Here is a 48,379-nt window from a genome sequence, read left to right on the forward strand (position 1 = left end):
GGGTTCGAGTCCCGTCCGCTCCGCCAACATTAAGAGATAAGCCTCATCGAAAGATGAGGCTTTTTTCGTTATGGCGTTGCGGATATTTCGTCCCAGTGACCACATGCTTCGGGCTCGAAGTATGTGGTTATCCTTATACTCGGCCATCATGTAGATGAAATCCTTATCAGAATATGACGCTTTCGCTTCAATGTTAAAAATCAAAACCTACTTTTTTGTCGATCTTGATTCCACTTTATCGATAGTGTTTCTTTCACGTTCTGAAAACCTCCAGTGCGCGACTTGGCAGTATTGACCTGTGACACTGATCTCGGACAAATTAAACGGTATAATGCCTTATGTCTTTCATGAGTAACGAAAATGAATTGTCGTCTTGGGTGTGGTGCTTGTTGTATTGCACCTTCAATAAGCAGCAGTATTCCGGGTATGCCAAAGGGTAAGGCGGCGGGTGAGCGTTGTGTGCAATTGAGCGATGCCAATTTATGTTTGATTTTCGGCTCGCCCGATCGTCCTGCGGTTTGTAGTGATTTCGATGCATCTGAAGATGTTTGTGGTCATTCGAACGAAGAGGCGATTTGGTTGATTACCCAACTCGAATCTCAGACCTCTCATTAAGTTTATCGCTGACAGGTGAAATATGCAGTTAACTCGTTATACCGATTTTGGCGTTCGTACCCTGATGTATTTAGCGGTTCAGCCAGATAGAACAACTTTATTTAGGATTGCTGAAATTACGCAGGTGTTTGATCTGTCACCAAATCATGTTTCTAAGATAGTGCATCATTTAGGCAAGATGGGTTACCTTGAAACCATCCGCGGTAAGATGGGCGGTTTCCGTTTGGGTAAGCCTGCGAGTGAGATTAACCTAGGCCAGTTAGTTCGAGTGTTAGAAAATTCACTCGCACCGATTGATTGCAGCAAACCTTACTGCCGATTTACACCAGCCTGTAAGCTTAAAGACGTGTTAGCTCAGGCAGTTGAAGCTTATTTGAATGTGCTTGATCAATATACTTTGCTGGATATTGTGAGTAACCGTGATGAGTTAGTTGCCTTGCTGCCAGACTTTTCTATTTCAGTACTGCAACTGGATTAGTACCACTTTTAAGTGCAATACCGATGGGGAGCAAACTCGATGCTGGCACCAGATCAATCCCCTCGGTTTTAAGTCTGTGTAGGTTATCCCCTAAGAAGCGCATAGTTTCTGGATAGGGATGGGCAATCACCACCAAGCTACCTTGGGTATGTGCCTGACTTATCATTAAGTTAAATTGTCTCTCGAGTGCATCGGCACTGGTATCATTGTCTAGAAACAGTTGGCGTTTTAGTAAAGGAATGCCTAGCTTATCTGCGTTATCCCCTGCCTTAGTGAATCGTGTTGTCATACTATCGACAAAATACAGCTGCTTTTGTTTGAGTGTTTCCATGACCCAGAGCATGGGATCGTCTAGTTGAGTTAATAGACTCCCCATGTGGTTATTGGCACCTTTGGCAAAGGGAACGCTGTTAATCGCATCAATAACACTGGTGCGAATTTGTGCCTCAGTCATCGTATTGGTTAACCCCCCCAGCCCTAATGTCTTACCATTAAGCGCCTGCATGGGAAGATGTAGCATAATTTCGTGGCCTTTTTGGTGTCCTGCGTTAGCGAGTTCTTTGCCAAGTGGGGTATGAGGTAATACAGCGAGTGTTACTGTATTGGGCAGTGCCAGTACGGCTTTATCTGTATGACGATAACCTATGTCATCAATAATGAGTGCAAGCTGGGCTGCATAGCTTTGAGAAATGCTTAGGGCCAATAGGGCCAAGGAATAAAGTAAGCGCACAATTTCTTCTTATTCGTCATGGTGCTGTATCCATGCAATGGCAGAGGTCACTTGATGATCTTGGGCCAGTGATGCATGGGCTGATAGGGCGTCGATTATAGCTAAATTACCAACGCCGGAACCAGTTTCGGCGGCAATTTTTATGTCGGGGATGATCCCTATGTTATGAATATTTTCACCTCTAGGAGTATTGTACTGGGCAATTGTGAGTTTAATCGCGTTACCATCTTCTAAGATGGGGATCAGGCTTTGTACTGTACCTTTGCCAAAACTGGTCTCACCTAAGAGTTTGGCACGACCATTTTCTTGTAATGCGGCGGCGAGAACTTCGGATGCAGAGGCCGAGCCTTTGTTGATTAACACGAGCATAGGCACGTTAGTCAGCATGGTTTGCGGTGAGGCATAGTAGTCAGAGTTGGCGTCGAAGAAGCGGCCAGAGGTCGAGACTATGCGTCCTTTGGCGAGAAATAGATCCGCAATTTTAACCGCTTGGTCGAGTAGGCCGCCGGGATTATTACGTAGATCTAAGATAAGTCCTGTGAGCGGTTTGTTTTGCCATTGGCTGAGCGCGCGAACCATATCTTCGGTAGAGTTTTCTTGGAAGTTGCTTAATCTGACATAGCCAATATTGCCATCAAGCAGTTGAGTGCTGACCGACTCTATAGTGATATTGCTTGGCTTGAGTGACACTTTAAAGGTGGCGTCGTCATTACTGTGTTTTAGCTCTAAGTTAATACTCTGATTATTGAGACTATGTCTTTTTATTTCAGTAAGGATATCGGCTAGATTCGTTTCAGTCGCCAGGGTGTCGTTAAGTTTAATAATAATATCGCCCGCACGTATTCCCGCTTGCTCTGCGGGAGAATGGGCAAAGGGGGCTATGATGCTAATGTGGTCTTTTTTGGCCGCGACTTCGAAACCGAAACCAAAATACTCGCCGCGATTAGAATCTTTAAGATCGAGTAATTCTTGATGATTCAGGAAGCTGGAATAGGGGTCGAGATGTTCAAAAATGCCTTTGATGGCGGCCTGCACTAGCTCTTCTTTTGGAACGGTTTTGATATAGTAAGTTTCAACCGTTTCAAGTACATCTTGTAGTAATGGATAGTCAAAGTTGTCGCGGTAGGATTTCGCGTTTTCTTGGCTGGAGAGGCTGATGGATAGGCCTAAAGTGAGACCTAATCCAACGCAACTGATATAGCGGATCATGTATTTCATAACGGTCCCCTGTGATAAGGGGACCGTTATGATTAGCGACAGTATTTCGCTGGATCGACGGCTTGCCCTTTATGCCTTATTTCAAAGTATAGGCCAGGCTCGCTCTGTCCACCTGAACGTCCGACTAAAGCAATCGCTTCACCGCTTTTTACCATCTCACCAGGGCTTTTTAGTAGGGTTTGAGCGTGACCGTAAAGACTCATATAACCTTTACCGTGATCGATGACCATGACAAGACCAAAACCGCGTAACCAGTCGGCATAAATGACTTTACCACCTGAAACGGCTCGAATATTTTGCCCTTCTGGTGCAGACAACATAGTGCCTTTCCACACTACTTGACCGGAACGTTGGCTACCAAAGCTAGCACTCACACGACCTTTTGTTGGCCATTTAAGTTTTCCACTTTGTTTACCAAAGCCTTCCATGGAGGGGTTATCTTTCATGGCCCGCAGCGCTTGTTCAACGACGCGCTTTAAGCTGGCCTCTTCAATTTGCAACTGCTCAAGCTCTGCACCCTTAGAATTTAAGGTGCGTTGCAGCTCTTTGATGGTCAGTTGACGCTGATCTTGCTCTTGGCTCAAACGTTTAGCTTGTACTTGTTGTTCGGCCACGAGTTTCGTTAATTGCTTTTGCTTACTCGTTTGCGACACCTTGATCTCATCTAGCTCGGTCAAGGTTTGCTTTAATTCGTTGATCGACTTCATCCGCGCTTTATTGAGGTATTGGTAATAAGCCAACATACGCTCGATAGTGGCGGGACTTTGCTGATTAAGCATCATCTTAGTGTAATCGTGATTACCGGCAAGATAGGCGCTCGACAGCTGTTTCGACAGTGTTTGTTGTTGAGTCACCTTAAGCGTTTCTAACTCATCTTGACGTTGTTTTAGCTCGGCAAGTTTAGTGTCGATTTGCGCTAAGCTATTTTTGGTGCTGTTGACTTTTTTGGCCGCTGACGCAATCGCTTCTTCATCGCTACGCAGCAATGACAGCAGTTTTTCTCTTTGTTTACTGGTGGTTTTTAATGCGCTTTGTTGTTGATTTATTTGCGTTTGGATTGATTTTAACTCGGACTTACGCTTCTCCAAATCAGAAGCGTGTGCCGAGAAAGATAACATCATAAAGCCAGCAATAATGCTGGCTTTAACAAGGAGTCGAGTGCTCACTAGGTAACGGTTACTCTTTTATGTGGATTAAGGGTTTGCCCGTCATCTCAGCTGGAATGGCTTCGCCGATCAAGGTCAAGATGGTTGGTGCAACATCGCTGAGTTTACCACCTTCATCTATGGTCGCATCGCGTCCAACAAAGACGAAAGGCACGAGTTCACTGGTGTGGGCCGTGTGAGCCTGACCTGTGGTTTCGTCGGTCATTTGCTCGGCATTGCCGTGGTCGGCGGTAATAATACATTCTCCGCCCACTTTCGCCAGCGCATCAACCACACGGCCGATACAAGCGTCGACAGCTTCACAAGCTTTAACGGCGGCATCGAAATTACCTGTGTGGCCAACCATGTCACCATTGGGGTAGTTACAGATGATCACGTCGTACTTAGTTGATTCAATTGCTGCGACTAACTTGTCAGTCAGCTCTGCTGAACTCATCTCAGGCTGTAGATCGTAAGTTGCCACTTTAGGCGAGTTGATTAGGATGCGATCTTCTCCCTCGAATGGCTCTTCTTTACCGCCGTTAAAGAAGAAAGTTACATGGGCGTATTTCTCAGTTTCAGAGATACGTAGCTGAGTACGACCTTGTTTCTGCAGCACTTCACCTAAGGTATTCACTAAGTTTTCAGATGGATAAGCGATAGGTGCTGTGATGTCGCCAGCATACTCAGTCAAAGTGACGAAGTGCATTTTCGGCATAACAGCGCGTTCGAAACCATCGAAGTCTGGGTGAATAAAGCTACGGGTGATTTGACGGGCGCGGTCAGCACGGAAGTTCATAAAAATCAGGGCATCGCCGTCTTTTAAGGTTGCAACTTGACCGTTGGCATCTGTGATCGCCGATGAAGAAACGAATTCGTCGTTTTCGTTACGTTCGTAAGCCGCTTCCAATGCTGTAACGGCATTGTCGTATTGGAATTTTGATTTGCCTTGGGTGATTAAATCGTAGGCTTGTGACACGCGATCCCAACGATTATCCCTGTCCATAGCAAAGTAACGACCAATAATCGATGCGATACGGCCATGGCCTAATGTAGTAAACAGATCATCAAAATGACTCAGGCTACTCTTAGCGCTACGCGGTGGCGTATCGCGGCCGTCGAGGAAAGCGTGCAGATAAACCTGAGTTGCACCGCGCGCAACGGCCATACGGCACATAGCTTCGATATGCTCTTCATGGCTGTGGACGCCACCGGGGGAAAGCAAGCCCATAATGTGCACTGCTCCGCCAGCTTTGATGGCTGAGTCTACCGCATCACATAGCGCAGGATTTTTTTCAAACTCATGATCTGCAATGGCTTTACTGATACGAGTGAGTTCTTGATAAACCACACGGCCAGAGCCTAAGTTAATATGGCCAACTTCAGAATTTCCCATCTGGCCATCAGGTAAGCCAACATCTAAGCCAGAACCTGAAATCAAACTATGGGGATATTTAGCGTTGAGACGGTCGAGTACCGGAGTCTTGGCGTGGAAAATCGCATTATTATGCGTGTTTTCACGGTAGCCCCAGCCATCGAGGATCAACAACGCGAGCGGACGTTTAGCTGTCGTCATAGTGATACCTTTAAGTTTTATAGAAGCGATAGAAATCTGAAATTGGTCAAATATTACTACGTTAGCGGGGTATGAAAAAGCGCTTTACCCCGATTAAGGTCATCGAATCACTAATTCGCCCGATTCTGTGAGTGGCTTGTGACAAGTACAGAGTCAATTGCACTAAAAGTGCGATCTCGAACTGTGACTAAACTGCTGCATTCTGCCAAGGCAATCGGTATACTCTGTGCCCTTATCGAATTTTCGCCATTTATGCGGGCAATCATCATGCAAGAATATATCGAATTTTTTAAAGCTCACTCAATGCTCAGTCTGGCTTGGGTGGGATTATTTGTTGTGCTTGTCGCGAGTATCATCAAATCGAGCATGTCAAAAATCAAAAGTATTTCTCATCAAGAATTAACGATTATGGTGAATAGACAGGACGCTAAAGTCGTTGATGTGCGCTCAAGTGATGAGTTCCGCAAGGGCCATATTGTTGATGCAATTAACGTTACGCTAGCAGATATTAAAAATAATCAGATATCTGCCCTTGAAAAGTATAAAGCGAGTCCCATTATATTGGTATGCAATGCTGGCATGACCTCGTCTCAAGCCGCTCAGCTTTTGAGTAAGCAAGGTTTTGAAAATCTGTACAACTTGAAAGGTGGTATGGGTGAATGGCAGGCAGCAAATATGCCTGTTTCAAAAAGCAAAAGATAAGTTGTCGGCGGCAGTTATGATTTCAGCTGCACTCAATCCACAGGATAGTGCAGTAATAAAGTCATCATTGTTTGGCATACTGATCCTACGGTCGCTAAGGGCTTAATGTAAGTTTTTAGACTGGTTCGATCGATACCCGAATATGGGTACAAGTTGGGATGATACCGAGATCTGATATAGGCCTTGAGTAACATAAGCCCCGAGCCAATTTACGTTCAAATGGTAATTGGCTTTCAAATAATAATTGGCTTTCAACGAAAAGCCGATACAACATTGATAGGATAGGTAGGAAATTATGGCTGAAGTAGCAAACAACGAACAACAAGCCCCACAATTCAACATCCAACGTGTTTACACTAAAGATGTGTCTTTCGAAACGCCTAACAGCCCAGCGGTATTCCAAAAAGAATGGAACCCAGAAGTTAAGTTAGATTTAGACACGCGCAGCGCTAAATTAGCTGATGATGTGTATGAAGTTGTCCTGTCTTTAACTGTGACTGCACAAAACGGTGGCGATACCGCTTTCCTATGTGAAGTACAACAAGCCGGTATCTTCTCTATCACTGGTTTGACTGAGCCACAATTGGCCCATTCATTAGGTGCATACTGCCCTAACATCCTATTCCCATATGCTCGCGAAACCGTGGGCAGCTTAGTCGGTCGTGGTACTTTCCCACAACTGAACTTAGCACCTGTTAACTTCGACGCGCTGTTTGCCCAATACGTGCAACAACGTCAAGCTGCTGCGACTGCACCAGCTGCCGAAGAAGCTAACGCTTAATTACATGAAAAACTCTGCCGATATCACGGTATTAGGGGCGGGCTCTTATGGCTCCGCCCTTGCCATTTCTTTAGCCAGCAACGGTCATAAGACCTTGTTATGGGGACACGATCCTGTCCACATGCAAACGCTCGCTCAAGACAAGTGCAACCAAGCTTTTTTGCCTGGTATTGCGTTTCCTGATTGTTTACAGATCGAAGCCGATTTAGCCAAAGCTTTAGCCGCCAGCAACAATGTGTTAGTGGTCGTGCCAAGCCATGTGTTTGGTACTGTGCTTGAGCAAGCTAAACCGTTACTCCGTAGCGATGCGCGCATCGTATGGGCAACGAAAGGGCTCGAGCCTGAAACCGGACGTTTGCTGCAAGATGTGGCCCGTGATGTGTTAGGTGAGCAATATCCGCTGGCGGTGTTATCTGGGCCGACCTTCGCGAAAGAATTAGCCATGGGTTTACCTACGGCCATTTCGGTTGCGGGCACTTGTCCTACGTTCACTAACGATCTCGTCGAGCTGTTACATAGCCCTAAACGTTTGCGGGTTTACGCCAATGACGACTTTACCGGACTGCAACTTGGCGGCGCGGTAAAGAACGTGATCGCGATTGGTGCGGGTATGTCCGACGGTATCGGCTTTGGTGCCAATGCCAGAACAGCCTTGATTACCCGTGGTTTAGTCGAATTGACGCGTTTAGGCGAAGCCTTAGGTGCCAATGCGGCCACTTTTATGGGCATGGCGGGGTTAGGCGACTTAGTGTTGACCTGTACCGACAACCAATCCCGTAACCGTCGTTTCGGTTTAGCCTTAGGTAAAGGCTGTGATGTGATGACTGCACAGGCTGAAATCGGCCAAGTGGTTGAAGGTTATCGCAATACCAAAGAAGTGTTTACGCTTGCGAAACGCCTCGGGGTTGAAATGCCGATCACTGAGCAGATTTACCAAGTCTTGTATCAAGGCAAAGCGCCGGTCGATGCTGCTAAAGAGCTGCTCAGCAGAGAAAAGAAATCAGAAACGCCTACGCAATAAACCGCGAGCCGTGATGATGCTGTAATGCCGAATAAAGGAAAGGGTGCTAAAATAGCGCCCTTTTTTGTGCCTAGCGTTTGAGCTTATCTTTGCTCCGTTTAGCTGTTGCATGATTTGCTTGCTAAAGGTTCGCGAGTCAGCAAATTGCCCGTTGGCAGTCAATACCAATCAATTTATCTGTGTGGAGTAAGAGCGTGAAACATCATGATGTCATTATTATCGGAGCCGGCGCCGCGGGATTAATGTGTGCAGCGACCGCGGGTTACCGAGGCCGTGATGTACTCGTACTCGACAATGCCAAGCAAGCCGGGCGTAAAATCCTCATCAGCGGCGGCGGGCGTTGTAACTTCACCAACTTGAAAGTTGAGCCCGCTAATTTCCTTTGTGGTAATCCCCACTTTGTTAAGTCGGCACTCGCACGTTATCCGTCGCAGCAGTTTATTGAACTGGTCGAGCGCCACGGCATTGAATACCACGAACGCGATCACGGCCAATTGTTTTGCAATGACTCGGCTAAAGAGATAGTCACTATGCTATTGACCGAGTGTGAATGGGCGGGCGTGACGATTAAGCTGCGTACCGATATTCTGGCCGTTAAAAAGACGGAGGCAGGGCGCTTTGAGCTCAACACCTCTAATGGCGAACTAAGCTGTGACTCACTGGTTATCGCCACGGGTGGCTTATCCATGCCTAAACTCGGTGCCACGCCTTACGGTTATCAACTGGCCGAGCAGTTTGGCCTAAAAGTATTGCCAACTCACGCGGGTCTGGTGCCTTTTACTTGGCACAGTGAAGATAAAATTCGTTTCGAACCCTTGTCGGGAATTGCCGTACCGAGCCGCATTACCGCCAAAGATGGCACTGCGTTCAGCGAAGCACTGTTATTTACCCACCGCGGCTTATCTGGCCCTGCAATTTTGCAGATTTCTAACTATTGGAAGGCGGGCGAAACCATAGAAATCGATCTCTTGCCGAATATGGATTTGGCGCAATTGCTAGAGCAACAATTCTCCGCGCACCCTAAGCAAAGCCTGCGTAACACCCTCAGCCAGTGGTTACCTAAACGGCTGGTGGAAGTGTTATTCGATGAAGCCCTGTTGAACAAAGCCTTAAATCAGCTAGTGCACGCCGAGCGCGCAAAACTGGTGGATGATCTCCACCGCTGGACAATATTGATGAATGGTACCGAAGGCTACCGCACCGCCGAAGTGACCTTAGGTGGTATTGATAGTAATGAATTGTCATCTAAAACCATGGAAGCCAGCAAAGTCGCAGGACTCTACTTTATTGGTGAAGTCATGGACGTAAGTGGTTGGTTAGGCGGGTTTAATTTTCAATGGGCCTGGGCATCCGGTGTCGCCGCAGGAAGAGTGGTTTAGAGAATCTGGTTTATTATCTTTACGTTTGTAGTTGGATCAACTTTGAGCAACTAGATTATGTTAAAGTAACTATTCTAAAGTGGTATTTGTCTTTTTTGGCTCTTGAAGTGTAAATATTTGCTTGGAAACTTAAATGGTATTCGAAATTCTGAGTAATGCTATATTTCATCATGGCTAGAACTTATTCAGGGACGTATAAAGTTGGCAAATTACTCAATTATTGATATTTCTGATCAAGATATTGATGGTTTTGAGCAGATGGGGACCAAATCAAAATTTTGGTATACCGACTCACAAACGGGAGAAGAGTTTCTCTTTAAGTCCATTCATACCGAAGATCGTCAAGGAAACCCCATTGAAAGAAAAGGTGAAGACTGGGCTGAAAAAATTGCTTGTGGTATTGCTAAAGCTTTAGGTATTCCACATGCTCATTATGATCTAGCAAACTATCAAGGTAAAAGAGGAATTCGAAGTAAGAAATTCACCGATACCGGAGATAATATGTTTTTTGGTAATCAGCTGATTGAGCATGTAGCGAATAGAATTAATATCCCTTTAGAGATTGGACAGCGTTCACAAAAAATTGATCGTGTAGCGGTAATTTTGGCTCGACTAGTTGTAAACCCTCCCAAAGAGTGGGTCCCTACCGATAATATAAAGTCGGCTTTTGACGTATTTATTGGTTACTTGCTATTAGACACTTTGATTTCTAATCAAGATCGCCATAACGAGAACTGGGCGATGATTACAGATGGTAGCAAGAGTTTCCTTGCACCGTCCTTTGACCATGCCGCTAGTCTTGGAAGAAATGAATCTATTGGAAAAATGCGCGAAATTTTGGCTAGTAAGGATGAGGGCCGACAGATTTCAGCTTATGTCAGCAGAAGTAAGTCTCACTTTTATAGTGGAAATGAGCGGCTAAAAACTCTTGCAGCCTTTTTGAGCTTTGGGCAATACAGGAAAAAGGCAACTATGGAGTGGTTAACAAGGCTTGAAACATTCGATCAGGATTCAATGTTTTTAATTGTAAATGGCGTTCCAGAGGCAATGATGGGAAGCATTGAAAAAGAGTTTTGTATGGGTATATTAATTGCTAATAAAAACCGTATATTGCAGAATAAAGAATTGTTTATATAGAAAAAATTAAGAGGATAAGGGAACTATTTCATGAAAAGTGTGTTTGTCATTTGGAAAGATAGCGAGGATGGAATGTGGCATCCTGTAGCTAAGCTTACTCGTTCAGAAGATGGGTATCGTTTCTATTACACCAAAGGCGCAAACAATAAAAATTTTATAGCATTCCCTCGAATGGATGATTTAGCAAAAGTCTATCATTCAGCGTCAATGTTTTCTTTCTTCACCAACCGTCTCATTCCTACAAATAGACCAGAATTTAAAATGATGTTGGAATGGTCAGATATTCATGCTCAAGGCTATGATGAACTTGATTTACTTGGTGTTTCTGGTGGCGCAAGAAAAACGGATGAGTTTCGTATTATTCCCGAACCAGAGGTTACTCTAAGTGGTCTATACAAAATTCGTTTTTTCATTAGTGGCGTAAGATACTTGACTGCAGAAGGTGCGGATCGTGTTAAAAAGTTAGAAGAAGGAGAAGAGCTAACGTTAGTTTATGAGGATACAAACTTACATGATTGCAAAGCTATTTTAGTCGCTACTAAAGATAATGTTCCCGTTGGCTACTGCCCTAAATATTTCAATTGCGATATCCGAGCTCTTCTCGAAGATCCGAAGCTGAGCTCCCACTCTTTGCGAGTTGTGAAAGTAAATCAGGATGCGCCAAGTCAATTTAGAGTGTTATGTGAGTTCGTTACTAGATGGCCTAAGGGATTTAGCCCATTAGTTTCTGAAGAGTATTTAACATATACAAGCCTAAGTAACGTCAAAGCGTGTGACTAGCTGCAACTGTCTGATTATGATGGTTTTTAAGTCTTCCTGTAGATCTTGTACTAAGGTTGATTAACATATTTAAATGTCGAAATAAGCCACTAGTCAAGTGGCTTTTTATTTCCTTTTTTTCAAAAAACAGCGGTTTTATTCTAACAACGCGATATGTCCTATGACTTAGGATCTCTTTGACTCTTCACCCATTTTTGGCTTTCTAGGTCCTTGATGTCAAGAATACTAACTTAACCAATCGCCAGTTTGGTTTCTGCGTAGCGCAGTTTCTTGGTCCTTGGGCTGGCGAGGAAGTAGGCGAGTACGAGTGGGCCTAGGCGACCCATGAACATTATAAAAATGATGATGGCTTGGCCTAGAGTAGTTAAGTTGCCTGTCAAACCTCGGGACAAACCGACTGTGCCCAGTGCTGATACTGCCTCAAAGACGATATCAACTAACGGTGCGTTTTCACTTAATACCAGTGCGAAGATTGCTAGCCAAGTGACACCAATGGAGATCATGGTTAGCGCCAAGGCTTTGCTGACGGTATCTTTGGGGATTTCGCGCTTAAACACATAAATAGCTTCATCGCGGCGTAAATAGCCATAAGTTGCCAAGATGAGCACCATAAAGGTGACGACTTTAATACCACTGGCGGTGCTTAATGAGCCGCCGCCAATAAACATCAATACCAGCATGAGTAGCGTTGTACCATCTTCGAGTTGGTCAATTGCTAGTGTATTAAAGCCTGCGGTGCGCGGTGTAACGGCTTGAAACCATGAGGCTAACCATTTCCCGAGTTCGCTTAAGGGCGCCAAGGTATTGGGGTTGTTGTACTCAATAAAGTAAATCGCAATTACGGCGACGGCGTTGATAATTATAGTGCCTGTGATCATCATGCGGCTGTAAACGCTAAGTTTTGACCAACGCTTGTTCCTACGAAGATCTATCCACACCGAAAATCCGAGGCCACCTATGATGAGCAGGCCCGTGATGGTGAGGTTAATGACAGGATCGGCAACATAGGGCATTAGGCTGTCGACACTGAGGGCAAAACCTGCGTTGTTAAAGGCGCTGATGGTGTAGAAAAAACCGTGGAATAAGCTGGTTTGCCAACCGAGTTCCTGACTCCAGTACACGGAAAGAATGGCCATGCCTACGGCTTCAACCAGTAAGGAAAACACTAACACTGATTTTGCCGTTGAGACTAGAGTCGATGTATCTGTTTGATTAAAAGCCTCTTTTGCGACTGTTTGGTGCAAAAAACCAATTCTGCCGCCAATGGCGATCAAGGTGACAATGGCAAAGGTCATCAGCCCAAGTCCACCGCATTGAATTAACAGCGCTATGACGATTTGCCCAAAGGGCGTAAAAACAGTGCCAGTATCGACAACGACAAGTCCTGTCACTGTTACCGCCGAGGTGGCCGTGAACAGACTTTGTAGCCACGTAATAGACGATTCGGTTGCTACCGGCAGTTTGAGTAAGCAAGTGCCTAAGATGATCAACAATGCAAAGCTCACGCTTAGGATAAAGGGCGGTGCGCCTAACAACTTTTTACTCGATTTGGGTTTATGCTCAATCGCCATGATGGAGGGATGCCATTGAACCAAATTACACCAACCTTGGCGCTAGGTATTTGAGCTCAGTACGGCTACCGCAGAGCAGTAAGGCGTCATTCGCTTGCAGGATAAATTGACTATCAATTTTGCTGAAAACCGTCAGATCCCGCTTAACCATAATGGCGGCGACTTTGCCTTTAGGATTACGTATCACATTGCTTTTTGCATCATCTTTAACATCATCCTGTGCAGCGCCGAGGAGTTGGCTGACAGTGGTTTGATCAAGGTGAGGCTTGATATGGATCTCGACCACATAGAGACCATCACCAATCGGCAGGAAATTGTTCACCATAGGATAGTTGAGCGACTGGGCGACACGTATGCCCATTTCTTCCTCTGGATGTATGATGCGGGCGACGCCGAGTTTAGAGACGATAGTGTGATGGGCTTTAGTGCTGGCCTTGACCCAAATGACTTCTACACCTAGATTTTTCAGTGCCAAGGTGCACAGCAAACTTGATTGCATATCTTCGCCAATTGCGACCAGTACGGCTTCACTGTTTGCGAGGTCTAGCTCACGAAGTGCGGCTTCGTCGGAACAATCACAAATAACCGCTTCGGTTAAGTCTTCTACGTATTTTTCCACCATTTTAGGGTCACTATCCACGCCAGTGACCGTGTGGCCTAAGTGGATCAATTCTAGGCTAGCGGCGACACCAAATCTCCCTAAGCCAATAACGGTAAAATGTGCCATTAAAATATCCTTTTCTATTTTATAACAAATGCTTATCTATTGTTTGTTAAGCGATAACCTAGGCCCGCTTCTGTCTTAATGAGCTGTTGCTCGCTGCTGTCATTGAGTTTTTTACGTAACTGACTGACTAAGATCCGTAGATAATGACTGTCTTCTTGATGGGTTTTACCCCAAATATCCCGCAGTAATTCAGTTTGTTTAACGAGCTGACCAGGGTGAGACATTAAGGTCTCCATCAGGGCAAACTCCTTTTTGGTTAAGGCGATTTCTTGCTGATCGAGCCAAAGCTGGTGGGTACTTTTTTGCAACTTAAGTGCGCCAAACTGCAGTAAATCACTTAATGGCGGTTCATCGACTAAATCGCGGACTAAAACCTTGATGCGCGCGATTAACTCCCTGATCCCAAATGGCTTGCTGAGATAGTCATTGGCGCCAGCTTCTAAAAGACGAATTTTTTCTTCCTCTTGATCGCGGGCGGTTAAGATAAGCACCGGCACTTTGTCACTCTGACGTAGGGTTTGCAGCAAGCTGATGCCATCACCATCGGGTAGGCCAAGATCAAGCACTAACACATGTGGCTGCTGCGCATGATATTGCGCTAGGGCTGACGCAATCGAGGCGGCGCCATGATATTCGAATCCTTCCGCTTCTAACGATATCCGCATAAAAGTGTGGATTTGCGCTTCGTCATCGACAACCAGCACCTTATAAGCCATTTATTCCTCTCCCTTTTTTATCGGCAATGCGATACGAATAAGGCTGCCATGAGCGACAGGTTCGGCGCTGATCTGGCCATCATGGGCGGTAATTATGCCCTTAGCAACAGCAAGCCCAAGGCCCGAGCCGCTATCGGTTGAGGGATGCTGGCGATAAAAGAGTTCAAAAATTGCCTGCGCTTGAGCGGGTTCTATGCCAAGACCCTCATCTTGGATATCTAACAATAATGCATCGCCCTGCTGATACGCCTTTACTATGACTTGCTTATCAGAAGGCGAATAGCGCAGCGCATTATCCAATACATTAAAAATAGCTTGCTCAATCAATGAGCTGCATATCATCAGTGACGGTAGATCGGCGTCACTCTTGATGATAATACGCGGCTGCGTGGCTGGAAAACGGGCAATAGCTTGGTGCAATACATTCATTATGGCGTCTTCACTCAAGCTAAACTTGAGTGCGCCGTGTTGTAACTTAGTGGCTTGCAGCAGGTTTTCGATATATTGGTGCAGGCGATGGCTTTCGGCTGCTGCGCTATCAATCAGCTCATCCTTTTGGTCTGGGCTGAGCTTAGGCATGTATTCCTTTAAGGTGGTGAGCGTGCCAATGATAGTGGCTAGTGGGGTGCGTAAATCGTGGGAAACCGACAGCAAAATACTGTTGCGTAACTGAGCTTGTTCGAGAGCATCTTGCTGGCGTCGATAGTGTTCGGCTAATTTGCTGGTGGTGAGGGCGACAAGCAGAAACACACTGAGATTGAGAATGTCCTCAAGATTAAACATCTGTAGTGAATAACGTGGTGTGGTAAATAGAAAATTAAAGCTGGTCGCCTCAAATACTGCTGCAAAATAGGCCAAGTTGGCGTTGCATTGTAGGGCTACGGCCACTACGGCCAATTGTAAAATCAGCAGTACGGCGATAGTCGAGTTTGAAAAGTGATCGATAAAGGCGCTGCTGAAAATGGCCGTCACTAGCACTATGAAGGTAAATAAAGTCGGGTGCGAACGCCAGTATTGTGTCATGGGAGCCGCTATGGATGAAGTCATGAATAGAAAGACGCATATAAAGAAAGTGCCTGTACTTTAGCAAAGGCATTTTAAGATAGCGCGTAAAAATGTCGTAAAATTTGTAACCTTGTGAGTGGCTTAGCTTGCACTTAGCTTAGGAAAATCGAGCTTGTTCACATCACACTTTGGGTAAATGATAAGGCTTACCGCATACACTCATGTTGTAAGCCTTAACCCTTGCGCAGGCCATTACGTATGATGCTAAAGTGCCTATCCAACCACTAACCCTGAGTTATTGACCTGCCCGCCATTGAGTTAAGCATCACCAAGGTATTGGTGGGGGCACTAAGCGTTTGCCACTATAGCCAGTAACGGCGGCGAAGCGGGGATCTTCGGCTTCCCAATCTGCCTGTGCTTTGGCTATTTCATCTTTGCTATGGCCGACAAAGTTCCACCAAATGCTGACAGGATCAGCCAGTGGCGCGCCGCCAATCAGCAGTATGCGACAACCCGCCTCGAGTTTTATGGTGATGGTTTCGCGTAGCATGCCAAGGTAGGCGAGGTGGTTATTATCAAAACTGTCATCCTCGATTTGGAAGCGGCCTTCCAGTGGCATGAGGGCATATTCGAAACTAGGGTCGAGATTCAGAGTGAGTTCAGCGTCATGGGCGGCAAACAGATCTATGGCAACGATAGGTGAGAAGTGTAATGTGGGCGCCTGTTTATGATGCCAACTGCCAATCAGTAGGGTGAATTCGACGCCTGACTCGTGCCAAGTCGGTAGCTCTGGGTAGTGATCGAATCTCGGAGTGGTATCTTTGTGTTCCAGTGGTAAGGCAATCCATAGTTGGGCTGCGTGCATCGTGTGATGGCCCACTATCGACTCTTCGGTGTGGGCTATGCCGTGTCCGGCTGTCATCAGGTTAACTTGTTTTGGGCGGATCACTTGAGCACTGCCTAGGCTGTCCCTGTGCATGATTTCGCCTTCGAGCATCCAAGTAAAGGTTTGCAACCCAATGTGTGGATGTTGGCCGACGTTTAACTGCGGGCCGTCGGTGATTGGGCCAATATGGTCGAGAAAGCACCAAGGGCCGATAAGGCGGCGCTCTTTTTGTGGAATAGCCCGTGCGACAGGTATGCCGCCGACATCACTGATTTTAGGGGCTATCCGTTGAGCTTGAATGCGGCCATTTTCAATAGGACATTCCTTAGGGCCACCATAAAACTGTGCTTGTAGTTCACTCATGTTCGCTCCTTATTCCATTACTAGGGCATGCTCAGTTCAGTTTGGCTCGGTTCAGTGCTGCTAAGTGTGAACCTAGAATCTCGCATGGGGGTGATCTCATCTTGCATTCGAGCCGAAGGTTTTAGCTTCGGGTATTCCAGTCGATTTTGCAAATTGTGGCAGTGACCTGATGGAGGGCAACTGCACTTTTTAGTGGTTAACTTAACGTGTTTTAGGTTCTTCAAATTCTCCTTCGATACACTTTGATAGCCTAATTCAAGTACGAATGTGTGACTGAGCCCGCGTGAATGGGACTTTTATCTGTCCTTTACTTTAGCAAGCCTGTATTTATGTGGGCATTAGCGTTTGATGTTTTACTCGAGCCTAAATACGAGTGTTTGACAAGTTTGGGGCTCGGTGATTTTTATCATCCATGTCTTACGTTGGACCTGCAAAATCGAGTCTATCTTTTATGGGAGCTTGTGTTGGCGGCAAAGCCTGTCTTCACCCTAATCCATTCAGCGTACAGGCTTAACACTCATAAATATATCATTGGTAAATATAACGTTGGGCTGTGATTCAGCGTAATAGATCAAGGAGAAAGCGTGCTCGAAAATCAAATGATGTTACTGGCGGTATTTGAACGGGCGGCCTTGATGCTGATGACCTTGTTCTTTTTAACTCGCACTCGACCGTTTCAGCGTTTATTCCAAAAGCGTAATCATACCCCCGCAGAGTTGGTTTCTGTGGCGGCGATATTTTGCTTATTTGCAGTGTTTAGTACTTATACCGGCATTGAGGTTGAAGGCGCGTTGGTCAACGTGCGGATTATCGCAATTATTTCTGGCGGGATTCTATTTGGCCCTTGGGTTGGTATTCCTGCGGGCGTGCTGTCGGGGCTACATAGATATCTGATTGATATGGATGGTGATACCTCTATTCCGTGTTTAATCGCTAGCATTATTGCCGGCCTTATGGCGACGTGGATTTATTACAAATGTCCCAAATCTAAGTTGTGGATTTATGGCATTGCGGCGGGCATGTTGTGCGAAACGCTGACCATGTTGTTGATTTGGTTGCTGACAGATCCACACGAGGTGGGCGTTGAGATTGTGAGTCATATTGCCTATCCCATGATTGCGGGCACTGTGTGTATCGGACTGATTATCAAGTTAGTGCAGGATCTCGACGATGAGAAAGAGTTGATTGCCGCTAAGCAGGCAAAGCTCGCGCTGGATATTGCCAATAAAACCTTACCCTTTTTCCGCAAGATTGACCGCAATGCCTTAGAGCAAGTTTGCGCTGTGATCCGCAATGAAATCCATGCCGATGCCGTGGCGATTACCGATACTCGCGATGTATTAGCTTATATGGGCGTTGGCAAAGATTACTACGAGGTCGATGGTCATCAAGCGATTAGCGAAATGACTCAAAGGGCGATAGAGCAAGATCAAAACATTATTAACAATGACTTACGCCAATATCATTTATCTGATTTTCATTCGGTCATCATAATCCCGCTGCGCGAAAACGGCACTGTGAGTGGCACGCTGAAGATTTACTATCGCAATACCTATCGTATCACTAGCTCGTTGCGGGAGATGGCTGTGGGTTTGTCGCAGCTGATTTCGACCCAGATGGAAGTGTCGCGTATCGAGCAACTGCAAGAGATGACCCGCAAGGCGGAGTTTACGGCGTTGCAGAGCAAGATTAATCCACATTTTTTATTTAATGCCCTCAATGCGATTTCTTCTTTGATCCGTATTCGGCCACAGCAGGCGCGACAGTTGATTGCTAATCTGGCCGATTATCTGCGCTATAACTTGGCTAAAGGTGATGAGCTGATTGATATCCAAGAAGAAGTGAAACAAGTCCGTGATTATGTGGCGATTGAGCAGGCGCGCTTTGGCGACAAGCTTGAAGTGATCTTCGATGTCGACGATGTGCATTTTTGTGTACCTTGCCTCTTGTTACAGCCGCTGGTGGAAAACGCGATTTTGCACGGCATTCAGCCGCGTAGTGCACCGGGCAGAGTGACGATAGAAGTGAAAAAACTTGATGCAGGCATTCGCGTCGCCGTGCGCGATACTGGCTATGGGATCCGCCAAGAGGTGATTGATGGCGTCGCTGCTGGCCGTGTAGAAAGCAGCAGTATCGGGCTGATGAATGTGCACCAGAGAGTGAAGTTATTGTACGGCGAAGGTTTGCAGCTTAAACGGCTCGAGCCGGGGACTGAAGTCAGTTTTTACTTACCGGAAAATGAGGCGCAAGTATGTTAAAAGCCATCATAGTTGAAGATGAATATCTTGCCCGTGAGGAGCTAGAGTATTTAGTGAAGAGCCACAGTGAGATAGACATAGTGGCTAGCTTCGAGGATGGCTTAGAGGCCTTTAAATATTTGCAGGATCACGAGGTCGATGTGGTGTTTTTGGATATCCAAATACCGTCCATTGATGGCCTCTTGTTGGCGAAGAATCTGCATAAATCGACCCATCCTCCCCATGTGGTGTTTGTTACTGCCTATAAAGAATTTGCAGTAGAAGCATTTGAGCTCGAAGCCTTCGATTATATTCTCAAGCCCTACAATGAACCGCGGATCATCAGCTTATTGCAGAAGATTGAACAGGTGGGACGACAAGCACCAAAGCCACAACATGAGGCCGCGAGTAATACCAGTCGAACCGTGAATTTAGTCAAAGGTGAGCGGATTATCGTCACGCCCTGCGAGCAAATTTATTATGCCGAGGCCGATGAAAAACTCACTTATGTGTACACCCGCACCGACCGTTATGTGATGCAGATGACTATCAGTGAGTTTGTGAGTCGTTTGCCTGCTGAAGGTTTTTTCCGCTGTCACCGTTCCTATTGCGTCAATATCAACAAGATCCGCGAAATCGTGCCTTGGTTCAACAGTACTTACCTGATTAGGTTGCATGATTTGTCGTTCGAGGTGCCCGTTAGCCGTAGTAATATTAAGGCTTTTCGACAGCTGATGAGGCTGTAATTGTCATTCATTCCTGCAGATCTGTATTTCATGCCTTAATTGATCGGCGCGAATCGCATCTCTCTTATAGTGGACTCAATTCCTGATCCCCTAAAGCGAGATGCATCATGACTAAAGAGATGAATCGTACTCGGTACCTGACCTTAGTTGGTACTATTATCACCCAGTTTGCACTCGGCTCAGTTTACACTTGGAGCCTGTTCAATGCGCAGTTGGCCGTTAAGCTCGACGAACCCGTCAGCCAAGTGGCGTTTGTGTTTGGTTTGCTGAGTTTGTCTTTGGCCGTGGCATCTTCCATGGCGGGCAAATTACAGGAACGCTTTGGCGTACGTAATGTCACCTTAGGCGCAGGCCTGTTACTCGGCGTTGGCTTCTTACTCACTGCCCAAGCCAGTAACTTGATGATGCTTTACCTGTGCGCAGGGATTTTAGTGGGCTTTGCCGATGGCACTGGCTACTTGATGACCTTGTCTAACTGCGTGAAGTGGTTCCCCGAACGCAAAGGGCTGATTTCGGCGTTAGCGATTGGCGCTTATGGTCTAGGTAGCCTCGGATTTAAATACATTAACGTGCTGTTACTCGAAAACACTGGCCTTGAAACCACCTTCCAACTGTGGGGCCTTATCGCCATGGCGTTGGTCTTGTGTGGCGGTATGTTGATGAAAGATGCGCCTGCACAATCAGCCGCAAGTCAGCAAGCCGAAAGTCGCGACTTCACCCTCGCTGAAGCCATGCGTAAGCCGCAATACTGGATGCTGGCGCTGATGTTCCTGTCGGCCTGTATGAGTGGTTTGTATGTGATTGGTGTGGCTAAAGATATCGGCGAGAAGATGGTCGACTTGCCTGTACTGGTCGCCGCCAATGCTGTTGCTGTGATTGCTATGGCGAACCTCAGTGGTCGTTTAGTGCTGGGTATACTGTCGGACAAAATCCCCCGCATTCGGGTTATTTCGCTGGCGCAGATCATCACCTTAGTCGGTATGGTGTTACTGTTGTTCATTCCTTTGAATGCTAACCTGTTCTTCGTTGCGGTCGCCTGCGTTGCCTTTAGTTTTGGTGGCACTATTACTGTCTATCCATCACTGGTGAGCGACTTCTTCGGCCTGAATAACCTGACTAAAAACTATGGGGTTATCTACTTAGGTTTCGGTATCGGCAGCATTATCGGTTCGATTGTCGCCTCGTTATTTGGTGGATTTATTGCAACCTTTAACGTGATTTTAGTGCTACTGGTGGTGGCGTTAGTCATGTCATTAACCATTCGTATGCCAGAGCCCAAAATTCCTGCGTCAGCTAAGAGAGCGACTAAGAGTACGCCTCGCTTAGTGAATATGACGGCTGAATCGGCATAGGCGTAAGCTAAGCTTTTCTTCTTTAGCCAAAAGCTAACATAAAAAATCCGCAGTCAAATGGCTGCGGATTTTTTACTTTTTATCCCGTGTTTTATGTGCGAGGTTGTTATTCATTTAAGGCTCACTGACTTATCTATGTGATTGCACTTTTGATGTTAGCTAAGTGCAGCCTCTTTTTTATCACACCAACAACAGGTAACTTGATAGCCATAAAGCGTTATTCAGGATGTGTTGATGTTAACGGACCCTCTTTTTTGGTTGGTGGCGATACCCGCAGTATTGATTACTGGGATTTCTAAATCCGGTTTTGCGGGTGGCGTGGGCGGGTTAACTGTCCCGCTATTGGCGCTGGCCATTAGCCCTGCTACAGCTGCGGCAGTCATGTTACCACTGCTGATTTATATGGATTTTTTAAGTGTTCGTTCCTGGTGGGGGCAACATAATCCGCGTCATTTATGGATCCTCTTACCCGCGGCGATTGTGGGCATAGTCATAGCCTATTGGTTGTTCGATCGATTAAACGAAGATTACTTACGGGCGATTCTAGGCTGTGTGTCCCTCGGTTTTGGTTTGTATGGTTTGATCCTTGGGGATAAAACTCAATCATCACCTTCACCTTTGGTTGGGCGCTTGTGTGGTCTAACCGCCGGATTTACGAGCTTTGTTGCCCATGCGGGCGGGCCGCCACTCAACGCTTATTTGTTGCCATTGCGTTTAGCTAAGACGGAGTTTTTAGCCACTGCCGTGGTGTTTTTTGCGGTGGTTAATCTGGTTAAACTTGTTCCTTACAGTTTGCTTGGGCAGATTAACCAAGAGAATATTATCGTTTCTCTGTTATTGGTGCCGCTTGCATGGTTAGGGGTAAAGTTAGGTTTGTTCATTCAAGATAAAATTGACGATAGGTTATTTAAACGCATCATCTTGATTTTAATGGTGCTGGTGGGTGTGCGTTTATTGTGGACGGCGTTATAGTTTTAAGCTTTAGGTTATATTAGTCTGCTAGAGTGCGCGGGTGTTGGGGCGTTTTGATCCCCAGCCGCCCTGAATTTACCTGATAAAAACTCAAAATTACGTTACTGTGAAATCTGCCTGCAATGAGTTTGAAGCTATGAAACGATTACTGATAGTTATCTTAGCCTTAGGCCTTGGCGCTTGTGCTAGCGCGCCAGAACCTAAGCCTGTGGTAAAGCAAGTTGAACCCGCCACAGTTTGGAATGATAGCAATATCTCCGAACTGCATTCTGAATGGCGTGGAGTACCTTATCGCCTTGGTGGTGGCACTAAGCGGGGCATAGATTGCTCGGCCTTTGTGTCTGTCGCCTATCAGAAGATGTTGGGTATGACCTTACCGCGCACAGTCGAAGAGCAACAAGCCTTAGGTAAACCCGTGCCGAGAAATCAACTGCGCAAGGGTGACTTGGTATTTTTCAAGACGGGCTGGAGCACACACCATGTCGGCATTTATGTAGGAGGCGATAATTTTCTACATGTTTCCACTAGCCAAGGGGTAAAGATTTCGAGCCTGCATAACAGTTATTGGGCGTCTAAGTATTGGAATGCACGGCGGATTTAGCCCTTTGATCGTTTTTATCTTTTGAATGGCTCAACTTGCAGTGTGAGTGCCTGAGCTAATCTCCCTTTATGGCATGTTTTTATCGGCCCAATGCTGCTTTGCTTTGGGGAAGGCGTTTGTCATCAATGAACAATTTTTAAATTCCGAGTGTTTAAACGGTGTTGCGAGAACCTCATCACGTTTTAGTCGCTCCATTGGTTAGGCATTTATGCTATTTTAGCTGCGGCTTAAGGTCGAAGCTGTCGCGGCTTCTTCCATGCTTGATGTCGACAATTTTCACTTCGGCATGTTTCATTTCAACATCATTGGGGATTTCCTATGAGCAAAGCAAAAATCGGTATTGTGACGGTCAGTGATCGCGCCAGCGCGGGAATTTATGAAGATATCTCAGGCAAGGCGATTATCGACACGCTCAACGACTATCTCACCAGCGAGTGGGAGCCGATTTATCAAGTGATCCCCGATGAGCAGGATGTGATTGAAGCGACGTTGATCAAGATGGCCGACGAGCAGGATTGCTGTTTGATTGTCACTACGGGCGGCACTGGCCCAGCGAAACGCGATGTCACCCCAGAAGCGACAGAAGCCGTCTGCGATCGCATGATGCCAGGCTTCGGTGAGTTGATGCGCGCCGAGTCATTAAAATTTGTGCCTACCGCCATTTTGTCTCGTCAAACCGCAGGGTTACGTGGCGATTCATTGATTGTGAATTTGCCCGGCAAACCAAAATCGATTCGCGAATGTTTAGATGCCGTGTTCCCCGCTATCCCTTACTGTATCGATTTGATGGAAGGCCCGTATTTAGAGTGCAATGAGTCGGTTATCAAAGCATTCAGGCCTAAGGCTAAGTAATCTTGCTATCAAGCCTGTAAAAAACAAAGCCACTGAAAATCCAGTGGTTTTGTTGTTTGAGGAGCTTAGGGTTCATAACTGATTAATCTGCTGCTTTAGTTCGTACTCTGGCTCTGTCACTATTTTTTCAAGCACTTGTACTCGCTCAATTAGTGTTTGGTTTTGTAGGCTGAGTTGAGTCACTTTGTCCTCAAGGTGCCTATTGTCTGCGGTGCCCACTCCAAGTTGGCGCGCCTTTAGATAGTGTTTAAACATTTCAGTGGCGCTGAGGCCAATAATGAAGGTGACCATAATCACCATTAAGACAAATTCGTTTTCCATAACAAACTCCCGTAGCTACTGAGGTTTTCAACTTGGGAACGACTTGGTTATCGTCCCAAGTTTATCAATCGAAGCGCCCTATAAACCGAAGATCACTTTTTCACTCTTGAGCGACCTTTCCATGCCAAAGGCGAGCAATATCGCAATGGCGAGTGTGCCTAAGGTCGAAACCAGTAACTGCAACATGGGCAAGTCTTTACCTTTGATAAAGTCCATTAATGCCTGTTGCTGACCCGAGACGGGCAACCACTGCAGCATATCTGGCGCTATGTTGTAACTGGCGGCCATCGACAGGGCTAAGGGCACAAATAGCACCATAGTCAGATAGGACTGAGCCTCCTTAAAGGTTTTCGCCATAAAAGACACAAACAGTTGCAGACAAGCGGCCATTAACGCGACGGGGATGCCGACCACTAACATCAGTGCCATAAATTCCGTGGTGATGTTGACGCTAAAGCCTAATTCCTGCCATGGCACGAAGGCGTAGGCGATTTTAGACACCAGCAAGATCAGCACTAAACCGAGCAGAGCGAACAAGCTCACCGCAATAATTTTTGACAGTACTAATTGGCGAGTGGTCAGCGGATGGCTCAATAGCAGGGCCAAGGAGTTGCGTTCGCGCTCACCGGCACTGGTATCGATAGCTAGGTTCATCCCCGAGATAAATACCGAGTAGATCATAGTGAAAATGGCGATACCTAAGATCATCCCACCCTTAGAGTCTGTGGTGGCTTTGTCTTGCACATTCACCTTGAGCGGTTGCACCACTCGCGGGTCGATACCGCGGGCAATTAAACGTAAACTGCCCATTTCTGCGCTATAGGCCTGCAGTTGTTTTTCGAGTCTACGAATCGAGTTCTGCAGTTTCTCCTCAGAGTTATCGGCCACGATAGTGATCTCAGCGCTTTTGCCTTGGTTCATTTGCGCGGCATAGTCGGTGTTGATGATCAGCTCTATGGCTTTAAGGTCTTTGGCGTCAGAGCCATCGGCTGCGCCTTGAGTGATGCCCTTATTTGATAAAAATCTTACTAAATCCGGTGCTTTATCGGGATTTTTAATGGTGATTTTCAAATCATCGGGGCTGGTTAATTGGCCAATTAACACCATAAATAGGCCGCACATGATCAACGGTGTGCCTATGGCGTAGTACAGACCCGCCATCACAGAGCGCTTATCGCGGGCGGCATCGATGAGTTCTTTACGAACCATAGCGATTATTTTATTCATGCTGTTATTCCCTTATCCATGATCTTATCTATCTGAGCTTGTACATCATTGATGCTGCCTGCATTCTTGTTAGTTTGAGTCATCATGCCGCTATCCCTTCATCCGTGCCGATAAGTTGAATAAAGGCTTCTTCGAGCGAGTCTTTGCCTGTTTGAATGCAAAGCTCTGTTGGGCTACCAATGGCGACGACTCTGCCTTGGGCCATGACGATCACTTGGTCACACAGCGCGGCGACTTCCTGCATCACGTGGCTCGAGAACAGCACGCAATGTCCTTGATTTTTAAGGTCGATAAGAATGTCGCGCAATAGGCGAGTGCTCATCACATCCAGCCCACGTGTCGGCTCGTCGAGGATAATATTGCTCGGGCTGTGGACGATTGCCTGTGCGAGGGCGGTTTTCATTCTTTGTCCTTGGGAAAAGCCTTTGCAGCGGCGATCGCTAATGTCTTCGAGGTGCAATTTTGCAATCACTTGGCTGGTGGCTTCCTTGGCGTCCTTGGATGATAAGCCGCTTAGCTCGGCAAAATAGCGAATGTATTCCCTTGGTGTTAAGCGTTCATACAGACCAAAAGGGTCGGGGAATAGCCCGAGTTGCTGCTTAGCGCCAATAGGGTCGATGGCGACATCTATGCCTTCGATTTCAGCCTTGCCGTTATCGGGTTTCAGCAGGCCAAAAATAGTGCGTAAACAGGTCGTTTTACCTGCCCCGTTCGGGCCGAGTAGTCCTGTGATTTGGCCGTTTTGTGCAACAAAACTTAAGTCATTCAGCGCCTGCACGTCACCGATGCGCTTGGAAAGATGGGATACTTTAATCATGGCTTATTCCTTAGCTCCAGTGCTGGCGTGATCATCTGTTGTCGTGGTTTTTGTGCTGGTCGCATTAAGTGGTTCCACCGAGCTGGCATTTAAATAAAAACTGCGGCGAACATCTTTGTTTAAACACTCGCCGTCGAGATTGTTGACTGAGCCCGAGCGGACGAGATCGGCAATCAGGTTATTGGCGCAGGATTGATAGGCCACACCGTGGGTCGCATAAGGAGCGACAAAGTGCTTGGCATTGGTGAGTTTTTCCATCGCTAACTCGCCCCAACTCGGTGGTGTCGCGGGGTCGATTTCGCCGGATAACAACAAGGTTGGAATGTTGCTGTTAATGGGCTCGCTAAAGTTGTTATCGACCGCAGGCACTTTCCATATTGAACAAGTCGCCTCTAAGCCATCGAGCATGGTTCTGCCCATAAAGGATTTTTTGGCCTGCTCGCGCATGGTTGGGGTAATGCGGTGCATATCTTCGCCACAGACCACAGAGGCGTGCATGCCCATCGCCATGTCAGCATTGTCGATAGTGAGGGCATAGAGGCCGAGTATGGGTTGGAAGTTGTTTTTCGATGCTTGATGAATCGCATGGGGCAAGAGGGCGCGCACATTGGCTTGATACAGCGCCATGCGGATCGAGCCAGAGAATTTACCGCGCGTCATGGTTAACATGGTTTTTTCGCCCGTGACGGGATCGTAAACGTTTTCCATCACAGGGCCTGTGGCGAGCTTAGCGTCGACTCGCTCAAAGTCTGCCTTTAACTGGGGGAATTGACTGTTACAGGCGGCGGTTGCTTGGCAATCCTTAAACAATAAGTCGAAGCCACGATCAATCGCAGAGCCGATTTCTAATACGCTTTGCTGCATGGGCACTATGCCGTCTAAGGTCACTGTGGCTAAGTGCTCTGGATATAAACGCATGTAAAGTTGCGCCATGCGAGTGCCGTAGGAGATGCCGTAAATATGCAGTTTTTTATAGCTTAAGTGCGCACGTACGGCTTCGAAGTCTTTAATCGCATTGAGGCTGCCATATTGAGTCACGTCGGCATCAATTTTGGCTAAGCATTTTTGCGTTTCGGCTAAGGTATCGACATTATCGTCATCGAAGGGCAGTGGAGATTGAGCACCTTCATCGCAGGCCAGCACATTCGAACGGCCTGTGCCCCTTTGATCGATCAGTAAAATATCCCGCTGTTGGCGGACTTTGCTCAGCATGGCATCGAAACCTGCCGCGTTCTCTATGGCCGATTGTCCTGGGCCGCCTGCAATCGCCAGCAAGGCTTCTTCATGGTTGGCATTTTTCACCGCAGGCAAAACAACGTAATGCACTTGGATCTGTTTGCCATCGGGTTTGTTAGGGTTTTCTGGCACAGTCACAAAACCGCAGTTTAGGCGATCGGAAACGCCTTCCACATAACAAGTGTCGGTGTCATTCGCCATGTTCCTAGCTATATCAGCCGTCGCTTGTGTCTCTTGGCTTTTCACATCACTCGCCCACGTCGCTGTACTTGCCATTGCCAGTATGAGGGCGCTCATTCTCAAAGTACGCGTGTGCCATGTGGCACTAGTCGCACTATGGCGTGGCTGAGTTGGCACAAGGCGTTGAACTGTGTTGCTTAACTTCCTGTGTGTCATGCTATCTATCATGCGCGCTTTCCTTTTTGCATTTCAGGACGAGTGTGTTAATTTAAATACCAGTGTATCGGTGTATCAATGTATTAATACAGTGTGTAAAGGCTAATGTTAGAACTTTTAAATGTCAACCCCAGCAGTGGTGAACCCATTTACAAACAATTACACGAACAAGTCGTGCGTTTAATTGTGGGCGGTCAACTGCAAGTGGAAGACGTATTACCCTCAGTGCGCCAGATTGCTGAGCATTTAGCGGTGAATCCCATGACCGTTTCCCGCGCCATTCAACAGCTGGTTGACCAAGGTTGGCTCGAACGCCGCCGTGGCCAAGCGACAAAAGTTGCGTTGCGAACTGAGACTATGGCATCGGGTATTAGCCTGCTCGAACCCCAGCTCGATGCCCTGTTGTCGCAGGCAAAGCAGTTAGGTGTCAGCTTGCCCGAGTTGCTGCAATTGCTAAATGAGCGCTGGCAAGATTAGAAAGTAATGTACCGATAAATAGCATAAAAAGGATGAAATTCGATGGACCAAAAGCGCACGCCAATACTTGAATTTAACCGAGTGAATAAAGCCTTTCGCGGTAAAGGCGTGGGTGAAAAGTGGGCGCTTAAGGATTTATCGTTAACTTTGTCGGCGGGTATGGTGGTGGGGTTATTGGGGCAAAATGGGGCGGGTAAATCGACCCTAATGCGCTGCGCCTTGGGTGTGCTCACACCGGATTCTGGCAGTATTGTTACTTTAGGCGAAACGCCCGAAAATTTAACCTCAAAGGCAAAGGAGCGTTTAGGTTATGTACCGCAGCAACCTTTTGGTTATGAAGGTTTTACCATTGAACGCGCCCTCGATTTACACCGCAGCTTTTATCCCAATTGGGACATGCAATTAGAGCAAGATTGGTTGGTACGTTTCGAGTTAGATGTGACCCAACAGGTGCAGCGTTTATCGGTTGGGCAAAGGCAGTCGCTAGCCTTGATTATGGCGATGGCCTATCGCCCTGAGTTGTTAATCCTCGATGAACCCGTTGCCAGCCTCGACCCTATAGTCCGGCGCAAATTTATGGTCGATTTGTTCGATCTCGCCCTTGAATCTGGCTCTGCCGTGCTGTTTTCATCCCATATCACCTCAGATCTAGAGCGAGTTGCCAGCCATGTGGCATTGATTAAACAGGGTGAGTTAGTGCTGTTTAAGGAAATCGATGCCCTGCGTGAAGAAGTGCGCTTACTCACTCTCGTGCCCGAAACTGTGTTGCCTGAGTCCATTACAGTGCTGAGCCGTGTTGGCGATTCGGTGCTGGTGGATTTAGGTGAGCACAGCGCGTCAATATCAGGTGTGTTAAAGAATGAAGCTTTAAACTTGGAGCAACTGTTTATGGAGCTACACAGATGAGTGTGGCGCACCATAAGCAGATACAAGTCGCGAAGGGCGAAAGAACGAGTCCACGAATGAATCCTTTCAAGGGCATGCTGCGCTTTTGGTGTTTTGATATCGGCAGTGTGAGCTTTTTAGGTATGGCTATACTGGGGGTGATCTTAGCTTGTATCGCCGCAGTTTATGGTAAAAATGATAGTGCTGAACTGTTATTTTCTATGGGGATTATCTCAAGCTCGGCGGCGGTTGCATGGCAACTCATACGTCTGATGGCGAATGAATGCGCACAGTTAATTCCCCATTATCGTCGCCATATCTACATTCAAAGTGTCACTGTTTTAGCTAGCGTTTTTGGCATAGGAGTCTTGTTCTGTTTAGCTTTAGGTTTGACGGCTAGCCTAGCGAGCTTAGTGCTGGCTTTGGTGATGAGTTTAACTTTTATTTGGCTTTGTTTACTCAGTACTCAGTGGTTTTATGCTTCGTTTTTACTTTTTGTCTTAATGCCATTTATCCCATTGATTGTAGAGCACATTCCCCTTTGGCTAAGTGCTATTGCCCTGCTGATTTTAGGTATGCTGATTGCGCGTGCATGCCGTATTTTACCTTGGCGCGCTGAGGCGAGGACGGTATATCTCAATGGTCTCGAAATGGGGTGGTTTTGGCTGCCGAATCTGCAATCCATGCGTATCTTGAGTCGCTTCGAGCGTTATTTGCATCCCACCAATTTTTTTATTGGCCCTATGTTGACGATTTTACTGCTGCTATTGCCCGTAGTCTGCTTAGTGCTTGGGCTGTTGTCGCATCAATTTCATTTGAATATCCCTGTATTATTGTTTTTGGCGCAGTTCAGTGTGATTAGTTGTTCGCTGGTGCATTGGAGCCGAGTGCAACGCTCGCGCTCGACAGAAACCTTATTGTTGATGCCAGGGTTTGATGGTCGAAAAGGATTCATAGCGGCATTTTGCCTTGGACAGCAAAGACTCCTGAATGTGGTCGTCGGCATTATGCTGGCGTGTAGTCTGCTGTTGGGCTGGCTCAATGGTGATCTGAATATGCAGTTAGTGGGTCATCTGGTGCTCAGCACTTACTGGGCCTGCGCCTTGACGTTAGGTTTTGGCTGTATGTGTCGCCGAGTTTTGCATATCACGCTCACTATGATGGTCGTCGCGGGGCATTCCCTGTGGGTGTCTATCAGCCTTACCTCTTTACGTGATGGCGGCAATTTAACTAATTGGTTGCTATGGGATCTACTCTTAATACTGCTGGGGCAAGCGGTGCTGATTTGGGGCAAGAGAACCCTCTGGAAGGGCGATGTTATGAGGTCATGTTGACGTTCTGAGATTAAATTTTGTTCGCCCTGACAAGTAAGTGAAACTAAGAGTGGTACGCCGCTAAAGCCTATTTACAGCGTGATTTGGGCGACATTTGCACAACATTAGAGCAAAAACTCTTAGTTTTTATTTGGCCTTCAGGTAGAATGCTGCAAAAGCGGTACACTTGTAAGCTAAAAAGGTGAGTCTCTTATGTCTCTCGATCAATATCATGTTATTCGACTACTACAGCAGCAAAGCGAGTCTTTAAAAGACGCAGTAGCGCTGGAAGGTTTTGAAATGGCCGCTCCTTGGTATCAGGTGAGTTGGCAAGCCTTCGACCAAATCAGCAGTAAAATTGCACAAGTGTTGATCGAACTTGGCGTACAAGTGCAAGACCGTTGCGTTATTCTGGCGCAAAACTGCCCGCAGTGGACTTGTGCCGATGTCGGCACTCTCAAAACTCGTGCCGTTGTAGTGCCAATTTATCCCACCAGTACCGTCGAACAGGCGAGCTTTATCGTAAACGACGCCACCGCTAAAGTGATTTTTGTTGACGATGCTAAGCAATACGCCATGGCGTGTGAGTTGCAAGCCTTATGCCCAAGCCTAGAGCATGTGATTGTATTCGATGCCAGCGTGACACTCGCTGCCGATAATGCCAATCAGCATTGGCATCTAGATACCCTACTGGCGGGTGACACTCAGTTAAACATTGAGCAAGAAGCCGAGCTTAATCAGCGTTTACAAGCTGCAAATCTCGATGATTTACTGACCTTAATTTATACCTCCGGCACGACGGGCGATCCTAAGGGCGTGATGCTGGATTACCGTAATATGGCGTCTACCATACGCCAGCACGATCAAAAACTGGCCTTCCATTCTGGCGATGTGTCTTTGGCATTTTTGCCATTGAGCCATGTATTTGAGCGCAGTTGGAGTTTCTACGTCTTGTGCCGTGGCGGCCATAACGTCTATCTGCAAAATACCCAAAGAGTGAAAGAGGCGATTAGCGCCGTGCGTCCACATACCTTGTGTGTGGTGCCGCGTTTCCTCGAAAAAGTGTATAGCGCCGTACAAGATAAAGTCGCCAAATCAGCCGACGGTCGTAAGAAGTTGTTTGCTTGGGCGATGCGCGTCGGCCAACATCAGTTCGAAGTTGGCCAAGGTCGTGCTAAGGGCGGATTGTGGTTGTCGCTGCAATGGCGTTTGGCGCACAAGCTGGTATATAGCAAGCTGCAAGCCGTGCTTGGTGGCCGTTTGAAGTTTATGCCTTGCGGTGGCGCAGCCTTAGATGTGAATGTCGGTAGTTTCTTCCATGCGATTAATATTCCAGTACTTTGTGGGTACGGTATGACAGAAACTAACGCGACTGTGACCTGCAATACCTTAGGTAATCGAGTGCCGGGTTCCAATGGACAACCTTTGCTGGAAACCGAAATTAAGCTAGGTAAGGACGATGAGATTTTAGTCCGCGGCGCGACTGTGATGCGCGGCTATTACAATCGTCCTGAAGATACCGCCGCTGCGTTTGAAGATGGTTGGTTAAAAACCGGTGATGCAGGGCGTTTCGATGCGAACGGCAATTTATTTATTACCGATCGTATTAAAGAATTGATGAAGACCTCCAACGGTAAATATATCGCGCCGCAAAGGGTTGAAGGCGCCGTGGGCTGTTGTCCTTTTATCGAGCAAGTGGCGATTATTGCCGATGCGCGTAATTATGTGACCGCCTTGATTGTGCCAGCGTTTGAGTCACTGGAAGCGTGGGCGAAGGACAAAGGGCTGAAGTATGAGTCACCTTTAGAATTGCTGCGCCATAGTCATGTGGTTGAACATTTTGAACAGCGCTTAAAGCAGTTACAGCATGAGTTGGCCGGTTTTGAACAGATTAAAAAGTTCACTCTGTTGCCTGAAGCGTTTTCGATGGAAGCGGGTTTAATCACCCCAACGCTCAAGCTGCGCCGCAAGATGATTTACCATAAATACGCCCATGAAATAAATGCTATGTACAACAACTAATTGTTAAGTTGTTGTTGCTAAAGGCCGCAGGAGCGGCCTTTTTTTTATCTACTACTTCCTGAAGTGCTTTTCTTCGCTTAAAATTCGCCCCGTTTACTGGTGCGCATGAGGCGCGAGGCGTCGGTATAAAAGGTGTAGTTAAATGGAACTTTCGATTCGTAGTTTATTCACTGCAGTGAGTGCGGTGTTGTTATCTTCTTTAACTGTCATTCCTGCAGCTGACGCTGAGGATTACGACAAAATCGTCCATGGCCCAGTGGACTTGCCTAACGGGCAATGGCTCAATTTCTATCAAAAAGATCATAAAGTGTGGGGCGAAATGCTCTATGGCGATGCGCCCGGCGTGCGTCTTGATGATTATGGTTCTGCTGAAGTGGTTGCGGTTTTTTACCTCGATTTTGATAAAGGTGGCACCAAAGAAGTGGTTGTCATGCTGAAAGATGCCGATGGTCAGCATTTACGGGGCTATGGTTTTGAAGGAGATGATCTTACAAAACTCCCCCGTCTACAGGTTGTGCTCGATGAAGTGGCACCAACCTTAACCTCGTTTACCGTGGGTAGCGTTCGTAAAGTACTAAGCCAAATTCCGCCGCAACAATACCGTATGACCTATGATGTTGACGCGATTGAAGATCCCGCTATTAAAGCGGTTGTCGATGGTTCTACTAAGCTCAAGCCGACCTTAGTGGGTTATCGTAATTCCGAAGGTTCACCCGTCGATGTGAAGACCGCCGTCGAATATAAATTACGTTATCCACTGACTCGTAAAGATAAAGATGCCCAAGGGATTGAGCGCCAATATAGCTTAGTGACCACCTTTGATCGCAGTGGTTATAGCGAAGAAGACGGCAGTTTTGTATTGGTGAGCGTGGCCTTTGAGGCCGATGACTTTGATTGGCTTAAAAGTGGTGGTGCCGTGATCCCTAAAACAGGCCCATCCTATGATTTTATGAGTATGGGCATGGGGAGCACTTGGGCAGGGCTTGCCAGTGAAAGTCATTATGCCCAAGGTGTGCTCGATGGCCCGTATGCAGCCTACGATGGTCGCAATGGTAGCGTGGTTTACTCTGGTAACTACAAACAGGGCAAAAAAGTCGGTAAGTGGATGGAGACAGAGAACCAAGCCATTTATTGGGAAGGCGAATATCTTGACGGTAAAAAGCAAGGTAAATGGATTGCACAGTCGATGTTCGATGAGGCAGATAACTTTGGTTTTGCCCATTACAATCAGGATGTGCTCGACGGCCCCTACGAAGTCTATGAGCCCGATTATGACTCCAGTGCAGAAGGCGATAAGCGATTAGTGGCAAAAGGTATTTATCTTAATGGCGTAAAAGATGGCGAGTGGCTTGAGGCTGATGGCAGCAAAGGCCAATATCAAAAGGGTGTGAAGCAAGGCGCTTGGGTCGATAAAGTGACGAGCGGACATTTCCGTGATCAAGTAGGTGAAGGCGCCTATCTTGCAGGAAAACGCACTGGCCTTTGGGCATTTAAAGCCGAAGATGGGACTCGTACCGAAGTGAACTATGTCAATGGCTTACGTCAAGGAGAGTCTAAATCATTCGACAAAAATAATCTGATGTTTAATACCCGTCATTATGAGCAGGGTCGCCTTAATGGTCAGAGTATTTGGTATTCAAGTCCGAATGTCGTGGTGGATATCGCTAACTACCGCCAAGGAGAGTTGGATGGTCAGCAAATGCGCTTTAATCCCCAGAACGGTGAGCTGACTGAACTAACGAGTTATAAATTCAATGAAGCGGTGACGCTTAAGCCTTCGCACGATGAATGTATTATGCGTGAGAATCCCTACTCAGATGATTGTGAAGGGGTGATTAATGGTAAAAATGAAGAAATTTCATCGATAAAACACGGTGAGCAGCGCGAATATCATAGCAGCGGCTCCTTGTATAAATTGGCTTATTACACCAATGGCGCTGTAGATAAAGAATATCAGTTTGATTCCAATGGCCGTTTATTAAATTTAAAAACGTACAAAGCGGGTAAGGAATACGGCCCAAGTATCAGTTATTCCACTGATGGTGGTTACTCACTCTCCCGATATGGTCACCAAGTGAATAACCGTGTCTCTGGCCCCCATTACAGTTTCTATCCTAATGGCCAATTAAGAAGCCTGTGGAACTACTGCCAGCAAGAAGGCGAAACCTGGAACGGTGAACCTTATTTCTGGGATAACGCCATTGCGCGCTGCGGCATACAGCGCGAGTACTTTGATAATGGTGCCGTGAGTTGTATTGAAGACCTCGATAGCAATTATGCCGTGGATAAAGTGTGTTACGACATGAATGGCAAGATAGCGAATGAAATGCTGCGTATCGATGAACAGCATGTGATCCACAAGCGCTACATTAACGGTGTCATCTATTCCGAAGAGCCGGGTTTTGCCGATTACTCACATATCACTAAGGGCCGTAAGATTTATCACTTAGAGAACCCAAAAACTCATGGGGTGTATAAGTCTTATAAAAATGGCAAGTTAGAATACGAGAAAATGTATGATATGGGTAAGGCTGGATGCCTTAAAAAGTACGATGCTAACGGCAAGCAAACCCCAGAAACGGCGAGTTGTCAGTTTTAAAATGCTAGGTTTGGGCTAGTGGCTAGAACCTGTTTGGCTTAGGATAATGGATGAGTTTGGTGGTTTGGTTTCATTGCGATAATCACCACGCTCTTCCATTCATAAAATAATAAAAAGGAAGTTTGCATGTCAGCCACAGAATACAGTCTCGAAATCAATCCCAGATTTACTGAAACCGACGGCCTCGGCCATATCAACAACACTGTGATCCCCGTATGGTGTGAAGCGGCGCGCACGCCAATCTTTGAGATTTTTAATCCCGAGTTAGATTTGCATCAGTGGAACTTAATCGTCGCGGGGTTTACCGTGGCATTTATCGCGCCGACTTACTATGGCAAGAGTGTCACAGTAAAAACCTATGTCAGCCGTATCGGTAATAGCAGCTTCGAGCTGACCCAAACCTGTTGGCAAGCGGGCAACAAGACCGCCGAAGTAAAAACTACACTCGTACATTACGATTACAGCAGTGAAAAAAGCCGCCCGATTCCAGAAGATATCCGTGAAATGCTCGCTAATCTGAATGGTGAAAGCGCTTAGTCTACTTACTCTTTCGGTCAGCGTAATTGCAATTGCGCTGCTGAAGGGTTAATTTGTCGACCCGCTAACTGTGATGCAGATCACTTATCTGTATCACTTAATTTTTATCGGTTCGGATTAACCATGAGATTCTATTTTACCCGCATGCGTTCGAAGGACATTTGTCCACCAAGACAGCCACTTAAAAAGATTGTGTGGTCATGGATTGGGGCTTTCTGTGGCATTTACTTGGTCGCGAGTCTCGCAAATTATATGAGTGAAAACCTCGTCGACACTATGTTTGTCATTGGCTCGTTCGGCGCGTCGGCTGTGCTAGTGTACGGTGCACCGCTGGCGGAGTTTTCTCAGCCGCGTAACTTGATTGGTGGCAGTGTGTTATCGGCCTTAATTGGGGTCGCAGTGTACCAAGTGTGTGGCGATTATGTGGTGCTGGCGAGCGCCTTAGCGGTATCCCTGTCTATCGCATTCATGTACCTGACTCGCACTCTTCATCCTCCGGGCGGAGCAACGGCATTGATTGCCGTGATTGGCGGTGAAAACGTGCATCAACTCGGCTTTCTTTACGCGTTAATGCCAGTGTTCCTCGGCTCAGTATTACTCTTACTGGTCGCGCTGGTGGTCAATAACCTCTCCACCGATCCCAAGCGCCATTACCCTGTTTATTGGATTTAGTTTTTCAAAAACTTCTGTACATACCAGCAGCTGGCTTTGATAGTAAAGTCTTGGCCTTTGGCCCACTTTAAGCCGTGGCGAACTAAGCGTTCGGCAAGGCCTTTACCGCGCAGCTCGTTGGGGACAAAGGTGCGGCTAAAATCGATATTCTCGCCAGATAACTGGTATTCCAACACGGCTTCATAGCCGTCGACAGGGATAATAAAACGCTGTTTATCCTGTTGATGTTCAATGGCTATCTCGATATTTTCGTTATCTGACATACATGCTTCCCTCAAGGTATGGCCTAAAGTGTGCTGGCAATTCGTTATCGATTTGAATAGCTTAAGCGACTTCGTGCTGTTTGAGAATCGCCAGCAGTTCTGCCGGTAACTCAGCTTTTTTGCCCGTTTTAAAGTTAAACATCACCGCGACTGAAGTGCCTAAGGTGGTTACTGCCTGCTGCTGTTTACTAAAAGCCTGATAATGCATGGTAAATCTATCGCTGTGAATATCGCTAATGCTGACACTTACCAATAAAGTATCGGGGAAAGTCACTGGGCGTTTATAGCGAGCCTGATTTTCGCTGATTACGGGGCCAATGCCGGATTTATACAGGGTATCTAGCGGGAAGAGGCGATTGAAAAAGTCGATACGTGCCGTTTCAAAATAGCGGAAATACACCACATTATTAACATGCTGCAAGGCATCCATTTCGCCCCAAGCAACGGGGATTTGGGTAACGATAGGGTGCTGTGCGAGAAACTTTTCCATTGCCTGTTCTTGAACATCTTTTTGCAGCTGTTCTTGTTTAAATCCCATGATAAAAATCCTAAGTTAAAACGCTCGTTTAAGCGGCCAGACTAGCAGCATAAGATTGCTGCGACAAGTCTTGGCCTAAGCTGATACTGTGGCTGATAATGGCAAACAATGCAGATATGAGTAATGTCTTTAACGAGTTAGGTTGAGCTATGTATATTGGACAAGCGGCAAAGCAAACAGGGCTGTCGATAAAAGCGATTCGCTTGTATGAGGAGTGGGGGCTTATCGACACTCCCGCACGTCAGGGGCGTTATCGTATTTATAGTGCGGCGGATATTAGGCTGTTGTTGCTGATCAAAGAGGCCAAAGCCCTCGGTATTAAGCTTGTCCAACTAAAAGATTTACTCGAACAAGGCGATAAGCATGCTCAGTTAGCCACAGTGCAGGCTTTTTTGTTGGGTATAAAAGCAGATTTTTTACGCCAGATAAGTGAGTTAGAACATAAAGTCACTCAGTTAGATGCCTGTATTGATGGGCTCACCTCCTGTGAGTCGCAGCTGTTACCTTAGGTCTTGACTCTCCCCTTAGGGGCAGAGTTTATGCTATTTGCCACATTGACTGTTATGGCGTTTCATCGTGGCAAAAAAGATTTTAGTGATCTGTGGTAATCCTAAGGCGCAGAGTTTTTGTGAGCATCTGGCTGAAACCTATGTCCAAGCGGCGGCAGATAAACACTCAGTTAGAATCGTCAAACTAGCTGAGCTGAATTTTGACCCGAATCTGACCTATGGTTATCGTCAACCTCAGCCACTCGAAGCCGATTTGCTAGCGTTTCAAGCGAATATCCAGTGGGCGGAGCATGTGGTGATTATCACACCGATTTGGTGGGGCGGTATTCCTGCTAAGTTTAAAGGCTTAATCGATAGGACATTTTTATCTGGGTTTGCATTTCAATATGAGAAAGGTAAATTGATACCCGCTAAGTTGCTGCGCCATAAAACCTCGCGAATTATCATGACCATGGACACGCCGCCTTGGTATTACAAGTGGTTTCAAGGCGCTCCCGCGCTGAAACAGCTTGATACCGCCACCTTAGTTTTTAGTGGTTTTAAGCGGGCTAAGTCCAATATGTTGGGGCCAGTGATGAGTGCTAAGGAGCCGCAATTGCAACAATGGCGAGCGTTGGTGCAGCGGCTGGGGAATTTAGGTTTATAGAATCTAGCGAAACAAGGAGTGGGGTGTGATTAAACAAGTGGGCAATACTCTTATTCAGCCAAAATACAGAGCGTCCTGCCATTGTGGTGCCGTGGTATTGGAGTTGTCATTGCCTAATGGCATCGAAAATCCACGCCGTTGCGATTGCTCTATCTGTCGCCGTAAGGGCGCAATGGTTGGCTCTGTGCCGCTGGCGGGGATTAAGATCCTCAAGGGTGAGGATGCGCTGAAACTCTATGAATTCAATACCAAAACTGCCAAACACTACTTCTGCTCTATCTGCGGTATTTACACCCATCACCAGCGACGTTCCAATCCCCATGAGTATGGTTACAACATTGGTTGCCTCGAAGGGGTTAACCCATTCGATCTCGAAAATGTGCCCACGAATGATGGCGTTAACCATCCTGCGGATCGTTAGATTATGAACATAGGTCAGTTTGCTGCGCTCACTGGGCTGTCGGCGCATACGCTCAGGTATTACGAGAAAATTGGCCTACTGCAGTCTGTCGTGCGAAATGGCAGCGGGCATCGTGATTATGCGGCGAAAGAAGCGGAATGGATTGGGTTTATCAATCGCTTAAAAGAAACGGGCATGCCGTTAAAGCAGATATTGACCTATGCCGAGCTGCGTGTCCAAGGCGATGCAACCGCTGGCCAGCGACAGCAGTTACTCGAGCAACATGCAACACAATTGGCTGAGCGTATTCGCCAAGAGCAGGAGCATTTGGCTGCCCTTAAGCAAAAAATTCACTATTACCAAACTCATTTTAGTGGCTAAGCTCAGTCGCTAACATTTGTGGTTAAATGCTAAAAAGCTAATATTATTTACTTTTCTATTTGCTTTCGCCTCTAGTCGGCGAGTTAAACAGAGGGTTAGTTTTACTGATCCGCATTGCCTGTGTCATCCATCAATGAACCATTGACTTAGAGTTAACTCTAAGGTTTAGGCTGCTTGCTGTGATTTAATCCAACAGGAGCTAAAAATGAGTAATCAAAGATATGTGCAGGGCCTCGCTAAACTGACTGAAATTGACGGTGAGGCGGGGGAGAAAGTCATCCGCAGTCTTGCCGATATTTGCCCTGACTTAGGCAAGTACATTATTGAATATCCTTTTGGGGATATTTATCAGCGTGAAGGGCTCGATCTTAAGACGCGGGAGCTAGTGACAGTTGCTGCACTCACGGTGCTAGGGCATTGCCAGCCACAGTTAAACGTACATATTAATGGCGCATTGAATGTGGGTTGTACGCCGCAGGAAATTGTTGAGGTGATATTGCAAATGTCGGTTTATGCTGGCTTTCCTGCTGCACTTAATGGCATGTTTGTCGCTAAAACCGTATTTTCTGAGCGGGAGTTAAGCGTCGTTTAGTTAGTCCTGAGTCAGGTTTATCGATTTGCAAAAGTGACCATAAGGCCGCTTTGATTTCCTCTCTCAAGTTCATTTTAGTTGGATTTAAACGGGCGATGGGGTGTTGCAGAGCTTTCATTCGACTCTAAACAGAACATTCGACTTTGGCTAGAGAATAGCCAAAGTGACCAATGTACCGAGATTGAGTGGCACAGTTACCATCACTGTGCTTTGCACATTACCGTGGCAAATGTTGCCCGTCTTACTATTTCAATGGAATGTAAAATAATAATGAATTTAATCGGTTACATTGTGACGGCTCGCCAATACTTGCGAAAGCTCAGTTTACCATCACTGAGTGACATCCGTTTAGGTTTGGGCAAGTTCTGGCGCTGTCTTATCCTAGGGGTTGCTAAGTTATCCTTTGCGCAAAAGCTGTATCTTATTGCTTTGATATTGGCTTTTAGTAGCGAGTTAATGGGGTTGGTCGCTGTGATTGCCGTAATCGCTATGGCCATCGAGTTTTGGCCTGTGTTCGAGCGGGTTTGGCACAGTTTGGCGGGCAAAGCTGTGTTGTTGCTGTTTTATGCGATGATTGCCAACTTTGCTTTGGGCTGGTCTGGCGCGATAGTCAACGAAGTGGTTGGGGTCTCAGCAAGCGATCTCAATTACACCCATAACTTAGCGATTTTACTCTATATGCCCGCTTGGTTTTTGATGGTAAGCGCGATCGTGCTGCTGGCATTACAGTTGATTATTCCTATCTATTTAATATTGATCTTTTTGCTTAAACCTTTAGGTGTCAAATCGTTACGGCTTACCTCGCATACTTCATTCCGTAAAACGACTTTTTTGATCCGTATCGTGCTAGCGACTGTGGTTTTGTATCACTTGAGCCTGTTAATTGATTTAGAGACTCGCATTGAAACCTCGTTTGGCAACTTTATTACCTCTCCCCAAGAAGCCGCTAAGCATGCGCCTCGCGAGCCTAAATCGGGACGGTTGCCGGATGCGACCGATGTGCTGACGGTACCGATTGTAGAGCTAACTCAGACTGCTCTTGACTCTGAAAGCGATAAATCGAGCAAGGCTGAGAATAGTAATGATGACAGCGAGCTGGAAGAGGAAGATCGCAAAAAGGCCTACGCCTCAGTGCGAACTCAATATCAGTACTTAGTGCGGCAATGGCTAGCTACGTTCGCATTTTCACTTGAAGCCAATGGCCGCTCGCGTTGTAAAAAGCCTGCCGAGTCGAATGTGATTGAATTAAATGATTACGAGATTTTGTTGATCACACCCGATAAGAATGCGGATTATGGTTATCGTTTTGAGGTGGAAAAATGTATCTCGGCCGCGTTTCCGCTGGCGGTGAAGGGTAATTGAGTCAATTAATAAAAAAGCGACCACAAGGTCGCTTTCGTTTTATCGGCTAAATCAGCTTAAGCTGACTGAGTCGACTATCGTGTTATTCAACAACCATCACGTTATTCAATAATCGCATTATTCAATCAGCAGCTCATCGAAGCTGCTGATTTTGCGGAACTCGCCAGTTCGTTGCTTGCTGTCGCGAACCATTTGGCAGGTCATCATACCCGCAGCGTCAGCAGCCTTTAATTCTTCAATAACATCAGACACAAACAGCACTTGTTTGGGGCTTAAGCTGATAGTGTTGAGTATATTGCAGTAAGCCTGCTTATCTAATTTGTTGCCCGTACGGGTGTCGAAATGGCCGTTAAACATTTCAGTTAAATCGCCGCCGTCACTGTGGCCGAACAACAGTTTTTGCGCGTCGACAGAGCCGGATGAAAAACTGTAAATACGTAGATTTTGTGCGCTAAAACGTTTCACTGCTTCAATAAAGTCCGGGAAGATATGGCCCTTAAATTCACCGTGTGCATAGCCTTGCTTCCAAATTAACCCTTGTAAGGTTTTAAGTGGCGTAGCTTTACGGTCTTCGTTGACCCACTGTTGCAGTATTTCAGTTACACGCGCTAAGTCAGCCTCGGGCTCTAGGGCGATATCTTTAGTGTCACAAATACAGTTTTCAACCAATACATTGTGTTGGTTCTGTTCTAAAAAGTCTGGCAAGGCTTTGACAGAATAGGGGAATAGTACATCTTGGATAAAGTTTAGGTCTGTCGTGGTGCCTGCTGTGTCTACGACTATGGCTCTGATACCCATAATGTTTTGATACTCCACAATATGTTGGCTAAAAAATGCAACTCCGATCCTAAGCGTTATTGGTGAAATTGGCTAGTCTATTTCACCCAAACACATGGGCAAATTGTGGGTGATATCACTAAGCGATAAGATTGAAATTTGATTAATCTAGTAATTTTAAAAGCTTATCCACTGATTATCCGAGAAAACACTAACTTGATACTGGATTTCATCTCGTTTATTGCGCACAAGTTTGTGGTAGACATAAGACTATGGTCTTAATAGCTAAGGGAAATTTAGGCTGCTATTGTAGTTAATGTATCTTTACTCCTTTATACCTTGCATGCTGTGGTTTTCGGGAGATGAGACAGCATATTTCACCTGCGAATAGAGAGACCTTACATGAAATATTTACCCGCACTTGGCTTTGGTATCCTATTAGCCTTATTGAGTTTTATCAGTTTCTCATTAGTCGCGAGCGCGGGTTATATGTTGGACATGTTGAGTGCGGTGCCTCACATCTCGCATAACAGTGTGGAGTATCTTTTATTGGCGGCTCATGATGCGAGTTTGCTGATATTGCTTGCAGGTTTAGTGCTTTATGCTTACCACAGGATCTTTCCTAAACTTCCCTTCGATTGGTTTACCGCTGTGCTTATCCAAATGCCGCTTGGCTTGGCGGTACTGGTGTTAGATGGTTTTACTTTAAACCTGTTTTCATTCAAAGGTTTTGCTCTAACGTTGACCACTTTAGCCGCTTCATTTGGGGTGTTAAGCCTCTTTTGGTTGCTCCAACGCAGAGCTAAGCGCTTCGAGGCGAGGTTGAGCTAAAAAATTGAGAAGACCAAAAAATAAGGCCATTAAAGTTGTTTTCAATGGCCTTGATTTTGTGAATTTACAATTTAGTCAGTAGAGAGTGTTTGTTGATGTATGTTCTAGAATTGATAGCTGAGGGCCAGTTTGTAGTTACGTCCCGGTAAGGTTTTTTCTTCATCATCAGGCCAAACCGAGTAAGTCTCATCCTGAGTTCTAGGCTCGCTAACCAAGGGGCTTGATATGTGAGATATACGCTGTGAAGTTGATAGCCTTCTGCATCCATTCCTCTTTTGAGCTGAGCCTCCGGAAGACGGGTCATATCCATGGCAGTCGTAATGCTGAGATCAGCTGCCAGCTGATCCCAAGATTGATTTTATCTTGTGGAGTACTGTTATAGGGCTGGCGAATATCTTCAATAGTGCAAAGGTAAAAGTTGGGCATGCCCTCGACATTCATTTTCACTTTGCTGTATTCTGCTTCGATACCGCTCGAATAGAGCATGCCAATATTTTTACTGGAATAATCTCTATGTGTGGCTTCTGTTGGGGAAGCTGGTACTTTTTGACCATCGACAATGTTGTACATATAAGGTGCGGTGTCGATATAATTTTGCATTATGGCGGTGCCGGGCAAACAGCTGAAACATTGGCTGGCGAATTTGCAAAATAACAATGCCCAGGGTGAGTTTTATCTAACCGATATTATTGCGATGGCACATCGGGATGGCGTTGAAATCGCTACTGCCCATCCAGCCATGTCGGTAACTTTGTTGAACTGAAAAAAACCGTGTTAGGCTAAGGTTCTAAAGCCAATCATCTGACTTATCTGGGGGATGCGGTGATCGGCAGTAAAGTGAATGTCGGTGCTGGCACTATCACCTGTAACTACGATGGCGCCAACAAATTCCAGACCACGATTGAAGATGGTGTGTTTTTTGGTTCCAACAGTTCACTGGTGGCGCTGGCTCTGTGGTGACACATGACGTCGCTGCCGACGAATTGGTGGTCGCACGGACCAAACAACGGCATATCAGCGGTTGGCAAAGACCGGTCAAAATCAAAAAATAAGCTGATTTAAGCGCTATCGTAGCAGCACGACTGGTTTAGCGTGCTGTTCCTTCTTTGATGCCTACTTCCGGCCATTCCTGCACTAATAAGTAGCCCTGATTACGGTAAGTCACCAGCAGTTCTTCCGCTTGACCACTCAGCTGCACTAACTTTTTCCGCAACCGGCTGATGGCAATATCCAGTGCCCGGCCTGCCAGATAAGTATCTGTTTCACCCAATGCCAGCGCTAATTCTGTTCGGCTGATAATTTTTCCCTGATGGGCAATCAGTTTAATCAGCAACTGTTGCTCGTTTTCACTCAATTGCAGTGCATGCTGTTGATAGCACAGTTGACGATTTTCCAGATTAAGCCGGAACTGTAAAAACCGCAGATCGGGTACAGTCACAGCGTGCGGCGGCAAGCGACGCAATAAACCCTGGATGCGAAGCAATAACTCCTGCGGAAATACCGGCTTGCAAATGTAGTCATCAGCACCAGCGCCCAGCCCTTGCACCCGGCTTTGTTCCGACGCGTTGGACGAGATCAAAATTTTACCGATGTGGGGTTTGCATAGCTGGCGGCACAGTTCAATACCACAACCATCCGGTAATTGCACATCGGCGATCAGCAGTCGTAAATCTGGTTGTGACAACATGGACATGGCGGCAGCCAGCGAATGTGCCAGGCTGACCTGGAAACCTTGTTGTTGCAGGAAGGCACTGAGCGCCAACCCAAGCCATTCGTCGTCTTCAACCAACAACACCCGGATTTGTTCAGTCATGCCGCACTCCTTCGATTTTTTGCCGTAGCAACTGCGCACTGCGGCTGGCAAGCTGACTTAATGGCTGTTGTGATGCGGACACTCGACTGAGCTGGGTTTCTAGTGCTGCCAGCCGCTCCGCCAGCAATTCCAATCCCAAAGTAGCTGCCATACCACGCAATTGATGCAGATTGGCCTGCAGTTCAGCGCCATGCAAACTGGGCCACTGGCTGATCTGCTGCTGTAATTCGGCAGCCAGCCCGGCTAATTTTTGTTGCACCAGTTGCGCCGGTAAATAACAGGCGAAACTTTGAAAGGTCTGGCTGTTGGCTATTAACGGCCAGGGCAACAATTGACGAATACTTTGTTGTAACTGTGCCAGCTCTACCGGCTTAGTCAGCACTTGTTTAATGCCTGCAGCCAAACAATCCTGCTGCAATTGCCGGCTGGTATCGGCGGTTAATGCCAGCACAGGTGGCAGTGTGCTTGGCAGGGGGCCGGCCAGCTGTTGTTGCAACTGACGGAACAAACTCAGGCCATCACTGTCTGGCAGATTCATATCTAGCAATATCAGCTCAAAGCTGTGTTGCTGACAGAGACCAAGCGCCTCTGCCGCAGTGGCGGCCACCAATACCAGATGGCCATCGTGTTGTAGCAGTGCTTTGATAATCTGCTGATTTAGCTCAACATCTTCGACCAATAGAATATGTAGGGGCGGTATGGTACTGCTAGCGACTGTCGCTATAGGATCCGAAGCGCTGATCGGTGTCAGCGGTAACTGAAAGTAAAAACAGCTACCAACACCGGGCTGGCTGGTAAATTTTAATTCCGTCCCCAATAACTGCAGTGCTTTTTGACATAAAGATAAACCCAGGCCAGTACCTTCCCGCAGTTCCTGCTGCGAAGCCCGGATAAAAGGCGTCAGAATATCGCGCTGGTCGTCAGGGCTGATGCCAATGCCACTGTCTTCAACGGCGAACCTGATGCTGTGTTGTGGGGCGCTCTGATCAGTCAGTTGCACCTGCAGCCGGACAAAGCCATGATCGGTATATTTAATGGCATTGCCCAGCAAATTAATCAGCACCTGCCGTACTTTGCCCTGATCAAAACGATAGATGTGCTGCGAATTCAGCTGTGCTGTTTGCAAACTTAACGCCAATTGCCGTGCTTGCGCCAGCGGCTGCATCGTATCGAGGATGCTCTGCAACCAGGGGAGTAATAAGGTGTCCTGAGGTTGGATTTGCACCTCGCCATGCTCCAGACTGGCGTGCTCCAGCACTTGTTGCGCCATGGTCGATAATGCCATGCCTGCGTCAATAATAATGCTGCAATCCTGCTGCAGCTGCGGATCCTGTTGTTGTAACCTCATCAGTTGTGCTTTGCCGACGATGGCATTGAGCGGCGTGCGTAATTCGTGGCTCAATGACGCCAGAAAGCGGCTTTTTAACGCGGCTTCGGCTTTGGTTTGTTGTTGTAACCTATCCAGCATCTGGATACGTCGTTCTGAGCAGAGTAGGAAATAACTCAGCGTCAACCCATAAACCACAAAATATGATAAAGCCGCCACCGCCACATTTAATAGATTAAAGCTAAAGATACCGCCTAAGTCACCGACCAACATGATATAAGCAATACGGTAGCTCATCAGCATGATTAATAACATCAGGACCGCCTGAAACAGTTTGACCCCTAATGAAAATCCGGCTTTTTGTTTGGCTCTCAGCACCCGGATACTCAGCAAGCTACAAAGGGAAAACATCAGACTGACCAGGATAATGCGGCCATCGGTATAAGGCGTGATATAGGTGAAATACAAAAAAGGCAGGCTAAAGCTGAGCGTGAGTACAGTTAACAAGCTTTTGTTGCGCTGGTAGCCGAAGAATAAGCGGGTGCCCCATAAAATGGCTAACACTGCGGCCAGCAAAATATGGTTGGCTAACACCACTCCCAGCCAAACCGGTGTCTTGCTTTGAGTACTGAGTAATAACAAACCCAGCGGCAGCAGGCTATTGCCAATCGCCCACTGTTTCGGGCCAGCAAAATCTTTATTCAGCAGATATAACGGCCAGATAAATAAAGCACAGGCCAAAGTCACCATGACCGAAGCTAACGAATGCGCGAGCGGATCCAACATTACCACACCTGGATTGCCTTCAATCGGCATCTCTGAGTACTACAACCTAGCTATTTTACCCTGTTTAGTGAGGAATAACAGGGTAACTTTTGTACCTTTTATAGGGTGTTGTGACGAACCTGCGCTGCCGTGACTTTTCTACTTTTCCGACAGCCACATCATCGACAGCTGTTACATGACGTTACACAGCACCAGGCCTTTTTGTTCAGAAATTGGAACCAACATGTTAGCATCCGGCGATTTTTTATTCTGGTGAATGACTCACCACTGATTATTACTTTGCTATGGAGCAGATATGATTCGCCTCTTGCAGTTAGCTATTTTGTGTATTGCCCTGACCGCATGGCCCGGCTGGGCGATGCAAATTTTTGTTGAAACGCCGGCTGGCAAAACTATTACGCTAGATGTGGAAGGGTCTGACACAACTGAAAATGTGAAAGCTAAAATTGAAGATAAAGAAGGTTATCCGCCTGACAGTTATGCTTTGTTTTTTAAGCAAACTAAAATGGCAAACGACGTTTACACTTTAGCTGATTACAACATTGGCAAAGACAGTAAATTAATTATGCTGTTGCCTGATAGTTACCTTTTTCAAGGTCCGGCCGCCGTAAACGGTTACTGTTCCAGCGGTTTCTATCCTTCGATCCCGGGTGGCGGGGTTTTAATTTTGGCGCTATCGGGACCAGGCGGTTATTGTGCAATCAATGAAGAAGGGTTGGTGAGTCATTCAAATGCGTTCAATACAACTGGATTTCTCATCAGAAATCTCAGGGCCACATTTACCCCGAAAAATATTATGTTAGTTAACAAAGCAAATAAGCCGCTCGTTGCTACTGTTACCTCTCTGGACAAAGATAATACTGAAATTTTTCATGAAAATTTTACGATTGAGCCCGGGACTAATGGACTAAGTTTGAGCGCTGCTCATGGTTATACTGGCGACTTATCAATTCAATTGAGTCAGGGCGCCGAGGTTTACCTAAAAGGTTTTAGCATTATTCCAAAACCAGTCAATACCGCGCCGAGTCTTTCAGGTCAGCCAGCAACAACGGTGTTTGCAGGCAGTTTGTATAGTTTTACTCCAACAGCATTCGATGCTCAGGGAGACAGGCTAACATTTTCAATTGCCAATAAACCCGTTTGGGCGACTTTTGATACAGTCACTGGCGTCCTCTCCGGCAGTCCAGATTTTGATCATGTTGGTGACTATCCCAATATCCGAATCAGTGTCAGTGATGGTTTGTTGAGTGCGTCATTAGCAGCATTTTCTATTCAAGTGAAGGCTCCTGTTTACCAGGTCAGTTTTATCGATGCCGATGGCAAGCCATTATCGACCCAGCAAATCACTCATGGCCAAGCGGCGACAGCGCCTGCGGCTCCGGTGCGAGAAGGTTTTACCTTCAGTGGTTGGGATGTGAGTTTTGTCAAGGTCACTGCGGCGATAACAGTGAAAGCGCAATATAGCCAGAATATCTATGCGGTCAGCTTTGTCGATGCCGATGGTCAGCCATTATCAACTCAGCAAATTACTCATGGCCGGGCGGCAACAGCGCCAGCTGTGCCGACGCGGGAAGGGTATACCTTCACCGGTTGGGATGCCAGTTTTGTTAATATCACTTCAGCTTTAACAGTTACAGCGCAATACAGCCAAAATGTGTATGTCGTCAGCTTTGTTGATGCCGACGGTCAGTCGTTATCGACCCAGCAAATTACTCATGGCCGGGCGGCAACAGCACCAACAGCACCGGTGCGGGAAGGTTTTACCTTCAGTGGTTGGGATGTGAGTTTTGCCAAGGTCACTGCGGCGATAACAGTGAAAGCGCAATATAGCCAGAATATCTATGCTGTCAGCTTTGTCGATGCCGATGGTCAGCCATTATCGACCCAACAAATCATCCATGGGCAAGCGGCGATAGCGCCAGCTGTGCCGACGCGGGAAGGGTATACCTTCACTGGTTGGGATGTCAGTTTTGCTAATATCACTTCAGCTTTAACAGTGACAGCGCAATACAGTCAGAATGTGTATGTCGTCAGCTTTGTTGATGCCGACGGTCAGTCGTTA

General features: G+C 46.7%; 48 protein-coding genes and 1 pseudogene. 30 read left to right on the plus strand and 19 right to left on the minus strand.

The window, feature by feature from the left end; genetic code table 11:
* Positions 1-360 precede the first annotated feature (360 nt).
* A complete protein-coding gene (locus HGO26_RS17525) occupies positions 361-615 on the plus strand; it encodes a YkgJ family cysteine cluster protein (RefSeq protein WP_131525655.1) in 255 nt (84 codons plus the stop codon).
* Between the two features lie 22 nt (positions 616-637).
* Complete coding sequence (locus HGO26_RS17530; RefSeq protein WP_168826822.1) at positions 638-1,093, plus strand: Rrf2 family transcriptional regulator; 456 nt, start codon at positions 638-640, stop codon at positions 1,091-1,093.
* Here HGO26_RS17530 and HGO26_RS17535 read toward each other — a convergent pair.
* The 4 genes from HGO26_RS17535 to gpmM are packed head-to-tail and all read right to left on the minus strand — an operon-like array spanning position 1,068 to position 5,762.
* Entirely contained in the window at positions 1,068-1,823 is a 756-nt protein-coding gene (locus HGO26_RS17535; protein WP_168826823.1) for a divergent polysaccharide deacetylase family protein, read from the minus strand. The genes HGO26_RS17530 and HGO26_RS17535 overlap by 26 nt on opposite strands.
* A gap of 9 nt (positions 1,824-1,832) precedes the next feature.
* Entirely contained in the window at positions 1,833-3,041 is a 1,209-nt protein-coding gene (locus tag HGO26_RS17540) for a S41 family peptidase (RefSeq protein ID WP_168826824.1), read from the minus strand.
* A gap of 32 nt (positions 3,042-3,073) precedes the next feature.
* Entirely contained in the window at positions 3,074-4,207 is a 1,134-nt protein-coding gene (locus HGO26_RS17545) for a murein hydrolase activator EnvC family protein (protein WP_113941204.1), read from the minus strand.
* A gap of 10 nt (positions 4,208-4,217) precedes the next feature.
* Positions 4,218-5,762: a 2,3-bisphosphoglycerate-independent phosphoglycerate mutase gene (gene gpmM, locus HGO26_RS17550; protein WP_168826825.1), complete on the minus strand. Its 1,545-nt coding sequence runs from the start codon at positions 5,760-5,762 to the stop codon at positions 4,218-4,220.
* 267 nt (positions 5,763-6,029) lie between these two features.
* On the opposite strand from gpmM, the gene HGO26_RS17555 reads away from it, so the two are divergent.
* The 6 genes from HGO26_RS17555 (at position 6,030) to HGO26_RS17580 (ending at position 11,562) form a co-directional block, all read left to right on the plus strand.
* On the plus strand, positions 6,030-6,464 hold the full coding sequence (locus HGO26_RS17555; protein ID WP_168826998.1) for a rhodanese-like domain-containing protein: 435 nt from the start codon (positions 6,030-6,032) through the stop codon (positions 6,462-6,464).
* Between the two features lie 295 nt (positions 6,465-6,759).
* Entirely contained in the window at positions 6,760-7,245 is a 486-nt protein-coding gene (secB, locus tag HGO26_RS17560) for a protein-export chaperone SecB (RefSeq protein WP_006083777.1), read from the plus strand.
* Between the two features lie 4 nt (positions 7,246-7,249).
* Complete coding sequence (gene gpsA, locus HGO26_RS17565; RefSeq protein ID WP_105250843.1) at positions 7,250-8,266, plus strand: NAD(P)H-dependent glycerol-3-phosphate dehydrogenase; 1,017 nt, start codon at positions 7,250-7,252, stop codon at positions 8,264-8,266.
* A gap of 194 nt (positions 8,267-8,460) precedes the next feature.
* Positions 8,461-9,645, plus strand: coding sequence for an aminoacetone oxidase family FAD-binding enzyme (locus HGO26_RS17570; RefSeq protein ID WP_168826826.1), 1,185 nt, complete (start codon positions 8,461-8,463; stop codon positions 9,643-9,645).
* A gap of 201 nt (positions 9,646-9,846) precedes the next feature.
* The gene (locus HGO26_RS17575; RefSeq protein WP_168826827.1) at positions 9,847-10,782 is read left to right on the plus strand and encodes a HipA domain-containing protein; all 936 of its coding nucleotides are present in this window, start codon (positions 9,847-9,849) and stop codon (positions 10,780-10,782) included.
* Positions 10,783-10,812: 30 nt separating this feature from the next.
* Entirely contained in the window at positions 10,813-11,562 is a 750-nt protein-coding gene (locus tag HGO26_RS17580; RefSeq protein WP_168826829.1) for an HIRAN domain-containing protein, read from the plus strand.
* 230 nt (positions 11,563-11,792) lie between these two features.
* Here the strand turns inward: HGO26_RS17580 and HGO26_RS17585 are convergent, their stop codons facing one another.
* The 5 genes from HGO26_RS17585 to HGO26_RS17605 all read right to left on the minus strand — a co-directional run bounded on the left by HGO26_RS17585 (position 11,793) and on the right by HGO26_RS17605 (position 16,830).
* Positions 11,793-13,157, minus strand: a complete 1,365-nt coding sequence (locus HGO26_RS17585; protein WP_168826831.1) for a TrkH family potassium uptake protein — start codon at positions 13,155-13,157, stop codon at positions 11,793-11,795.
* Between the two features lies 1 nt (position 13,158).
* Complete coding sequence (locus tag HGO26_RS17590; protein WP_168826833.1) at positions 13,159-13,860, minus strand: potassium channel family protein; 702 nt, start codon at positions 13,858-13,860, stop codon at positions 13,159-13,161.
* Positions 13,861-13,892: 32 nt separating this feature from the next.
* Positions 13,893-14,576: a response regulator transcription factor gene (locus HGO26_RS17595; RefSeq protein WP_131524531.1), complete on the minus strand. Its 684-nt coding sequence runs from the start codon at positions 14,574-14,576 to the stop codon at positions 13,893-13,895.
* Positions 14,577-15,623 carry a sensor histidine kinase gene (locus tag HGO26_RS17600; RefSeq protein WP_168826835.1) on the minus strand — a complete coding sequence of 349 codons (1,047 nt, stop codon included), beginning with the start codon at positions 15,621-15,623 and terminating at the stop codon, positions 14,577-14,579.
* A 283-nt stretch (positions 15,624-15,906) separates the two neighbouring features.
* Positions 15,907-16,830: a pirin family protein gene (locus HGO26_RS17605; RefSeq protein ID WP_168826837.1), complete on the minus strand. Its 924-nt coding sequence runs from the start codon at positions 16,828-16,830 to the stop codon at positions 15,907-15,909.
* Between the two features lie 584 nt (positions 16,831-17,414).
* On the opposite strand from HGO26_RS17605, the gene HGO26_RS17610 reads away from it, so the two are divergent.
* The 6 genes from HGO26_RS17610 (at position 17,415) to mog (ending at position 23,590) form a co-directional block, all read left to right on the plus strand.
* Positions 17,415-19,088 carry a LytS/YhcK type 5TM receptor domain-containing protein gene (locus HGO26_RS17610; RefSeq protein ID WP_168826839.1) on the plus strand — a complete coding sequence of 558 codons (1,674 nt, stop codon included), beginning with the start codon at positions 17,415-17,417 and terminating at the stop codon, positions 19,086-19,088.
* Positions 19,082-19,813 (plus strand): LytR/AlgR family response regulator transcription factor, encoded by a 732-nt coding sequence (locus HGO26_RS17615; protein WP_105250908.1) that lies wholly within the window; start codon positions 19,082-19,084, stop codon positions 19,811-19,813. Before HGO26_RS17610 ends, HGO26_RS17615 begins: the two co-directional genes overlap by 7 nt.
* A 107-nt stretch (positions 19,814-19,920) precedes the next feature.
* On the plus strand, positions 19,921-21,165 hold the full coding sequence (locus HGO26_RS17620; protein ID WP_168826841.1) for an L-lactate MFS transporter: 1,245 nt from the start codon (positions 19,921-19,923) through the stop codon (positions 21,163-21,165).
* A gap of 234 nt (positions 21,166-21,399) precedes the next feature.
* On the plus strand, positions 21,400-22,137 hold the full coding sequence (locus HGO26_RS17625; RefSeq protein ID WP_168826843.1) for a sulfite exporter TauE/SafE family protein: 738 nt from the start codon (positions 21,400-21,402) through the stop codon (positions 22,135-22,137).
* 136 nt (positions 22,138-22,273) lie between these two features.
* Positions 22,274-22,738 (plus strand): NlpC/P60 family protein, encoded by a 465-nt coding sequence (locus HGO26_RS17630; protein WP_105250911.1) that lies wholly within the window; start codon positions 22,274-22,276, stop codon positions 22,736-22,738.
* 318 nt (positions 22,739-23,056) lie between these two features.
* Positions 23,057-23,590: a molybdopterin adenylyltransferase gene (gene mog, locus HGO26_RS17635; protein WP_105250920.1), complete on the plus strand. Its 534-nt coding sequence runs from the start codon at positions 23,057-23,059 to the stop codon at positions 23,588-23,590.
* A 72-nt stretch (positions 23,591-23,662) separates the two neighbouring features.
* On the opposite strand, the gene HGO26_RS17640 is transcribed toward mog, so the two are convergent.
* From HGO26_RS17640 to HGO26_RS17655, 4 genes are all read right to left on the minus strand, one after another.
* A complete protein-coding gene (locus tag HGO26_RS17640; protein ID WP_131524549.1) occupies positions 23,663-23,911 on the minus strand; it encodes a hypothetical protein in 249 nt (82 codons plus the stop codon).
* Positions 23,912-23,989: 78 nt separating this feature from the next.
* Entirely contained in the window at positions 23,990-25,138 is a 1,149-nt protein-coding gene (locus HGO26_RS17645; RefSeq protein ID WP_168826845.1) for an ABC transporter permease, read from the minus strand.
* A gap of 82 nt (positions 25,139-25,220) precedes the next feature.
* Positions 25,221-25,955, minus strand: a complete 735-nt coding sequence (locus HGO26_RS17650) for an ABC transporter ATP-binding protein (RefSeq protein WP_168826848.1) — start codon at positions 25,953-25,955, stop codon at positions 25,221-25,223.
* A 3-nt stretch (positions 25,956-25,958) separates the two neighbouring features.
* Positions 25,959-27,599, minus strand: coding sequence for an alpha/beta hydrolase (locus tag HGO26_RS17655; protein ID WP_168826850.1), 1,641 nt, complete (start codon positions 27,597-27,599; stop codon positions 25,959-25,961).
* Positions 27,600-27,692: 93 nt separating this feature from the next.
* Between HGO26_RS17655 and HGO26_RS17660 the strand changes: the two genes are divergently transcribed.
* From HGO26_RS17660 to HGO26_RS17690, 7 genes are all read left to right on the plus strand, one after another.
* Positions 27,693-28,064, plus strand: a complete 372-nt coding sequence (locus HGO26_RS17660; RefSeq protein WP_168826852.1) for a GntR family transcriptional regulator — start codon at positions 27,693-27,695, stop codon at positions 28,062-28,064.
* A 42-nt stretch (positions 28,065-28,106) separates the two neighbouring features.
* The gene (locus tag HGO26_RS17665) at positions 28,107-28,970 is read left to right on the plus strand and encodes an ABC transporter ATP-binding protein (RefSeq protein WP_168826854.1); all 864 of its coding nucleotides are present in this window, start codon (positions 28,107-28,109) and stop codon (positions 28,968-28,970) included.
* Positions 28,967-30,283 (plus strand): VIT1/CCC1 transporter family protein, encoded by a 1,317-nt coding sequence (locus HGO26_RS17670; RefSeq protein WP_168826856.1) that lies wholly within the window; start codon positions 28,967-28,969, stop codon positions 30,281-30,283. Before HGO26_RS17665 ends, HGO26_RS17670 begins: the two co-directional genes overlap by 4 nt.
* A 192-nt stretch (positions 30,284-30,475) precedes the next feature.
* Positions 30,476-32,284 (plus strand): AMP-dependent synthetase/ligase, encoded by a 1,809-nt coding sequence (locus tag HGO26_RS17675; RefSeq protein ID WP_168826858.1) that lies wholly within the window; start codon positions 30,476-30,478, stop codon positions 32,282-32,284.
* Between the two features lie 142 nt (positions 32,285-32,426).
* Complete coding sequence (locus HGO26_RS17680) at positions 32,427-34,883, plus strand: toxin-antitoxin system YwqK family antitoxin (RefSeq protein WP_168826860.1); 2,457 nt, start codon at positions 32,427-32,429, stop codon at positions 34,881-34,883.
* A 126-nt stretch (positions 34,884-35,009) separates the two neighbouring features.
* Positions 35,010-35,420: an acyl-CoA thioesterase gene (locus HGO26_RS17685; protein WP_168826862.1), complete on the plus strand. Its 411-nt coding sequence runs from the start codon at positions 35,010-35,012 to the stop codon at positions 35,418-35,420.
* Positions 35,421-35,543: 123 nt separating this feature from the next.
* Complete coding sequence (locus tag HGO26_RS17690; RefSeq protein WP_105250927.1) at positions 35,544-36,092, plus strand: HPP family protein; 549 nt, start codon at positions 35,544-35,546, stop codon at positions 36,090-36,092.
* On the opposite strand, the gene HGO26_RS17695 is transcribed toward HGO26_RS17690, so the two are convergent.
* Both HGO26_RS17695 and HGO26_RS17700 read right to left on the minus strand, forming a co-directional pair.
* Positions 36,089-36,355 (minus strand): GNAT family N-acetyltransferase, encoded by a 267-nt coding sequence (locus HGO26_RS17695; protein ID WP_168826864.1) that lies wholly within the window; start codon positions 36,353-36,355, stop codon positions 36,089-36,091. The two genes, HGO26_RS17690 and HGO26_RS17695, sit on opposite strands and share 4 nt — an antisense overlap.
* A 61-nt stretch (positions 36,356-36,416) precedes the next feature.
* Positions 36,417-36,845, minus strand: coding sequence for an acyl-CoA thioesterase (locus HGO26_RS17700; RefSeq protein ID WP_105253036.1), 429 nt, complete (start codon positions 36,843-36,845; stop codon positions 36,417-36,419).
* A gap of 197 nt (positions 36,846-37,042) precedes the next feature.
* Here HGO26_RS17700 and HGO26_RS17705 point away from each other — a divergent pair, with 197 nt between their 5' ends.
* From HGO26_RS17705 to HGO26_RS17730, 6 genes are all read left to right on the plus strand, one after another.
* Positions 37,043-37,402 (plus strand): MerR family transcriptional regulator, encoded by a 360-nt coding sequence (locus tag HGO26_RS17705; RefSeq protein ID WP_105250930.1) that lies wholly within the window; start codon positions 37,043-37,045, stop codon positions 37,400-37,402.
* A gap of 67 nt (positions 37,403-37,469) precedes the next feature.
* A complete protein-coding gene (locus tag HGO26_RS17710) occupies positions 37,470-38,048 on the plus strand; it encodes an NAD(P)H-dependent oxidoreductase (RefSeq protein WP_168826866.1) in 579 nt (192 codons plus the stop codon).
* A gap of 25 nt (positions 38,049-38,073) precedes the next feature.
* A complete protein-coding gene (locus HGO26_RS17715; protein ID WP_168826868.1) occupies positions 38,074-38,469 on the plus strand; it encodes a GFA family protein in 396 nt (131 codons plus the stop codon).
* A gap of 3 nt (positions 38,470-38,472) precedes the next feature.
* Entirely contained in the window at positions 38,473-38,829 is a 357-nt protein-coding gene (locus HGO26_RS17720; RefSeq protein ID WP_168826869.1) for a MerR family transcriptional regulator, read from the plus strand.
* 205 nt (positions 38,830-39,034) lie between these two features.
* The gene (locus HGO26_RS17725; protein WP_168826870.1) at positions 39,035-39,421 is read left to right on the plus strand and encodes a carboxymuconolactone decarboxylase family protein; all 387 of its coding nucleotides are present in this window, start codon (positions 39,035-39,037) and stop codon (positions 39,419-39,421) included.
* A 270-nt stretch (positions 39,422-39,691) separates the two neighbouring features.
* Positions 39,692-40,783: a hypothetical protein gene (locus HGO26_RS17730; RefSeq protein ID WP_168826871.1), complete on the plus strand. Its 1,092-nt coding sequence runs from the start codon at positions 39,692-39,694 to the stop codon at positions 40,781-40,783.
* Between the two features lie 117 nt (positions 40,784-40,900).
* Here HGO26_RS17730 and mtnC read toward each other — a convergent pair whose 3' ends face one another.
* Positions 40,901-41,581, minus strand: a complete 681-nt coding sequence (gene mtnC / locus HGO26_RS17735) for an acireductone synthase (protein WP_105253037.1) — start codon at positions 41,579-41,581, stop codon at positions 40,901-40,903.
* A 381-nt stretch (positions 41,582-41,962) separates the two neighbouring features.
* Here mtnC and HGO26_RS17740 point away from each other — a divergent pair, with 381 nt between their 5' ends.
* On the plus strand, positions 41,963-42,391 hold the full coding sequence (locus HGO26_RS17740) for a hypothetical protein (RefSeq protein WP_168826872.1): 429 nt from the start codon (positions 41,963-41,965) through the stop codon (positions 42,389-42,391).
* A 300-nt stretch (positions 42,392-42,691) separates the two neighbouring features.
* Here HGO26_RS17740 and HGO26_RS22305 read toward each other — a convergent pair whose 3' ends face one another.
* Positions 42,692-42,991, minus strand: coding sequence for a hypothetical protein (locus HGO26_RS22305; protein WP_211085952.1), 300 nt, complete (start codon positions 42,989-42,991; stop codon positions 42,692-42,694).
* Positions 42,992-43,126: 135 nt separating this feature from the next.
* On the opposite strand from HGO26_RS22305, the pseudogene glmU reads away from it, so the two are divergent.
* Positions 43,127-43,443 (plus strand): annotated as a pseudogene (glmU, locus tag HGO26_RS17750) (bifunctional UDP-N-acetylglucosamine diphosphorylase/glucosamine-1-phosphate N-acetyltransferase GlmU); the annotation flags it as partial.
* 35 nt (positions 43,444-43,478) lie between these two features.
* Here the strand turns inward: glmU and HGO26_RS17755 are convergent.
* Entirely contained in the window at positions 43,479-44,204 is a 726-nt protein-coding gene (locus tag HGO26_RS17755) for a response regulator transcription factor (protein ID WP_168826873.1), read from the minus strand.
* Positions 44,197-46,317 carry an ATP-binding protein gene (locus tag HGO26_RS17760; RefSeq protein ID WP_168826874.1) on the minus strand — a complete coding sequence of 707 codons (2,121 nt, stop codon included), beginning with the start codon at positions 46,315-46,317 and terminating at the stop codon, positions 44,197-44,199. The genes HGO26_RS17755 and HGO26_RS17760 overlap by 8 nt, the downstream gene beginning before the upstream one ends.
* Positions 46,318-46,612: 295 nt before the next feature.
* On the opposite strand from HGO26_RS17760, the gene HGO26_RS17765 reads away from it, so the two are divergent.
* Positions 46,613-48,379 (plus strand): InlB B-repeat-containing protein (locus HGO26_RS17765; RefSeq protein WP_211085953.1); only part of this gene is annotated, 1,767 nt, incomplete at its 3' end.

Source organism: Shewanella oncorhynchi, assembly GCF_012584455.1.
In the GTDB taxonomy this organism is placed as follows: Bacteria; Pseudomonadota; Gammaproteobacteria; order Enterobacterales; family Shewanellaceae; genus Shewanella; species Shewanella oncorhynchi.

What these genes read in the sequence shown, in the direction of transcription:
- HGO26_RS17690 (WP_105250927.1), top strand. Translation starts at nt 35,544, where the DNA reads ATGAGATTCTATTTTACCCGCATGCGTTCGAAGGACATTTGTCCACCA.
- HGO26_RS17660 (WP_168826852.1), top strand. Translation starts at nt 27,693, where the DNA reads ATGTTAGAACTTTTAAATGTCAACCCCAGCAGTGGTGAACCCATTTAC.
- mtnC (WP_105253037.1), bottom strand. Translation starts at nt 41,581, where the DNA reads ATGGGTATCAGAGCCATAGTCGTAGACACAGCAGGCACCACGACAGAC.
- HGO26_RS17685 (WP_168826862.1), top strand. Translation starts at nt 35,010, where the DNA reads ATGTCAGCCACAGAATACAGTCTCGAAATCAATCCCAGATTTACTGAA.
- HGO26_RS17525 (WP_131525655.1), top strand. Translation starts at nt 361, where the DNA reads ATGAATTGTCGTCTTGGGTGTGGTGCTTGTTGTATTGCACCTTCAATA.
- HGO26_RS17625 (WP_168826843.1), top strand. Translation starts at nt 21,400, where the DNA reads ATGTTAACGGACCCTCTTTTTTGGTTGGTGGCGATACCCGCAGTATTG.
- HGO26_RS17705 (WP_105250930.1), top strand. Translation starts at nt 37,043, where the DNA reads ATGTATATTGGACAAGCGGCAAAGCAAACAGGGCTGTCGATAAAAGCG.
- HGO26_RS17600 (WP_168826835.1), bottom strand. Translation starts at nt 15,623, where the DNA reads ATGACTTCATCCATAGCGGCTCCCATGACACAATACTGGCGTTCGCAC.
- HGO26_RS17720 (WP_168826869.1), top strand. Translation starts at nt 38,473, where the DNA reads ATGAACATAGGTCAGTTTGCTGCGCTCACTGGGCTGTCGGCGCATACG.
- HGO26_RS22305 (WP_211085952.1), bottom strand. Translation starts at nt 42,991, where the DNA reads ATGCAAAATTATATCGACACCGCACCTTATATGTACAACATTGTCGAT.
- HGO26_RS17595 (WP_131524531.1), bottom strand. Translation starts at nt 14,576, where the DNA reads ATGGCTTATAAGGTGCTGGTTGTCGATGACGAAGCGCAAATCCACACT.
- HGO26_RS17530 (WP_168826822.1), top strand. Translation starts at nt 638, where the DNA reads ATGCAGTTAACTCGTTATACCGATTTTGGCGTTCGTACCCTGATGTAT.
- HGO26_RS17670 (WP_168826856.1), top strand. Translation starts at nt 28,967, where the DNA reads ATGAGTGTGGCGCACCATAAGCAGATACAAGTCGCGAAGGGCGAAAGA.
- HGO26_RS17655 (WP_168826850.1), bottom strand. Translation starts at nt 27,599, where the DNA reads ATGATAGATAGCATGACACACAGGAAGTTAAGCAACACAGTTCAACGC.
- HGO26_RS17605 (WP_168826837.1), bottom strand. Translation starts at nt 16,830, where the DNA reads ATGAGTGAACTACAAGCACAGTTTTATGGTGGCCCTAAGGAATGTCCT.
- HGO26_RS17590 (WP_168826833.1), bottom strand. Translation starts at nt 13,860, where the DNA reads ATGGCACATTTTACCGTTATTGGCTTAGGGAGATTTGGTGTCGCCGCT.
- secB (WP_006083777.1), top strand. Translation starts at nt 6,760, where the DNA reads ATGGCTGAAGTAGCAAACAACGAACAACAAGCCCCACAATTCAACATC.
- HGO26_RS17645 (WP_168826845.1), bottom strand. Translation starts at nt 25,138, where the DNA reads ATGAATAAAATAATCGCTATGGTTCGTAAAGAACTCATCGATGCCGCC.
- HGO26_RS17760 (WP_168826874.1), bottom strand. Translation starts at nt 46,317, where the DNA reads ATGTTGGATCCGCTCGCGCATTCGTTAGCTTCGGTCATGGTGACTTTG.
- HGO26_RS17680 (WP_168826860.1), top strand. Translation starts at nt 32,427, where the DNA reads ATGGAACTTTCGATTCGTAGTTTATTCACTGCAGTGAGTGCGGTGTTG.
- HGO26_RS17730 (WP_168826871.1), top strand. Translation starts at nt 39,692, where the DNA reads ATGAATTTAATCGGTTACATTGTGACGGCTCGCCAATACTTGCGAAAG.
- HGO26_RS17615 (WP_105250908.1), top strand. Translation starts at nt 19,082, where the DNA reads ATGTTAAAAGCCATCATAGTTGAAGATGAATATCTTGCCCGTGAGGAG.
- HGO26_RS17630 (WP_105250911.1), top strand. Translation starts at nt 22,274, where the DNA reads ATGAAACGATTACTGATAGTTATCTTAGCCTTAGGCCTTGGCGCTTGT.
- HGO26_RS17580 (WP_168826829.1), top strand. Translation starts at nt 10,813, where the DNA reads ATGAAAAGTGTGTTTGTCATTTGGAAAGATAGCGAGGATGGAATGTGG.
- HGO26_RS17695 (WP_168826864.1), bottom strand. Translation starts at nt 36,355, where the DNA reads ATGTCAGATAACGAAAATATCGAGATAGCCATTGAACATCAACAGGAT.
- HGO26_RS17675 (WP_168826858.1), top strand. Translation starts at nt 30,476, where the DNA reads ATGTCTCTCGATCAATATCATGTTATTCGACTACTACAGCAGCAAAGC.
- HGO26_RS17540 (WP_168826824.1), bottom strand. Translation starts at nt 3,041, where the DNA reads ATGAAATACATGATCCGCTATATCAGTTGCGTTGGATTAGGTCTCACT.
- HGO26_RS17725 (WP_168826870.1), top strand. Translation starts at nt 39,035, where the DNA reads ATGAGTAATCAAAGATATGTGCAGGGCCTCGCTAAACTGACTGAAATT.
- HGO26_RS17700 (WP_105253036.1), bottom strand. Translation starts at nt 36,845, where the DNA reads ATGGAAAAGTTTCTCGCACAGCACCCTATCGTTACCCAAATCCCCGTT.
- HGO26_RS17650 (WP_168826848.1), bottom strand. Translation starts at nt 25,955, where the DNA reads ATGATTAAAGTATCCCATCTTTCCAAGCGCATCGGTGACGTGCAGGCG.
- mog (WP_105250920.1), top strand. Translation starts at nt 23,057, where the DNA reads ATGAGCAAAGCAAAAATCGGTATTGTGACGGTCAGTGATCGCGCCAGC.
- gpsA (WP_105250843.1), top strand. Translation starts at nt 7,250, where the DNA reads ATGAAAAACTCTGCCGATATCACGGTATTAGGGGCGGGCTCTTATGGC.
- HGO26_RS17755 (WP_168826873.1), bottom strand. Translation starts at nt 44,204, where the DNA reads ATGACTGAACAAATCCGGGTGTTGTTGGTTGAAGACGACGAATGGCTT.
- gpmM (WP_168826825.1), bottom strand. Translation starts at nt 5,762, where the DNA reads ATGACGACAGCTAAACGTCCGCTCGCGTTGTTGATCCTCGATGGCTGG.
- HGO26_RS17665 (WP_168826854.1), top strand. Translation starts at nt 28,107, where the DNA reads ATGGACCAAAAGCGCACGCCAATACTTGAATTTAACCGAGTGAATAAA.
- HGO26_RS17555 (WP_168826998.1), top strand. Translation starts at nt 6,030, where the DNA reads ATGCAAGAATATATCGAATTTTTTAAAGCTCACTCAATGCTCAGTCTG.
- HGO26_RS17620 (WP_168826841.1), top strand. Translation starts at nt 19,921, where the DNA reads ATGACTAAAGAGATGAATCGTACTCGGTACCTGACCTTAGTTGGTACT.
- HGO26_RS17640 (WP_131524549.1), bottom strand. Translation starts at nt 23,911, where the DNA reads ATGGAAAACGAATTTGTCTTAATGGTGATTATGGTCACCTTCATTATT.
- HGO26_RS17740 (WP_168826872.1), top strand. Translation starts at nt 41,963, where the DNA reads ATGAAATATTTACCCGCACTTGGCTTTGGTATCCTATTAGCCTTATTG.